Source organism: Neoroseomonas oryzicola (assembly GCF_012163135.1).
GTDB classification, from domain to species: domain Bacteria; phylum Pseudomonadota; class Alphaproteobacteria; order Acetobacterales; family Acetobacteraceae; genus Neoroseomonas; species Neoroseomonas oryzicola.
In genome coordinates this window covers 310,791-367,349 of the sequence record NZ_JAAVUP010000003.1, presented here as the reverse complement: position 1 = coordinate 367,349, position 56,559 = coordinate 310,791, and the positions used below count along the sequence as shown (strand labels likewise).

Genomic DNA, 56,559 nt, shown 5'->3' with positions numbered 1-56,559 from the left:
CTTTTCCATGCGTCGGGCGACAGCCTCGGATGACCTCATGATCAAAAGCGTGGGGGCCGGGGAGGTGATGCCGGGTCGACGTTCGACCCGGCGGCGGCCAGGGAAGTCAGGGCGACGGCCGGTCCTCATCGAGGGACCGTCGTGCGGCGTCGTGGGGAAGCCCCAGACGGCCCCAATGGTGCCCAATCGATGCTCGGAAAGGACCCGGAAACGCCAAGCGCCCACGGGTTCCATCGGGTGGAAACTGCCGGATGTCTGCGGAAAGAATGGGGCAGCGGTGGGAACCGGAGACCGAAGTTCTCTGGTCGCATGGCAAGACCGGGTCCATGCACCGGGCTTCAGCACCCGCTGAAGATCGACCTGGGCCGAGCGTACCGTCATCGCCGACAAGGCGGATGTCCCGCCGTGGCGAGCTTTGTCGGCCAACATCACGCGGAAGACCCTTGTTGTATCTCTTGCTGCCGGCGTGGGCTGTTTCATGGCCGCCGCGCTCCGGCGCCACTGAGACAGAGTTGAAATCGCGCGCCGATTTCTACCTCTTAGCCACTCCCGCGCCGGATGATCTCAAAGCCAATATCGAGCACCTGCTCCTGCGGCATCGCGCCTGCAAGACGATCGATGATCAGCTTCGCAGCGGAACGCCCGATCTCGCCGGCATGCAGGCGCACCGTCGTCAGTCCAGGAGGTATCTCCGCGGCGATATCGAAATCGCCGATGCCCGTGATTGCGATCTGCGCCGGCACGTCGATGCCGCGCCGCTGGCATTCCAACATCGCGCCAATCCCGTGCGCGTCGGTGGCGCAGAAGATCGCGTCGAGGCGCGGTTCAAGCTGCAGCAGCTTCTCCACCGCCTGGTGGCCGCGCGCATAGCCGCCCACCCCCTCATGCGCCGGCAGCGTGAGGTCCACGCGCAATCCTGCGGCTTCCAGAGCTTCGACGAAGCCTCGTCGCCGCTCTGCGAAGCGCCGAACGACTGGTGCCGGGAAATCCACGTAACCGATGCGCCGCCTGCCGGTGCCTATCAGATACTCCGCCATGCGACGGGCGGCGGCGCGGTTCGAAAAGCCCGCCGCCATGTCGAGCGGCGGCTGGTCGAGGTCCCAGGTCTCGACCACCGGAATGCCGGCCTGGCGGATCATCGACTGGGCAGCCTCGCCGTGATCGACGCCGATCACGACAAGGCCCTCGGGCCGATGCCCAAGCACGGTCGCCACCGCGCGCAGTTCCTCCTCGGCCGAATAGCCGCAATCGGCGAGGAGCAACTGGTAGCCCGCCTCGCGCAGCGGATCCGACAACGCCTGCAGCGTCAGGCCGAACTGCGAATGCGACAGGGAGGGAATGGTGGCTGCGATGACGCGACTGCGGCGCGATGAGAGCTGCGCCGCGGCGAGGTTGGGGACATACCCCAGGCGCGCAGCCGCCTCCGCAATGCGCGTCCGCGTTTCCTCGGAAACGCGCCCTGCATTGCGATAGGCGCGGGACACCGTCATCACCGATACCCCGGCCGCGGCAGCGATGTCGGTCATGCGCGTCCAGCCGCGCTCTGGCTTTCCCTTGGACTTGCGGATTGGCGGCCCTCCCCCGAGCCAGCATGCAGGAGATCGGTATCGACCGCCTGCCCTTGCCGCACAAGCCGCCAAAAGATCGCTTGCGTTAACGATAACGCAACTGGCAGGCTGAGGGCCTGGGAACGATGAGGAGCGCCGATGCCGGGTGCCCGTGATCAATTGCGCGCCTGGATCGATGCCGATGAGGCACGGGTGACAGCCTTCCTCAGCGGCTTCCTGCAGGCGAAGTCGCCGAACCCGCCCGGCGACACGCGGGAGGCCTGCGCCTTCGTCACGCGGTTCCTCGACCAGGAGGGCCTGCCCTGGCGCATCGTCGCGGCGCAGGACCACCTGCCGAACATCGTCGCATCCCTGCACGCCCCGCAGCCCGGGCGGCACCTGGTCCTGAACGGCCACATGGACGTCTTCCCGGCCATCCAGGATCTGCCAGGAGAACGCGGGCAATGGTCAGGAGCGGTCGAGGATGGCCGCATCTACGGCCGCGGCGCCGCGGACATGAAGTGCGGAACCACCGCTTCCATCTTCACCTTCCTCTATCTCTCGCGACTTGCACCGGAACTACGCGGACGACTGACGCTGACGATCGTCTCCGACGAGGAAACCGGAGGACGCTGGGGCACGAAGCACCTCTTTGAGAGCTGCCCCGACGACGTTCTCGGCGATTGCTGCCTGAACGGGGAGCCGAGCGGTGTCGCCACGGTGCGCTTCGCCGAGAAGGGCACGCTGCGGATCGAGATCACGATCCGCACCACCGGCGCGCACGGCGCCTATCCGCATCTGAGTGCGAGCGCGATCAAGATCGCCGGCTCCATCATGCGGGACCTGGAGACCCTCGGCGAGATGCGCCCCGATCTGCCGCCGCGCATCGCCGCGTTGCTGGCCTCGGCCGAGGTGCGCGCGGCCATGGAGGAAAGCCTGGGTGCCGGCGCCCCGGCGATCGTGGGCATACCCACGGTGAACATCGGCACCATCCGCGGCGGCCTGAAGATCAACGTGCTGCCGGATGAATGCGTGATGGAGGTGGAGGTCCGGGTCCCGCCGGGACTCGACCGCACGCAGGTGATGGCGGCGTTCGAAGCCATCCTCGCGCGCTATCCCGAGGCGACCTTCGAGACGCGCCCCGACCACAGCTACGACTCCAGCTGGTGCGACCCGGACGGCGAGATGGCGACGATCCTGCAGGACAATGTCGAAGCCCTGCGCGGCGTCCGCCCTCCGGCGATCGTCAGCCTCGGCGGATCCGACGCGCGCTATTGGCGCTGGCGTGGAATCCCCGCCTACCTCTACGGCCCCTCCCCTCGCAGCATGGGCCGCCGTGACGAGCATGTGACGATCGGGGAGATGATGCACGTCCTCCGCGTCCATGCGCTGTCCGCCTTCGATTACCTGACCCGATGAGAGGATGCCGGCGATGATGAAGCGCAGGGACGGCTTCAAGGCAGGACTCGCGGCAGCGGGCCTGATATTCGGTCGAGGCGCTGCGGCGCAGGCCAACCGCGACGCGGTCACCATCCTGGTCCGCAACGACTCGGTCGGATTCGATCCGCACAAGGTGACAGGACGCGGCGCCGCCGAAATCCTGTTCATGATCACCGACACGCTGGTGGCGCTCGAGGACGACCAGAAGACGGTCCATCCGCTGCTGGCCAAGTCCTGGACCGTCTCGCCCGACGGGCTCACCTACGTCTTCGAGCTGCGCGACGACGTGACCTTCCACAGTGGCCGGAAGCTGACGGCCGAGGACGTGGTCTTCTCGCTGAAGCGGCTGATCGATCCTGCGACGCGCTCCCCTGCCGCCTGGCGCGCGGGCGCGGTGAAGTCGATCACCGCGACCGGCCCCACCACGGTCGAGTACATCCTGGAGCGGCCCTACAACGAGCTGCTGCTCCAGCTCGCCCAAAGCTTCGGCGCGATCATCGACCGCGAGGAAGTCGCGGCGATGGGCACCGAGTACGGCTCGCGCGGACTGAACGGCACCGGACCCTTCCGATGGGGCGAATGGCGCCCGCGCGACCGCTTCGTCCTGAACCGGCACGATGCCTATCGCTGGGGCCCGGCGATCTACGACAATCGCGGTCCCGCCCATGTGCGGCAGGTGGTCTGGCAGGTGGTGCCGGAAGAATCGACCATTGTCGCATCCACAGCCACCGGCGGCGGCGACATCACCTATGTCGCGCCCGAATGGGCCGTGGAGCAGTTGCGACGCAACCCGCGCCTGACGGTCACGCAGCCACGCGTGTCCAACTACAGCGCCTTCCTTGGCTTGCGCACCAATCGCGAGCTGACCGCAGATCCGCGGGTACGCCAGGCGATGAGCCTGTGCATCAACCGCGAGGAACTGGTCCGTACGCTCTGGTTCGGCCAGGCCGATGTCGCGACGTCCTTCATCAATCCGGTGACCCTGGACTTTTCGGACCGCGGCCGTGTCGGCTTCGACAAGGCGCGCGCCGAGGCGCTGCTCGATCAGGCTGGATGGGCGCGCGGAGGGGACGGCATCCGCACCAAGGACGGCAAGCGCCTGGCGCCCGAAGTCATCGCCGCGAATACGCCGGGTTGGCGGGCGCGGCTCGGCGCCATCCAGGGGTACATGCGCGCTGTCGGCGTCGATCTGCGCCTCCTGATGCCGGAACCCGCAGCGGCGATGGCACAGATCAACGCCTCGCCGAACTACGACGCCTATGCGCTGTTCACGCCATATGGCACGGCGGGGGAGGCGCTGATGTCCTTCCATTCCAGGAATATCCCGGCGCCGAACCGCGTGAACTGGCGCGATGCCGAGACCGACAGGCAACTCGATGCGGGCCAGGTCGCGCTTCAGGATGCGGCACGCGCCGAGGCCTATGCCAAGGTGCAGGGCATCGTCGCCGAGCAGGCGCTGGTGATTCCGCTCGCGCATGAGAAGCTTTTTCTGTTCACCAATCAGCGCGTGACGGGGGCGAAGCCGCACGGGATCTACAACTGCGGCATCTACAAGGGGCTCGATCTCCGGATCGCACGGTGACCGGCTTGCTCGCACCCGACTTCGCGGCGACGCCCTATTGGTGGCGGGCCGCGCCGCCGCCGGAAGCGATGCCCGGCACGCTGCCCAAGGCCAGCGACGTCGTCGTGGTGGGCGGCGGCTATGCCGGGCTGTCCGCGACCCTGACCATTGCACGGGCGGGGCGGTCCGTTTGCGTCCTCGATGCCAACAGCCCTGGATGGGGTGCGAGCACGCGCTCGGTCGGCATGATCGGCGGCCGGCTGCGGCAGGGCTATGCGGCGCTCGCCGCGACGTTGGGCGACGCCGGCGCGATCGACCTGATGTGCGAGGCGCGCGACGCCTATGCCTGGTTCCGTGGCTTCGTGGATGCCGAAGGCATCGACTGCGCGATGCGCATCACGGGCCGCCTGCTCTGCGCCTGGACGCCCGCTGATCTCAGGCGGCTTGGTGGATTGGCGCGCTTCCTGTCGGCACGCATCGGCATTCCCGCCGAGATGCTGGATCGCGCGGCGCTGCGCAAGGAGCTCGGCAGCGACCTGCACCATGGTGCGATGCTGCTGCCGGAGGATGGTGGCCTGCATCCGGCGCAGTTGCATCGCGGACTGCTGGATGCCGTCCAGCGTGCCGGCGCAACGGTGCTCGCCCCAGCCGCGGTCAGGCGCATCGGGCGCGACCCGGATGGCTTCAGGCTGTCGACGTCGATCGGAGAGATCGCGGCGCGCGACGTGCTGCTGGCCACCAATGCGCATACCGGGACGGAGTTCCCCTGGTTCCGCAAGCGCGTCATCCCGGTCGGCAGCTACATGATCGCCACGGAATCGCTGCCGCGGAAGCTGCTCGACGAGTTGATACCGAAACACCGGCTGGTGAACGACACGCGGCAGCTCGCCTATGCCTTCCGTCGCGCGCCGGATCAGGATCGGCTGCTGGTGGGCGGACGTGCCTCCGCACTCGATCACGCTGATCCGAAGCGGGTCGTATCCGGACTCCACCGCATCATGCGCCGTCTGTTCCCGGAACTGGCCGACGTCCGGATCAGCCACGCCTGGGGCGGGATGGTCGCCTTCACCTTCGACCGGCTGCCACGCATCGGAACGCATGACGGCATCCACTACGTGCTCGGCTGCAACGGATCGGGGGTGGTGATGAACACCTATCTCGGCAGCAAGGCCGGTGCGCGATTGATTGGCACCCCCGATGGCGCGACACGGTTTGCGCGAGACGATTTCCCGACCCACCCACTCTACACCGGATCGCCATGGTTCATGGCGCCCCTCACCGCCTGGTACGACCTGCGTGACCGCGCCGCGCGGCTCGCCGCACGCTGACCACCGAGGATCTTCATCATGACCTTTTCGATCGCTGCACGCTGCCCCGAGAGCGGGATGTTCGGCATCGCCATCGCGACCTCCTCGATCGCCGTGGGCAATCGCTGCCCCTGGGCGCGCGCCGGCGTGGGCGCGGTGACCACCCAGTACCGCAGCGATATCCGGCTGGGCCCGCTCGGGCTTGAGCTTCTGGCGGCAGGCAAGAGCGCCCGCGAGACGGTCGATGCGCTGGTGGCGCAGAGCGAGTTTCCCGAGTTCCGCCAGGTCGGCGTCGTCGATCGCCACGGCGGCACGGCCTTTCATTGCGGCGGATCGATCAACGGAGCCAATGCCGGCGCGGAAGGCGAGGGCTGTGTCGCGACGGGCAACGTCATCGCGCATGACGGCGTACCGCGCGCCATCGTCGCCGGCTATGAGGCGGCGCGTGGGATGCCCTTCGCGGAGCGACTGCTGGCCGGCGTGGATGCCGGCCTTGCCGCCGGTGGCGAGACGCAGCCCATCATGTCTGCGGCACTCCTCATCGTCGACAAGCAGGACTGGCCGCTGGTGGATCTGCGCGTAGATCACCAAGAGCGCCCGTTGCGAGCGCTGCGGCGTCTATGGATGCTCTACGAACCGGAAGTCGATCACTACGTCACGCAGGTGTTGCGCCCTGCAGAAGTGACCCCGATCGCTGAGCGTCGTGCCGCGATTCAAGCAGCGGAAGAACGTGCGCGAGCGCTACCTGAATAGTGTCGACCGCGTTTGCCGGCAGCAGCAGGGTTGCGCGACCTGCATACGCTTTGGGTCGCAGCCTCCCCTGACCCCGCGCGGCTAGGCGAATGTGCCGCGGCCGCCATAGCTCTTCGGATCCGGCACGCCCGCTCCCCTCGTCCGCGCAGTGGGCAGCGGCTTTGACCATCCGGATCAAGCCAGCGAAGCACGCGCCATTCTCCGGCGCCGCATTGGATCGGAGTCGACGGGCAGTCTGAAGGATCTGTTCGCCGCGGCGCCGCTGGACGACATCGACTTCAGACGGTCCCGCTACACTGGACGCGTGATCGACCCGTGACCTAGCCTGCCGACACCAACATCATCTCCGAGATCCGGAAGGGTCCGCGTTGCCATCCTGGCGTCGCCGCCTGGTGGCCGCGGTCGAGGATCGTGACCTGTTCCTCAGCGCATTGACGTTGGGCGAGATCCGCCGAGGAATCGAGGACGTCAGCCGTCGTGACCCGGCCAAGGCCGGCGCGCTGGAACACTGGCTCCGCGACGTCTCCGGCGCATGCGGGCGGACGTCGGCAGCGCGATCCGTCCCGGGCATTGATGTGCTGCTGGCTGCGGCGGCCCAGCGCCACGATCTCGTTCTGGTCACCCGCAATACGGCCGGCTTCAGCGGGCCCCGCGTGCGGACGCTGAACCCGTTCGACGAGGCGCGAGCGTAGAGGCGTATCGACGGCCCCGACGCGCATGGGCGTCTTTATGCGCTTTTTACACCGCGCCCGCGGATCTCTCATCGATCCTTTGCGCGCCACCCCGCTACGCCCATGGGCCGGACACGCGATGTCCGCACCCGTCCTTCGGCATTGGGGCGCACCATGATCGACCTTCTCCTGCTGGCGCTCGGCGTCGGTATCTTTGGCCTGATGGCCGCCTATGTGGCCGGCTGCGAGCGGGTGTGACCGCCGTGACCGAGCTGATCCTCGGCGGCGCCGTGGCCGCCGCTCTTCTCCTGTACCTGCTGTGGGCATTGCTCCGCCCCGAGGACCTGTGACGCCATGACCGCGATCGGCTGGGCGCAGATCGCCCTCATCCTCGGGCTCGTCGTCGCGACGGCCGTGCCCCTCGGGCGCTACACCGCGGCCGTCGCGGCGGGCCGCGTCACCTTCCTCGCGCCAGTCGAGAAGCTGTTCTACGACGCGGGCGGCGTGGATCCGGCGCGCGGCATGGGCTGGAGGGCCTATACGCTGGCGATGCTCGCGTCCAACGCAGTCGGCTTCCTGCTGCTCTACGCGATGCTCCGCCTGCAAGGCGTGCTGCCGCTGAACCCCGAAGGCGTGGGCGGCCAGTCCGCCTGGCTCGCCTTCAACACGGCGGTCAGCTTCACGACCAACACCAACTGGCAGGCCTACAGCGGCGAGAGCGGGCTATCGTACCTCAGCCAGATGGCAGGGCTGACGGTGCAGAACTTCCTCTCCGCCTCCACCGGCATCGCGCTGGCGCTCGCCCTGAGCCGTGCCTTCGCGTCCGGCGGCGTGAAGGATCTCGGCAACTACTGGGCCGATCTCGTTCGCGTCACGCTCTACCTCCTCTTGCCGCTGGCCTTGATCCTGGGGCTGCTGCTTGTCGCCGGCGGCGTGCCGCAGAGCCTCTCATCCTACGTCCAGGCGACAACGCTGGAGGGCGGGACGCAGACCATCCCGCTCGGTCCCGCCGCCTTCCAGGTCGCGATCAAGCAACTCGGCACCAATGGCGGCGGCTTCTTCGGCGTGAACTCCGCGCATCCGTTCGAGAACCCGACGGCCTGGACCAACCTGCTCCAGACCTGGGCGATTCTCGCCATCCCCTTCGCGCTCTCGCTGACCTTCGGGCACATCGTCGGCGACATCCGCCAGGGCTGGGCGCTGTTCGCCGCGATGATGGGCTTCGTCGTCGCGGGCGTGGCCATCGTCTATGCGGCCGAGGCCGGGGGCAACCCGCTCCATATCGCTGCCGGCGTGGACCCGGCGATGGGCAACATGGAGGGCAAGGAAGTGCGCTTCGGCATCGCCCTCTCCGCGCTCTGGGCGGTCGCGACGACCGGCGCATCGAACGGCAGCGTGAACGCGATGCTGGACAGCTTCACGCCGCTCGGCGGCCTGGTGCCGATGCTGATGATCCAGCTCGGCGAGGTGTTGCCGGGCGGCGTCGGCTCCGGCCTCTACGGCATGCTCGTCTTCGTGCTGCTGGCGGTGTTCGTGGCTGGGCTGATGGTCGGCCGCACGCCCGAATACCTCGGCAAGAAGGTGGGCGCGAAGGAGGTGAAGCTCGCGATGCTCGCGGTGCTCATCCTGCCGGCCTTCATCCTCGGCTTCTCGGCGGTGGCCGCAGTGCTGCCGGTGGCGATCGCGTCGGTGCAGGATGCGGGGCCGCACGGCCTGTCCGAGATCCTTTACACCTACACCTCCGGCGCCGGGAACAACGGTTCGGCCTTTGGCGGGCTGACCGCCGATACACCCTGGTTCAACACGACGATGGGCCTGGCGATGCTGTTCGGCCGCTACGGCGTGATCGTGCCGGTCATGGCGATCGCTGGCGCGATCGCGGCGAAGCCGAAGCTCGCCGCTTCGACCGGCACCTTCCCCACCCACACGCCGCTTTTCATGGGGCTGCTGGCCGGCGTGATCCTGATCCTCGGTGGCCTGCAATTCATGCCCGCCCTCGCCCTCGGCCCGGTCGCGGAGCACCTCGTGCTCGCCGCCGGCAAGACCTTCTAGCCGCCCGATGACCGCGGCACCGCAGGTGCGCAGGTCTGAATCGGCCGGCCAACTCGCTTGAGGCCATCCACGATGGACGCCACCCCTGCCTTCCACCCGGGCGAGGCCCGCCGCGCGACGCGCGGCGGCGCCCTGCTCAACGGCCCGATCGTCCGGCGCGCGATGCTGGATGCGATCGTGAAGCTCGATCCGCGCCGCCTGCTGCGCAATCCCGTGATCTTCGTCACCGAGGTCGTCTCCATCCTGGTGACGATCCTGGCGGTCCGCGCCGCCGTGCTGGGAGAGCCTTGGGCCTTCCAGGCCGGCATCGCCCTCTGGCTCTGGCTGACCGTGCTGTTCGCCACCTTCGCCGAGGCAGTGGCGGAGGGCCGCGGCCGCGCCCAGGCCGACAGCCTCCGCCGGGCGCGGACCGAGGCGCAGGCAAAGCTCCTGCTGCGCGCCGACGACCGCGCGCTGTGGCAGCCGCGCGCCGCGACGGAACTGCGCGTCGGCGATCTGGTGCTGGTCGAGGCCGGCGACCTGATCCCCTCCGACGGTGAGGTGGTGGAGGGCATCGCCAGCGTGAACGAGGCCGCGGTGACCGGCGAGAGCGCGCCGGTGATCCGGGAGAGCGGCGGCGACCGCAGCGCGGTCACCGGCGGCACGCTCGTCGTCTCCGACTGGATCGTGGTGCGCATCACCGCCGCACCCGGCTCCACCTTCCTTGATCGGATGATCGCCCTCGTGGAAGGCGCAGCCCGGCAGAAGACGCCGAACGAGATCGCGCTCGACATCCTGCTCGCCGGCATGACGATCATCTTCCTGATCGCGGTGGCGACGCTGGTGGGGCTCGCGAGCTGGAACGGCACGCCGCCCTCGGTGCCGGTGCTGGCCGCGCTGCTGGTCACGCTGATCCCGACGACGATCGGCGGCCTGCTCTCGGCCATCGGCATCGCGGGGATGGACCGCCTGGTTCGCTTCAACGTGCTGGCGACCAGCGGCCGCGCGGTGGAGGCGGCGGGCGACGTGGACGTGCTGCTGCTCGACAAGACCGGGACGATCACGCTTGGGAACCGGCAGGCGGCAGGGTTCATCCCGGTGCCCGGCGTGACCGAGCGCGACGTGGCAGAGGCCGCCGTGCTGTCGAGCCTCGCGGACGAGACGCCGGAGGGCCGCTCCATCCTCGCCTTCGCGCGGGAGCGGCACGGCATCGAGACGCCGGCGCTGCCCGAGGGTGCTCGGGTGATTCCCTTCACGGCACAGACGCGCATCTCCGGCCTCGACCTGCCGCATGGCGCCTACCGCAAGGGCGCCGTGGACGCTCTGCTGCGCAGCCTCGGCGGGGAAGCGCCGCCCGAGCTGCGCGCCGCCGTGGAGCGCATCGCGCGCGCCGGCGGCACGCCGCTGGCCGTTGCCCGGAACGGGCAACTTCTCGGCGCGATCGAGCTGAAGGACATCGTCAAGACCGGCATGCGCGCCCGCTTCGACGCGCTGCGGAAGATGGGCATCCGAACGGTGATGGTGACCGGCGACAACCGGCTCACAGCTGCGGCCATCGCCGCCGAGGCGGGCGTGGACGACTTCATCGCGGAGGCCACGCCCGAGGACAAGCTCGCCTACATCCGCGAGGCGCAGGCGGAAGGCCGCCTGGTTGCCATGGCGGGCGACGGCACCAACGACGCGCCCGCGCTGGCGCAGGCCGATGTCGGACTGGCCATGCAGACCGGCACCCAGGCGGCGCGCGAGGCCGGCAACATGGTCGATCTCGACAGCGATCCGACCAAGCTGATCGAGGTGGTGGAGATCGGCAAGCAGCTGCTGATCACCCGTGGCGCGCTGACCACCTTCTCCATCGCCAACGACGTCGCGAAGTACTTCGCGATCCTGCCGGCGATCTTCGTCGCATCCTACCCCGAGCTCGGCGCGCTGAACGTGATGGGCCTCGCCTCGCCCGAGAGCGCCATCCTCTCGGCCGTCATCTTCAACGCGCTGATCATCGTGGCGCTCGTGCCGCTGGCGCTCCGCGGGGTGCGCTACGTGCCGGTCGGCGCGGCCGCGCTGCTGCGGCGCAACCTGCTGATCTACGGTCTGGGCGGCGTCGCCGCGCCGTTCCTCGGGATCAAGATCATCGACGTCATCCTCGTCCTGCTCGGGATTGCCTGACCATGACCGCTCTCCTCCGCCCCGCCCTCGCCGTCGTCGGGCTCTTCACGCTGCTGCTCGGCCTGGCCGTGCCGCTCGCTTTCACCGGGATCGCCGGCGTGGTCTTCCCGGACGAGGCCGGCGGCAGCCTCCTGGAGCGCGACGGCCGGGTCGTCGGTTCGGCGCTGCTCGGCCAGAATTTCGCCTCGGAGCGCTACTTCCACCCGCGCCCCTCCGCGACGACGCCCGACCCCTACAACGCGGTCGCCTCGGCGGCGTCGCAACTCGGACCGACATCGGCGGCGCTGCTCGAGGCGGTGACGGAGCGCGTCGCAGCGGCGGGCGGCGGGCCGGTGCCTGCGGACGCCGCCACCGCGTCGGGCTCCGGCCTCGACCCGCACATCAGCCCGGAGAACGCCGCGCGCCAGGTGCCGCGCATCGCGGCCGCCCGTGGCCTGCCGGAGGCCCGCGTGGCGGACCTCGTCGCGCGCCAGACCGAGGGCCGGCAATTCGGACTGCTGGGGGAGCCGCGCGTGAACGTGCTGCGCCTCAACCTGGCGCTCGACGCGCTGCGCTGAGCGCCATGCCCTGATGGCTTCCGCGCAGCGCCCCCACTCGGCCCTTCCGTGCGCGCCGGCACAACCACCGCACGGCCGGCCACCGCCCTGCTATCCTGCGGCCGATGCCTGCTGACCCAGCCCGCCCCGATCCCGAAGCCCTGCTGGCGCTTGCGCGGCGGGAGGGTCGCGGGCGGCTGAAGGTGTTCCTCGGCGCCGCGCCCGGTGTCGGCAAGACGATGGAGATGCTCGCCGAGGCGCATCGCCGCCGCGCCGGCGGATCGGACGTGGTGGTCGGCATCGTCGAGACCCATGGCCGCGCGGAGACCCAGGCGGCGATCGGCGACCTCCCGATCCTGCCGCGCAGCCGCATCGATTACCGGGGCCAGGCGCTGGAGGAATTCGACCTCGATGCGGCGCTGGCACGGCGCCCGCATATCCTGCTGCTCGACGAGCTGGCGCACACGAATGTGACGGGCAGCAGGCACCCCAAGCGCTGGCAGGACGTGGAGGAGCTGCGCGAGGCCCGCATCGAGGTCTGGACGACGATGAACGTCCAGCACCTCGAGAGCCTGTCGGAGGCCGTGGCGCGCATCACCGGCGTCCGCGTGGCGGAAACCGTGCCCGACCGTATGCTGGCCGAGGCGGACGCCGTCGAACTGATCGACATCCCGCCCGCCGAGTTGATCGAGCGCATGCGCCAGGGTCGCATCTATCGCCCCGACCAGGCGAGCCGGGCGCTGCGCGGCTTCTTCAAGGAAGGCAACCTCGCCGCGCTGCGGGAGATGGCGCTGCGCCGCACGGCCGAGCGCGTGGATGCCGACGTCACCGGATACATGCGGGCGAACGCCATCGCCGGCCCCTGGCCGGCCGGCGACCGCGTCATGGCCCTGATCGGCGCGGATCCGTCGGCCGAACTGGTGGTGCGCGAGGCACGGCGCGTGGCGGATGCGTTGAAGGCGCCGCTCGTCGCGCTGCATGTCGAGCAGGATACCGCGGATGCCTCCGCGGATCCGGGCCCGGCGCTGCGCCTGGCCGAGCGGCTCGGCGCGCAGACCGAAACCACCGCCGCCGCCGACCTTCCCATCGCCATCCTGCGTGAGGCGCGGGCCCGCAACGCGACGCATCTGGTGATCGGGCGCGGCCGTCCGGGCTGGTGGCGGCGCATGACAGGGCGGACGCTGTCGGCGACGCTGCTCCGCGACGCCACCGACTTCACGCTGCACCTGGTGCCGGAGCCGGCCCGGACGCCACGGCGCCTCCGCGCGGAACCTCGCGCGCTGCCGGGCTGGACCGGCTGGGCGGCGACGCCGGTTCTCGTCGCGGCGGCGACCGCGGTCGGCATTGCCTTCGACGGAGCCGTGCCGGAGGGCGCCCTCGGCATGGTCTATCTGGTGCCGATCGTCGCGGCGGCGGTGGGGTTCGGGCCGATCCAGGGCGCCTTCGCCGCCGCACTCTCCTTCCTGGCCTGGAACTTCCTGTTCCTGCCGCCGCGCTACACCCTGACGATCGCCGGCCCGCAGGACGTCGTCGGCGTCGTCGTGTTCGCCCTCGTCGCCTTGCTGCTGGCCGGCACGACGGGCGGCCTCGGCCGCTCCGTCCGGGCAGCGCGGGCGCGCATGCTCGGCCTGCGCCGGCTCGTGGAGTTCAGCCGCCGGCTCGGCGCGCCGGGCGACAAGGGCGACCTCGTGCTCGCCATCGCGGAGGAGGCGTCGCGCATCGCCGGCGGGCCCGCCTGCGTCCTGCTGCTCCTGCCGCCGCTGCCGGGTGAGAGCGCCCCGGAGCCGGTCCTGCGGGCCAGCGTGCCGATCGAGGCCGAGCCCGACGACGCGAGCATGGCCGCGGCGCGCTGGTCGGCCGCCAACCGGCGCCCGGCCGGACGCGGCACCGATACCTTGCCCGCGGCCGCCTGGCAGTTCCGGCCGATGCGCACGGCGCACGGGCTGGCGGGGCTGGTCGGGCTGCGTCTGCCGGAGGAAGCCGGGCCGCTGGACGGCGAGGCCGACCGGGCTCTCGATGCCCTGCTCGACCAGGCCGCGGTCGCGTTGGAACGGGCGGAACTCATGGAGGAGCGGGCCCGCGGCGAGGCCCGTGCGGAGACCGAGGCGCTGCGCACCGCCCTTCTCACCTCGCTCGGCCACGACCTGAAGACGCCGCTCACCTCGATCCGGGGCGCGATCGGTACGCTGCGAACGGCAGGCCCTGCGCTTTCGGAAGAGACGCGCGCCGATCTCCTCGCGACCGCCGAGGAGGAAACCGAACGGCTGTCGCGCTGGATCTCGAACATCCTCGACATGGTGCGCATCGAGAACCGCCAGATCGCGCCGCGGCGGGAGACGGTGGACCTCGCCGACGCGCTGGAGACGGCGGCCGCCCGGGCGGTCCGGGCGCATGGCCGCGAGGTGGTCCTCGACCTCGCATCGCGGGCCACGGCGCCACGCCTCGATCCTGCGCTGCTCGACCAGGTGCTGGCCAATCTGCTCGACAACGCGCTGAAATTCTCCGGACCCGCGGGCCGGGTGGTGCTTCGCCTGAGCCGGGAGGGGCCGGAGGTGGCGATCGCGATCGAGGATGACGGTCCGGGCATCCCGCGCGAGGATTTGCATCGAGTCTTCGACCCGTTCTTCCGCGCGACCCGCACGGACCGCGTCGGGGCGGGCAGCGGGCTGGGGCTGGCCATCTGCCGCGGGCTGGTGCAGGCCATGGGCGGGCGGATCGCGGCCGAGAGCCCGGTGAAGCCGGACGGAAGCGGGACGCGGATGGTGGTTAGGTTCCCCGGCGGATGAGTGAGAAGACGTCTCCGCGCGTCGCCGACGCGACCCGGCCACGCATTCTCGTCGTGGACGACGAGCCGCAGATCCACCGCTTCCTGGCCCCCGCACTCGAGGCCGCTGGCTACAAGCCGCTTCGGGCCGAGACGGTGGCCGAGGGGCTGCGGGTCGCCGCCGAGCGGTCGCCGGCATTGGTGCTGCTCGACCTCGGTCTGCCGGACGGCGACGGCAAGACGGCGATCCCGAAGCTGCGTGGGTTCACGCAGGCGCCGATCGTGATCCTGTCGGCGCGCGATCAGGAGGCCGAGAAGGTTGACGCGCTGGACGCCGGCGGCGACGACTACGTCGAGAAGCCCTTCGCACTCGGCGAGCTGCTCGCCCGAATCCGTGCCGCACTTCGCCGCGTGGGGCGGCACCTGCCTGAGGTGCCGGAGACGGTCGTCCGCGTGGGCGGCCTGGAAGTCGATTTCGCCCGACGCACGGCTCGTGTCGAAGATGGCGAACCGCTGAAGCTCACGCCGAGAGAGTGGGATCTGCTAGCGGCCTTGGTGCGCGGTGGCGAGGGAAGGGTGATCACCCACCGCCAGCTTCTGACATCCGTCTGGGGGCCGGCCCATGCGGAGGAGACCCAGTACCTTCGCGTCTATGTCGGCCACCTCCGGCAGAAGCTCGGCGCCGCATCACGCTTGATCCGCACCGAGCCGGGCGTCGGCTATCGCTTTGGCACGGACGACCACTGACGCATGCGGCAGGTCCCAGCTCGTCTCCAGTGCCAGCATCCGCGACGAGACCGTGCTGGGACGACCCTCGAGGTTCGGAGACTCTCCGGTCTCCGTGCCCCGAATTCCGCGCTGGTTCCGCCCTCGACCCCTCGAGGTCCGTGCGAGAACCCCGGCCAAACCCGCGCCTCGGCGCGGTGCCGCAACCATGAGAGCCAGGTGGTGGGAGAGAAGATTGGAGCAGCGGTGGGAACCGGGGACGGAAGTTCTCTGGCGCGCCATCGCGGTCAGAGGTGGCCGCCGGGTCTCGACCGGCGCCGATCACATCCGGGCCGGTCAATGAAGCAGCGCCGCAGAGACGACATTTCTTCAGCGATGACTCAGGGCTCCGATGCGTTCACCTCCGCAGGACCCGCGGGGTGCCCGGACGCCTGCCGTGCCCGCCGCCGCGCCATCCTGCGGGCGACGACGTAGAAGACCGGCGTGAACAGCAGGCCGAACACGGTGACGCCCAGCATGCCGTAGAACACCGCGACACCAAGGCTCTGCCGCATCTCGGCACCGGCCCCCGTCGCGATGGTCAGGGGCAGCACGCCGAGGATGAAGGCGAGGCTGGTCATCAGGATCGGCCGCAGGCGCGTGCGGGCGGCAGCAACCGCCGCTTCCCAGCGCGACGCACCCTCATCTTCCGCCGCGCGGGCGAATTCGACGATCAGGATGGCGTTCTTCGCCGCGAGGCCGACCAGAACCACCAGTCCGACCTGCACCAGAACATTGTTGTCGAGCCCGGCCCAGCGTACGCCCATCAGCGCCGCCAGCACCGACATCGGCGCAATCAGCACGATGGCGAGCGGCAGCAGCCAGCTTTCGTACATCGCCGCCAGCACGAGGAAGACGAAGACCACCGCAAGGCCGAAGGCGATCGGCGCGGTGTTGCCGACCATCTTCTCCTGCAGCGCGATCTCGGTCCATTCGTAGCCGAAGCCTTCCGGCAAGGTCTCCGCCAACACGCGCTCCATGATGGCGATCGCCTGGCCGGTCGAGACGCCCGGCAGCGCCGCCCCCTGCAGCTCGACCGCGGGATACAGGTTGTAGCGCGGCATCCGGTACGGGCCGGAGGTCTCCTGGGAGGTCGCGAGGCTGCCGAGCGGCACCATCGCCCCGCCATCGCTGCGGGTGCGCAGCCGGGCGATATCCTCCGCCCCCGTGCGGTACTGCGCATCGGCCTGGGCGGTAACGCGCCAGGTACGGCCCAGCAGGTTGAAGTCGTTCACGAAGGCCGAGCCGAGATAGACGCTCATCGCCTCGTGCACCCGGCTGACCGGCACGCCGAGCATCTCCGCTCGCGCGCGATCGATGTCGGTGCGGATCTGTGGCGTCGAGGTGTTGAACAGGCTGAACGCGAAGGCGATGCCGGGCGTCTGGTTCGCGGCGCCCATCACCGCATGCAGCGCGGCCTCCATCGCCTGCGGGCCGCGCCCGCCCCGGTCCTGGATCATCAGCTTGAAGCCGCCGCCAGTGCCGATGCCGGGCACCGAGGGCGGTGCCAGCACGAAGACCATCGCATCGGGATCGCCCATCAGCCGCCCCTGGAGGTCGGCGAGGATGCCGCCCGCGGTCAGGCCCAGCGCGGCGCGATCCTCGAAGGGCCTGAGCGTCGCGAAGACCACGCCGGCATTGGGCGCGTTGGTGAAGGTCGCGCCGTCGAAGCCGACAAAGGCGACGGCGCTCTCGATGCCAGGCGTCGCCAGGATCGCGTCCGAGGCGCGGCGGATCACCGCATCGGTGCGCGCGAGGTTGGCGCCCGGCGGCAGCTGGAAGGCAGCGATGAAGTACCCGCGATCGAGTGGCGGGATCAGCCCCGTCGGCGTGGAGGTCACCGTCCAGCCCGTCGCCGCCAGCAGCCCGCCATAGATCAGCATCAGCAGCACGGGGATGCGGATCAGTCGCCGTGTCAGCGCGCCGTAGCCGAGCGACATCCGGTCGAACAGCCAGTTGAAACCGCGCGCGAAGGCGCCGAAGGGCCGCAGCAGCAGCGGGCTCGGGCCGTCGTGATGCGCATGCGGCTTCAGCAGGATCGCCGCCAGCGCCGGCGAGAGCGTGAGCGACACCACGGCCGAGAGCAGCGTCGCGACCGAGATCGTCACCGCGAACTGCTTGTAGAAGGCGCCCGAGATGCCGGGGATGAAGGCGGTCGGCACGAAGACCGCGACCAGCACCAGCGCGATGGCGATCAGCGCGAAGCCGACCTCGTCCATGGTCTTGCGGGCGGCCTCCAGCGGAGACAGCCCGCCCGCCATGTGCCGCTCCGCGTTCTCCACCACCACGATCGCGTCGTCCACGACGATGCCGATCGCCAGGATCAGGCCGAACATGGTCAGCGTGTTCAACGTGAAGCCCAGCGCCAGCAGGATCGCGAAGGTGCCGATGATGGAGACCGGGATGGCCAGCAGCGGGATCACCGCCGCGCGCCAGTTCTGCAGGAACAGGATGACGACGAGCACGACCAGCACGATCGCCTCAAGGAAGGTATGGAGCACCGCCTCCATGCTCTGCGCGATGAAGCGCGTCGGGTCGTAGACGATGCTGTAGCCGATGCCGGGCGGGAAGCTGCGTGCGGCCTCCGCCATCGCCGCGCGCACCGCGGCGGCGGTCTGCAAGGCGTTGCTCCCCGGGCGCTGGAAGACGCCGATCGCGGTGGCGAGCTGGTTGTTCAGCAGCGCGTTCACCGTGTAGTCCGCCGCGCCGATCTCGACCCGCGCGACGTCGCGCAGGCGCAGCGGCGCGCCGTTCTCGCCGGTGGCGATGATCTGCTCGCCGAAGGCCTCGGGGGTGGCCAGCCGGCCCTGGGTCAGGACCGAGAATTCGAAGGCACCGGCGTTCGCCGCGCGCGGCGCCTGGCCGAGCGCGCCGGCCGCGACCTGCACGTTGGACCGACGGAGCGCCTCAACCACCTCGCCTGCCGTCAGGCCGCGCGCGGCGATGCGGTCGGGGTCGAGCCAGATGCGCATCGCATAGTCACGCGCGCCGAACATCTGGGCATCGCCGACGCCGTCGATGCGCGCGATCCGGTCCTTGATGTTCAGCGTCGCGAAGTTCGAGATGTACTCATGGTCGCGGCTGCCATCCGGGGAGGTGACGTGCACCACCATCAGGAAGTCCGGGCTCGCCTTGCGCACGGTAATGCCGAGGCGACGGACCTCCTCCGGCAGGCGCGGTTCGGCCACCGCAACGCGGTTCTGCACCAGCACCTGCGCCTGGTCGCCGTTCACACCCTGGCGGAACACCACGGTCACGGTCAGCCGCCCGTCGCCGGTCGACTGGGAGGAGAGGTAGAGCATGCCGTCCACCCCGTTCACCTCCTGCTCGATCGGGCCGGCGACGGTCTCCGCGATCGTCTCGGCCGAGGCGCCGGGATACATCGCGGTGATCGTCACGCTGGGCGGCGCGATCTCGGGGTATTCCGAGATCGGCAGGCGGAAGGCGGTGATCGCGCCAACCAGCGTGATGGCGATGGAGATGACCGCGGCGAAGACCGGGCGGTCGATGAAGAAGCGGGCGAGGCGCATCGGGGCATGCCTTGGGCGTGGCCGCGTGCGATGCGCGCAGCCTGGGTGCGGGATGGGCGGTGAGGTCAGTCGGCCGAGGCGATCGGGCTCGGGCCGATGCGGCCCTGCTCCGCCGTCACGCGCATGCCTGGCCTCGCGCGGTGCAGGCCGCCGATGATGACGCGATCCTCCGGCGCCAAGCCGCTGCGCACGACCCGCAGGCCGTCACTGAGAGGCCCGAGCCGCACCTGGCGCGGCGTCACGGTGCCGTCGGCGGCGACCGTCAGCACCATGCGCCCGGTCTGGTCCGCCATCACCGAGGCATCGGGCACCAGCAGCGAGGGCTCCTCGCCCGTAGAGAGTCGGATGCGGGCGAAGCTGCCGGGGGTCAGGAACAGGTCCGGGTTCGGCACCACGGCGCGGACGCGGATGGTGCCGCTGCGCGCATCGAAGGCGCTGTCCACGAAATCGACCCGGCCTTCGCGGCTGAACTCCGCCTCATCCAGCAGGCGGAGCTGCACCGGCAGGCTGGTGCCGCGCAGCCCGGCGCGGGCCGATCGGGCCTGACGGAGATACTCGGCCTCGCTGGGGTCGAAGGTGACATACACAGGGTCGAGTGCGAGCAGGGTCGTCAGCACCGTCTGGCCCTGCTGGACCAGGTTGCCGGCATCGACGCGACGGTCGCTGACGCGGCCCGGGCGCGGCGCGCGGATCTCGGTGAATTCGAGGTCCAGTTCTGCCTGGCGCTCTGCGGCGCGGGCGGCGGCGAGGCCCGCCTGGGCCTCGCGCAGCGCCGAGCGGCGGGAATCGAGTTCCGCCTGCGGCGCGATCCGACTGGCCGCGAGGGGCTCGTAGCGCGCGACCTGCTGTTCGGCGAGCAGCAGCCGCGCCTCGTTGCGCGCCACCTCCGCCCGCGCGGTCTCGAGCGCGATCTGGAAGGGACGCTGGTCGAGCGTGAACAGCAGGTCGCCGGCCCGGACGATGGCGCCGTCGGTGAAATGCACCTGGTCCACCTGGCCGGAGACCCGGGCGCGAAGCTCGACGCGGGCGGAGGGTTCGATGCGCGCCGCGTGTTCCTGCCACTCGGTGACCGGGCGGGACAGCGGCGCGGCCACCGTCACCGGCGGGGGCGCAGGCTGCGCCAGGGCGACGGGTGCGGCGGCGGTGATGGCGGCGCCGACGGCCGCGCCCTGGATGCGGGCCAGCCATGACGTCCAGAGGCTTATCGTGGGCGCGGGGGCCTTGCGCGAGGGGGAGGTCATGGCCTATCTCCGACGAATGATACCGACCGGTCCGTCCCAGATAGAGTGACCGGTCGGTATCATCAAGTGCCTTTTTGTGCGGTGCCGAATTTTCCGGTGCAGCAAAAGGAGGGTTGATCGCCATGGCCGGCCCCGCCGCCGCCAAACCGAAGGCCGCCGAACGCATCCAGGACGCGGCCCGGGAATTGTTCGAACGCCAGGGCATCCGCGCCACCGGCGTCGAGGAAGTCTGCCGCGTGGCCGAGGCCACGAAGATGAGCCTCTACCGCGCCTTCCCGAGCAAGGATGCCCTGGTGGCCGCGATCCTCGCCGAGGATGCGGCGGAGCATGATGCCTGGCTGGATGAATCGCTGGCCCAGGCGCAGGACGCGGCCGGGCGGCTCCGCGCCCTGATCGAGGCGACGGCCGTCGAGGTCGCGGCGCCCGGCGTCTGCGGCTGCCCGATGCTGCTGGCCCAGGCGGAGTTCCGCGACCCGGAACATCCGACCTACAAGGTTGTCGCCGCCTTCAAGCAGGGCTGCCACGAGCGCATCCGCAGCCTCGCCGAGCAGGCGGGCGCGAAGGACCCGGTGGCATTGGCTGACCAACTGTCGGTCGTCATCGAGGGTGCGATTGCCTCGCGGAGCTATCTTGGTGAAGCACGCGCCGCGGATACGCTTCGCCAATGCGGGAGCCTGCTGATCGAGGCGGGCCTGGCGTCCGCGCGGCCGCCCTGCAATTCCGAGTAGCGCATTGCGGATCGCCGATCGGCCGCCAGCCGGATCCCGCTCGCCGGGCTTGGGATCCTGGCTCGGTCAGCCCCGGGGGTCGCCCATGCACTGACGACGGTGGAAATTCTGGGTGCGAAAGCTGTGAATTCTGGACCGGGGGGAGAGTGCGCCGGCTGGAGGTGAGCGCTTCGATCCGCCGATGCATCCGGCGGAGGGCGTGCACCGGGATTCGAACCGTCGCCGACCTGTTGGCTTCGGAAGGGGCGTCCAGCGTTACGCCACGCCCGCATGCGTTTGCCGGCTTGGCAAGGCCAGCGTGAAGACCCAGCACACCGTGAGCATGGCACCCGCGCCAGCCAGGCACGCGGTGAGTCCACCCCACCCATAGAGCAGCCCCGACAGCAGGATGCCGCCGAACCGCCCCGCGGCATTGGCGGCGTAGTAGAACCCGACATCCTCCGCCGCCTTCTCGCTGCCCGCATAAGCCAGCACGAGATAGGAGTGCACCGCGGAGTTCACCGCGAACAGCACGCCGAAGACGCAAAGTCCGATCGGCACGAAGACATCCGCCCGCGGCACCCCGGCCAGCGTCATCATCGCGAGCGCCGCCGGGACTGTCGCCAGCGCCAGCGACCAAGCCCGGGCCGCCGGCACCTCCGCCGAGAGTCCGTCCTCGCTGCGGCGGACCAATGCCGGCGCGGAGGCCTGGATCGCGCCGTAGCCGATCGTCCAGAGAGCAAGGAAGCCGCCGACCATGGTGAAGGTCCAGCCACTCGCATACAGGAATACGGGCAGGCCGACGACGAACCAGACATCGCGCGCGCCGAACAGGAAGACGCGCGCGGCGGCGAGAAGGTTGATGCCTTGGTTCTTGGCGAAGAGCTCCTTCGCCGATTTCGACGCCTTGGCTTTGCCCATCAAAGGCGGCAGCGACAGCACGACGCCCGCCAGCACCAGCGCCAGCGCCGTGGCCATGGCCCAAAGCGCGCCGCGGAAGCCGAGCGCCTCGAGCAGTGCCCCGCCCAGGAAGAAGCCCGCGCCCTTCATCGCGTTCTTGCTGCCGGTGAAGAACGCGACCCATTTGAACAGCCGCCGGGACGCCTCGCCGGCCGTCAGCTTGATGGCGGATTTCGACGCCGTCTTGGTGAGGTCCTTCGCCACGCCGCAAATGCCCTGCGCCACCACCACCCAGGCCACCGACAGCGCCGCGCCCCACTCCGGCGAAACCGCCGAGAGCAGCAGGAAGCCCAGAATCTGCGTGATCAGCCCCACAGCAAGCATGCGCGCGATGCCGAAGCGCGTGGCAAGCCACCCGCCGATCAGGTTCGCAGCGATCCCTGCGGCCTCGTAGAGCAGGAACAGGAAGGCGAGCGTGAAGGGCGAGTAGCCGAGCCGGAAGAAGTGCAGCAGCACCAGCATCCGCAGCGCGCCATCGGTCAGCGTGAAGCCCCAATAGGCGAGCGTCACGATGACGTAGTTGCGCGTGCCGTGCGACGCGGCGGCGGCAGTGCTGCTCACGCCGTCAAATCCCGACGGCCTGCATGTGGCAGGCGAGGTCCACCATGCGGCAGGCGTAGCCCATCTCGTTGTCGTACCAGGCATAGACCTTCAGCAGCGTGCCGTCGGTGACCATGGTGGACGGCGCATCGACGATGCTGCTGCGGGTATCGCGGGCATAGTCGGCCGAGACCAGGGGGCGCGTCTCGAAGCCCAGGATGCCGGCGAGTGGGCCGGCAGCGGCGGCGCGGAAGAGCGCGTTCACCTCCTCGGCGCTGGTCTCCCGCCGCATCTCGAAGACGCAGTCGGTCAGGGAGGCGTTGAGGACCGGGGCGCGCACGGCATGGCCGTTCAGCTTGCCTTTCAGCTCGGGATAGATCAGCGCGATTGCTGTCGCGCTGCCGGTCGTCGTGGGTTGCAGGGACAGCATCGCACTGCGGGCCCGCCGCAGGTCCTTGTGGGGCGCGTCGACCACGACGTTGGTGTTGGTCGGGTCGTGGATGGTGGTGATCTGGCCGTGGCGGATGCCGATGGCCTCATGCACGACCTTCACGACCGGCGCGAGGCAGTTGGTGGTGCAGGAGGCCGCGGTCACGATCGGGTGCCGCGCCGGGTCATAGAGGCCGTGGTTCACCCCCACGACCACGTTCAGCACGCTGTCGAACTTCACGGGGGCGGCGACGATCACGCGCTTCGCGCCGCGGTCGAGATGGCCCTGCAGCGTCTCTGGCGCGAGGAACCTGCCGGTGCACTCCAGCACCAGGTCCACCCCGAGGTTGCCCCAGGGGATCTCGCCGGGCTTCGCATGCGCGCTGAAGGTCAGGCGGCGATTGCCGATGCGGATGGCGGCGTTGTCCTCGGCCTCGATGGCCGTGCGCCAGCGCCCCTGGACGCTGTCGAATTCCAGCAGGTGCGCCGTGGCAGCGACGCCTCCCTTGATCTCATTCACGTGCACCACGTCGAGGCGGTTGCCCGCTCGCGGATCGTCACCGGGGCGTTCGGCAGCGCCCATCGCCGCGCGCAGGGCGAGCCGCCCGATGCGACCCATGCCGTTGATGCCGACCCTCATGCCCGGGCCCCCGCGGTGAGCGGCTGCGCCAGTTCGTCCAGGCGCGCCTTCAGCGCCATGCGGTCCACCGCGCCGAAGGGCAGGCTGGTGAAGATCCCGAGGCGTCGGTGCAGCGCCGCATAGAGCTCGTTCAGCAGCGTCGCCCGCTCCGTCACCGTGCCGGAAAACTTCGCCGGGTCGGGCAGCGGCCAGGCGGCGGTGACGTGGGTTCCCTCGAAATCCGGGCAGGCCTGAAGGTTCAACGTGTCACACAGGGCGATGACGAAATCCATCCGCGCGGCATCCGGTCCGGTGAACCCGTCCCAGGACTTGGAGCGCAACCCGGAGACGTCGTGGCCGATCGCCTTGAGTTGCGCGAGGACCTCGGGCAGCGGGCCGGTCGGCAGCGGCTCGGAACCGGCCGAGAAGGCGCGGAAGCGGCCCTGCCCGATGTCGTTCAGGATCGACTCGGCCATGATCGACCGGGCCGAGTTGCGCGTGCAGAGAAACAGGACATTGAAGGTCGCCGGTGTCATCCGGACGGTCTCCCTGGGGGCGTCGAACAGGCGGTGCAGGTCGCCGCAGCGCGCCGGATCACCGTCGCAGCAGGCATCGGACAGGAAGGTCAGCAGGGCGCGCAGGCGATCGACCTGCGCGGCGTAGATCAGGCTGCGCCCCTGCCGGGTCGCCGCGATGAGCCCGGCCTGGTCCAGCGCGCGGAGGTGAAAGGACAGCGTCGAGGGCGGCACGCCAAGCCGCGCGGCGATGTCACCGGCGGCGAGCCCGCTCGGCCCGGCCGCGAGCAGCACCCGCAGCAGATCGAGGCGCGTCTCCTGGCCCAGGGCGGCAAAGGCGAAGGCAGCCGTTGATGATTCCATGATTCGACGATAATCGAATTATTGAATCAGGCCAGTGAAGCTTCGATGACAGGCGCGCTCGGCTACCGCGCCTCCGCGGCCGTGAAGCCGAACCACCGTTCCCCGAGCCGCAGCGCCACGCCCACGAGCAGGATGAGCACCGGCACCTCGACCAGCGGCCCGATCACCGTCGCGAAGGCCACCGGCGAGGCCAGCCCGAAGGCGGCGATGGCCACCGCGATGGCGAGCTCGAAGTTGTTGGACGCGGCGGTGAAGGCGATCGCCGTCGTGCGCGGATAATCCGCCTCGATCAGCCGCCCCATCCAAAAGCTGACAATGAACATCACCACGAAATAGATCGCCAGCGGCATCGCGATCCGCAGCGCGTCCAGCGGCAGCCGCAGCACGTCCCCGCCCTTCAGCGCGAACATCGCCACGATGGTGAAGAGCAGCGCCGCCAGCGTGACAGGCGCGATGCGCGGCAGGAAGCGATCGCGGTACCAGGCCTCGCCACGGCGCGCGATCATCACGCGCCGGGTCAGGAAGCCGGCCGCGAAGGGCACGCCGAGATAGAGCAGCACCGCCCCCGCGATGGTGGCGAAGGAGACCTCCACCACGCGTCCCTCGAGCCCGACCAGCGGCGGCAGCACCGACAGGAAGAACCACGCATAGACGCCGAAGAACAGCAGCTGGAACACGCTGTTGAAGGCCACGAGCCCGGCGACATACTGGTTGTCCCCGCGCGCGAGCTGGTTCCAGATGATCACCATGGCGATGCAGCGCGCCAGGCCGATCAGGATCAGCCCGGTCATGTATTCCGGCCGGTCCGACAGGAACAGGACGGCCAGCACGAACATCAGCACCGGCCCGATCACCCAGTTCTGCACCAGCGAAAGCAGCAGGACGCGGCGGTCGGCGAAGACCTCGGGCAGCGCCTCGTAGCGCACGCGCGCGAGCGGCGGATACATCATCAGGATCAGCCCGGCGGCGATCACGATGTTGGTCCCGCCCACCGAGACGCTGTCGAGTGCCGCCGGCAGCCCCGGCACCAAGGTGCCGAGCGCGATGCCGAGCGCCATCGCCCCGAAGATCCACAGCGTCAGCCAGCGGTCGAGGAAGGACAGGCGCCGCGGCGCGGCCTCGGCGACAGCGCTCATGCCGCGCACCCCGGCTGGCAGGACGACACGGGCATGGCGGCGTCGAGCAGCGCGGCGCAGCGCTCGGGCTGCCCGCCGCAGCATTCCTGCACCAGGAAGGCGACGAGGCCGCGCACCGTCTCGAGGTCCACCGCGTAGATCACCTGACGGCTGTCGCGCCGGGACCGCGCCAGCCCGGCGCGCGACAGGATCGCCAGGTGCGTCGACATGGTGTTGTGCGGCGTGCCGAGGCGGCGGGCCACCTCGCCCGCAGGAAGGCCCGCAGGGCCGGCGTTCAGCAGCAGGCGGAAGGCCTGGAGGCGGGTGTCCTGGGCCAGGGCCCCGAAGGCTTCGATGAGGTGCAGCGCGTCCATATGTCGAGATTGCCGGAAATGTGACGCCCTGGCCATGCCAGCCGTGACGGGACTTGACGCGCCGCAAGGCCGCCCGGCGCCCCTGCGTGCAGTTTCCCCGCCGCCCCTGGCAGGAGAAACGCCCATGGCTGACCGTGACATCGTCATCTGCACCCCGGTTCGCACGGCGATCGGAACCTTCGGCGGCACGCTGAAGGACATGCCCGCCGCCGATCTCGGCGCGGTCGCCATCCGCGCGGCAATGGAGCGTGCCGGGCTCGATCCCGCCAAGGTCGACGGCGTGGTCATGGGCAACGTGATCCAGGCCGGCAACCGCATGAACCCGGCCCGCCAGGCGGCGATCGGCGCCGGCATCCCGGTGTCGGCGCCGGCCCTCACCGTGAACCGCGTCTGCGGCTCGGGCGCCCAGGCAATCGCCTCGGCCGCGCAGGAGATCCGCCTCGGCGAGGCCGAGGTGATGATCGCCGGCGGCATGGAGAACATGGACCGCGCGCCCTACCTGCTGCCGAACGGCCGCTGGGGCATGCGCATGGGCGACGGCCAGATCATCGACAGCATGCTCTACGACGGCCTGAACGACGCCTTCTCCGGCCAGCATTCCGGCTGGCACACCGAGGACCTGGTGACGAAGTGCCAGGTCTCGCGCGAGGAGCAGGATGCGTGGGCGCTGCGCTCGCAGACGAACTTCTCGGCCGCCCAGGCGGCGGGGAAGTTCGACGCCGAGATCGCGCCCGTGCAGATCCAGAGCCGCAAGGGCCCCGTCGCCTTCGCGAAGGACGAGCACAACCGCCCCGAGACCACGGCCGAGACGCTGGCCAGGCTCCGCCCCGCCTTCCGCAAGGACGGCACCATCACCGCCGGCAACGCGCCGGGCCTGAACACCGGCGCCGCCGCCATGGTGGTGGCCGCGCGCAGCGCCGCCGAACGGCTCGGCCTGAAGCCGGTGGCGCGCCTCGTCTCCGCCGGCGTCGGCGCGGTCGAACCGGGCATGTTCGGCCTCGGCCCGGTGCCCGCGGTGCAGCGTGCGCTGGCGCGCGCCGGCTGGACGGCCGCCGACATCGAGCGCGCCGAGATCAACGAAGCCTTCGCGGCCATCGCTATCGCGGTGATGCGCGAGACCGGCCTGAAGGAGGACGCCGTGAACCCCGAGGGCGGCGCCATCGCCCATGGCCACCCGATCGGCGCGAGCGGCGCCGTGCTGACCACCCGGCTGCTGCACGGCATGGCCCGTGCCGGCCAGACCCGCGGCCTCGTCACGCTGTGCATCGGCGGCGGGCAGGGCATCGCCCTTTGCCTGGAGCGCCTGCCCTGAACGAGCCTCGCATGACCCTTCCCGGCTTCCTCCAGGCGCCGCCGCGGCACCTGTTCTTCACCGGCAAGGGCGGGGTGGGAAAGACCTCGGTCGCCTGCGCCTCTGCGATCACCCTCGCGGAGGCCGGGAGGCGCGTGCTGCTGGTCAGCACTGACCCGGCATCCAACCTGGACGAGATGCTCGGCGTGGTGCTGTCGGATGTGCCACGCCCGGTGCCCGGCGTTCACGGTCTCTCGGCGCTGAACATCGACCCTGAGGCCGCCACCGAGGCCTATCGGAAGCGCGTCCTGGCGCAGATGGAAGCCGCGCCCGACACGGAGCGTTCGACCGTGCGGGAGCAACTCTCCGGCGCCTGCACGACCGAAGTCGCCGCCTTCGACGAATTCGCCGCTCTCCTGGCCGGTGATGCGGCCGATGTCGATCATGTCGTGTTCGACACCGCGCCGACGGGGCATACGCTGCGCCTGCTGAGCCTGCCGGCGGCCTGGACCGGGTTCCTCGAGGCGAATGAGGCAGGCGCCTCCTGCCTCGGCCCCCATTCCGGGCTGAAGATGCAGGAACGCCGCTTCCGCGCGGCGATGGAGTCCCTGGGCGATGCCGCGACCACGGCCATCATCCTGGTCGCCCGGCCCGACCGGGCGTCCCTCCTGGAGGCGGCCCGCAGCGCCGGGGAACTTGCCGCGTTGGGGCTGCGCAACCAGCGCCTGGTGGTCAATGGCGTCTTTCGCGCGGGCGCTTCGGATGACGTGGTGGCGCGCGCCATCGAGCAGGGTGGCCGCGCCGCGCTCGACGGCATGCCCGAGACGCTGAGGCTCCTGCCGTGCGACGAGGTGCCTCTGCGCGGCTTCGACATGGTTGGTCTCACGGCGCTTCGTGCGCTGCTGCAGCCAACCCCCGCGACGACAACTGCCATCCCGCCGGGGACAGCCGCGGCATCGGTGAAGACACCGGGTCTCGACGCCCTGGTGGACGGACTTGCCGCGCGCGGGCACGGCCTTGTCATGGTCATGGGCAAGGGCGGCGTCGGCAAGACGACGATCGCTGCGGCCGTGGCCATCGGTCTCGTCGAGCGCGGCCATGCCGTCCACCTCAGCACGACCGATCCGGCCGCACACCTCGCCATGACGCTCGGCGGCGAGATGCCCGGCCTGCGCGTGGACCGGATCGACCCGAAGGTCGAGACCGATCGCTACGTCGCCAAGATCATGGAAAGTCGGGGTCGCACCCTGGACGAGGCCGGACGCGCGCTGCTGCGGGAGGACCTGCGCTCCCCCTGCACCGAGGAAGTCGCGGTCTTCCACGCCTTCTCGCGCATCGTCGCCGAGGCGCGGAGCAGCTTCGTCGTGCTGGATACCGCGCCCACGGGACACACGCTTCTGCTGATGGACGCGACCGGCGCCTATCACCGGCAGATGACGCGCAACCTCGATCCGGCGAATGGTGCGGGACGCATCGTCACCCCGCTGATGCGGCTGCAGGACCCCGAGCACACGCAGGTCCTGCTCGTCACCCTTCCCGAGACGACGCCCGTCTCGGAAGCCGCGGCGCTTCAGGAGGATCTGCGACGCGCACACATCGAGCCCTATGCCTGGGTGATCAATCGCGCGCTCTCGGGCAGTGGCACGACGGATCATTTGCTGATGCAGCGGATGGCAGGCGAGCAAGCCCAGATCCAGCGGATCGAGAGCGGCCTCGCACAGCGGCTGTTCCTACTCCCCTGGCAAGCCGAGGCACCGGTCGGACTGGCCGCGCTCCAGCGCCTCGCGGCGTAGGGGCCCGGCCGGCGCCGCGGCTTCTACGTCAGCCGCAGCAGCCGCCGGCCTTCGGCGCCGGTGCCGCGGCCGGACCGCAGCACGCGCCGGCGGCGACGGGCTCGGCCAGGGTCGTCGCCGCGGCGGGGCCGCAGCAGCCCGCGGTCGCCGCGCTGCGCTCGGTCGAGCAGACGCCCGTCTCGGGCAGAACGAGTTCGACGCGCCGCGCCGCCGCGACATCGCCGGCAAGATAGGCCGCGATGGAGCGGACCTGCTCGTGGCCGGTCGCGAGCAGGAAGGTCGGCGCACGGCCGTAGCTCTTCATGCCGGCGATGTAGAAGCCCGCCTCCGGGTGGCGCAGCTCCGCCTCGCCATGCGGGCGCACCGTGCCGCAGGAATGCAGGTTGGGGTCGATCAGCGGCGCGACCGCCGGCGTCGCTTCCACAGCGGGGTGCAGCCCGAGGCGGATCTCGCGCAGGAAGGAAAGATCGGGCCGGAAGCCGGTCGCGACGACCATGCGGTCGGCCTGCACCGTCCGCGCGCGGCCTTCCTGCCGGCCGGACACGGACAGCGCGCCGTCCGCCTCCGCGATGCGGTCGATCAGGAAGGGGGCGAGCGCCGTCACGGCGCCGCTCTCGACCAGTGCCTGCGCTCGCGCGCCGAGCTCGCCGCGCTGGGAAAGGCCGTCGCGCGCGCCGCCGCCGAAATTCACCGCGCCGAGCGGTCTGCGGAATGCCCACAGGATGCGCGTGCCCGGCGCCGTCTTCGCGAGCTCGACGAGATCGAGCACCGCATTCATCGCCGAGTGGCCGGCGCCGACCACCAGCGTCGTGCGGCCGGCATGACTGGCGCGGTCCGCGCCGAGCACGTCCGGGATGCCGTAAGCGATGCGATCCGCATGTCGCGCCTCGCCCAGCGCCGGCATGCCGTGGCTGCCGGCCGAGTTCGGCGCGTTCCAGGTGCCGGAGCAGTCGATCACGGCACGGGCCTCGATCGCCTCCATCCCGCAGCAGGTTTCGACGTGCAGGACGAACGGTACCGCATCGCGGCCTTCGCCATTGTGCAGGCGCCCGAAGTCCCGCCGCGCGACGCCGACGACGCGCACGCCGGTGCGGATGCGATCGCGCAGGGCGCCGGTTGCAGCCAGCGGGGCGAGGTAGCGATCCACCAGCTCGCCGCCGGTCGGATAGGCCTCGGGATCGGGCTCCGCCCACCCCTCCGCCGTCAGCAGGGCACGCGCGGCGGCATCCGTGTTGAAGGCCCAGGGCGAGAACATGCGCACATGGCGCCAAGCGCGGACGGCCTGGCCGACCTCGGCGCCAGCTTCGAGGACCAGCGGCTCGATGCCGCGGGCGAGGAGTTGTGCGGCGGCGGCGAGGCCGATGGGACCGGCGCCGATGATCGCGACCGGCAGCCTCGTGTCGGCGGCCGGGTCATGCGTTGGATCGGTCGAAGCGGCTGCGGGCCGCGAACAGCACGAGGTCATGGGGTCCTCCACGCGCGAAATTCTGAACCACGATGCATTGATGATCGAGGCATTGGCCCACAGAAAAAGATTGGATCGCCGGTCACGGGCAGCATCCATCGTCCCCTGCGCGCGACTTGCGCGCCCGATCGGCGGCGGCGAAGGCGCGGCCGGTATCCTGTAGAGCCGCCGTCGCCTCCATCCAGGCGTCGAGGGCGACGCGGAATGCGGCACGCCCCGCCTCGGTGAGCTGGTAGACGCGGCGTTGCCGGCCCTGCACCACTTCCTCGTGCACGGTCAGGAAGCCGCCGGCCTCGAACTCGCGCAGCACGGGATAGATCGTGCCTTCCGTCGGAGAGCAACAGCCTCCCGTTGTCCGCTCGACGGAGCGCGCGATGTCGTAGCCGTGCATCGGCCCGTCATGCAGGACGCGCAGGATGAAGAACTTAGACAGGCCCATCTTGATCGTGCCCGCCCAGTAGTCGCGGGAGGCGTAGTCGACGCGCGGTGAGGGAACGGGGCGAACGGCCTTCATGCAGATCTTCTATACCTTGGTGTTCTATGCATCAAGGCGAAATGCAATTCGTGAACACATAATGAGCGCCTGGAAGGGCGCCGGGGCCTTGCGACAAGCGCGCAGCGGAGGAACCGGAGTCATGGCGCCCACCGCTTTGCGACGCCCACGGACAGTGTTGCGGTGCCGACATCGAGCGTAGCCGGCGCGATCTTCCTCGCCATGACGCGGAGGCTGTCGTTCGACCGTGTTGCGGCGCCGCATTCGACGAAGCGCGTCGGCCAGCGTGCCGCCGCGGATGCGCGTGCGGCGGCGCTCGAAATGCGCGAGCACCTCGGCCGTGGTCATCGGGCTGCCGTCATGGGTCGTCTCGAAGGTCTCGGCGAGGAGAGGCTCGACGCTGCCATTGGCGGCGATGCTGGTGAGCCCTTCGACATGGGCCTGCTGCACGCCGATCGCGCCGGTGTGCCGATGAGGATCCGCGACATCGACTCCAAGGGTGCTGATCTTCAGCGTCCCGCTGCGCATGGCGGGCGCCTGCGCCTAGGTGGTCCCCACAACTGCGGACGCACCGCTGCCGAGCAGAAGATGGCGGCACGAAAGATCGATGGCCACGGTCGTCGCCTCCATTGGTCAGGCCTGCAGAGGCCGAGCGCGGCTATCTCGGCTCGCTGCTGTGGCTGACGCTATTGGCGCCGGACCTCGTCGATATGATCCTGGATGGCCGGGTAACAGATCGCGTAACGCTTGCGGCTCTCCTGAGCCGGTTCCTCTGGTCTGGGGCGATCAGTGGGACACCTGATGTCGGGCAAGCCGGGGCGGCGCGCTGAACTGGAGGTCGCCTCGCGCCCCCAGATCACAGCATAACGTCCAATCCTAGCGCTTCGGCAGCCAGCGCTTGGCAATGCGGCAGGCAACCGTGAAGGCGGGGTTGAAGACGTTGCCCACATCATACCGGACAACCTGCCCCATCAGGTGGCTGGCGGCGCGAGCGCCCAGGCCGTAGTCCTCGCCGAGCCAACGCGACATCTCCGTCGTGGCGTGCTGCAGCGCCTGGTCCAGCGGCCGGGCATTGCCGACGGTGAAGATGTGGTCTGCCGTCTCGCCGCGCGGCCAGGTGATCGTCCGCTTCAGGACGCGGAAGGTCACCTCCATCTCGAACGATGTCTCGATGCCGGTGCCGGTGATCTCCCCGTCGCCTTGGCAGGCATGCCCGTCGCCGAGATAGAAGAGCGCGCCCGGCACTGCGACGGGAAACCAAGCAGTCGTGCCCGGCGCGAACAGGCGGTAGTCCATGTTGCCGCCGTTCTGTGCGCTGGTCGCGGTGGACAGTGCCTGCCCGCCCGCCGGCGCGACCCCGAAGCAGCCGATCATGGGCTGGATCGGCGCCGCAAAATCCTCGAGACCCGTCACAGTCTCCTGCAGCCGAACGGTTCCGGCCTCGCGGTCGATATCCCAGACGGCGCGCTGCTGCGGCGGCCGGTCGATGATCGCGGCCGGATCCAGCACGGTCAGGGCGAGCGGCGAGTAGGTCCAGCCCGTTGCACGGCTCGGCGTCAGCCGATCGATCCGCACGGCGAGCGTGTCACCAGGTTCGGCGCCTTCGATGTAGAACGGGCCGGTCATCGGGTTCGGCCGGCTGGCGACGGTCACCTCCCGCGCGTCGAGGCCGGACGCGTCGACGGTGTCCGTCACCACCGTGTCGCCATCAGCAACGCGTAGGCAGGGCTCGGCGACGCCGATCGCGTTGAAGTAGCGCGTGGGGCGGAAACGGTGCGTGGCCATGGGGCTCCCTGGGGACATCTCGCCGGCAGGGACCGAACGGTCCCTGCCTGGGCTGCTAGTGGCACGCTAGGAACGAGGTCGCCGAGCGGTCAAGGCACGGCGCGGGTGTTCCTGTATCAGCGATTGCTCGACAATGGAGGCCATTCCTCGATCAGCGAGACTGCGGCCGCCGAGCGGATCAAGCGTGGCTGGTTGGGGAGCCTGCTACGGCTGAAACTGCTCCCCCTACACATCCCGAGTTCCTGCAGCCCTCTACCGAGACCTGGGAGCATCAGCGGGAGGCTTTGGCGCCATGGCGCCGATTTCCGTTCGTCCGCTTTGCGCCCACTCCGATCATGCGCTGACGATGCGGCCATTCCCGAGAGCGGACATGCCCGCACCTGGACGGCCGTTCGCGAAGCCGAGCAGTCTTGCGGATTTAAGGTCGATCTCCGCCACGCGGCGCTACGCCGCGCGGTCGCGATGGCGCGCGGCCACCTGGTCAGGTAACGGCTCGACGCGGCCGATCAGCGCAACTGACACCTTCACGGGCTTCCCGCCACCGCCACCCTTTAGCGCTTGCTTGACAGGCGCGAACGGCGGACGATTAAGAAACACGCGGCGTCCCGTCGCCGAACAATGTAAGTTCAGGGATCGCGATGCAAGCTACGCAACTCAAAGCAGGCGTTTGGCGGATCGATTTGTCTGGCTTCCTCGACGCTGCCACGGTGTCGCGCATGGAAAGCCAGTTTACGCAACTCATGCCAGTCGACGGCCACGATGTGATCGTTGACTTGGGGGGCGTGGAGTATTGCGGCTCGCTCGGCATCCGCATGCTGCTGGTCGCAGCGAAGCTGGTGAAACAGCGTGGCGGCAGAATGGTGCTCTCGTCGCCGCGGGCCCAGATGCAACTGCTGATCGACACCGTGCGACTGGGCCACCTGATCCCGGTCGCGCCCAGCCTCGAAGAGGCTCAGGCGCTGCTCGGCTGAGCGTCTTCGGCCTGCCCGAATGTTCCACTCTCATCTGCGCGGGCCGCATCATGGGCGCGTGGAGGCTACAGGAAGAATTCGCCCCGAACCGACGATTCGGAGCGGGCAGGCGAGTGGGACACTAGCGACCCGGTCGTCGACGCAGCATTGACGGGCCGTCCTGCTCCAGCCCGCTGGATGCTGCCGCCGCGCCTGCCTATCTCCCGCCGCTTCGATAGCGAAGCGCGAGGCACGTGATGTCATCGGCCTGTGGCGCGCTGGAGGCGAATGTCACCGCCTCGCTGACCACCGCAGCAAGCAGATCCTGGCAGTCGAGCCCACGATGCGACGCGAGGGTCGCAGCAAGGCGCTCTTCACCGAAGAGGTTCCCTGCTGGGTCTACGGCCTCGGTCACCCCGTCGGTGTAGAGGAACAGGACTTCGTCCGGGGCAAGGGTCTGTCGACGCAAGGGATATTCCTGGGCCGGACGGACGCCAAGGACAATGCCATCGCAGCCCGGAAGCTCCCGCACTGCTCCCTCGGCGCCCATCAGCAAGGGCGGCGGGTGCCCGGCGCTCGCGTATTCGAGCGATCCGGTCGCAGGATCGAGCGTCGCATAGTGGGCCGTCACGAACATCATCTCGGGATTGTCCGCGGCCAGCAGCGCATTCACGGTCGAGAGGCACTGCGCCGCGTCGACCCCCGACAGGGCAACCATGCGCAGGAGCGTCCGGGTCACCGCCATGAAGAGCGCGGCCGACATGCCCTTGCCAGACACGTCCGCGATGACCAGCCCCAGCCGCCCGTCCGGCAGAATGAAGAAGTCGTAGAAATCGCCGCCGACTTCGCGCGCCGCCTGCATGAAGCCCCGCAGCTGACGGCCCGGCGTGTCGGGAAGAGGCTGCGGCAGGATCGCGAGTTGCATGCGCTGCGCGACGGCAAGCTCCTCCTGCATCGCGAGAAGCGCGTCGCGCGCCTGGAGCGCGGCGCGAGCGGCTCGGACATGCTCGACGGCGCGATTCAGGGTGACGGTCAGGTCATCGAAGTCCACCGGCTTGGTGACGAAGTCGAAGGCACCGCGGTTCATGCCGGTACGGATGTTTGCCATGTCGCCATAGGCCGACACGATCACCGCCCGCAGTTGCGGATCCACCTCCGGCAGCCGCAGCAGCAACGTCAACCCGTCCATGCGGGGCATGTTGATGTCCGTCAGGACCAGGTCGATCCCCGGCACCCGACTCAACAGCTCGAGCGCCTCCTCGCCGTCGCGCGCGAAGTGGAAGACGAGCTCGCCGCCGCGGATGCTGCGCCGAAAGCGCTGCGTGACGAGCAGTTCGAAGTCGGGCTCGTCGTCCACGACCAGGATCGTCGTCGCACTCATGCCGATGGCCCGCGCGGGGCGATGTCGCGCAACCGTCGCTTCAGATGGTCGAAATCGACCGGCTTCCCGAGGAAGTCAGCCGCGCCCAGTGCTGCCGCCTGGCGTCGACGCTCGTCATCGCCATAGGCCGTCACCATCATCACCGGAAGCCCGGGCCACTCGTGGTGGATGGCCTGCAGCAACGCAAGGCCGTCGATGCCTGGCATATTGACGTCGGACAGGACGAGCATCGGGTCGTGACGGGCGTCGGAGCGCAAATGGTCCAGCGCCGCCTCCGCCGAGGCAGCGAACTGCAGCATGTAGGTCCCCTCGCGCACCTCCCGCCGGAAACGCTGGCGGAAGAGATCGGCCATGTCCGGCTCGTCGTCCACCACCAGGATGCAGACACCGCGATCGCTCATGCCGGGGCTCCGTCCGCCGGCTCCCGCGCCGCGGAGGCCACCCGCTGTGTGGTGCGCGGAAGCCGTATGGTGAATTCGGTGAACGCGCCTGGCTCGCTGTCCACGTCGATGCTGCCTCCGTGTTGCTGCACGACGATGTCGTAGCTGATCGAGAGGCCAAGCCCCGTGCCCTCGCCGGTCGGCTTGGTGGTGAAGAACGGGGTGAACAGCTTCGCGCGCACCTCGGGCGGCATGCCGGTGCCGTTATCGCGCACGCGGATCTCCACCGCATCGCCGGCGTCGCGCGTCACGACCGTCAGGGTCGGTCGCCAGGCGCCGCCGCGCTCTTCGCGCCGCCGCTTGTCGGTCGCGTAGAGGGCGTTGCCGAAGAGGTTGAGCAGCACGCGGGTGATGTCCTGCGGCACCATCTCCAGAGGGGCGATATCCTTGCCGAGGTCGCGCTCCAGCGTGACGTTCATCTCGGGGTTCTGCGACCGCGCGCCGTGGTAGGCGAGGTTCAGCGCCTCCTGCACCAGCGCGTTGACGTCGGTCTCCTGGCGCTCGCCGCTGCCGCCGCGCGAATGCAGCAGCATGCTGCGGATGATGCCGTCCGCGCGGCGGCCATGCTCGACGATCTTGCCGAGGTTTCCCGACAGCGTCGCCATGATGTCGCTGGCCTCGTCGCCGCCGTCCGCGGCAAGGGCGGGCCCCAGCTCCTCCTTCAGCTCGACCAGCAGTTCCTGCGCAAGGCTGGCGAAGTTGTTGATGAAGTTCAGCGGGTTCTTCAGCTCGTGCGCGATGCCGGCGGTGAGCTGGCCGAGCGACGCCATCTTCTCGGCATGGACCAGGCTCGCCTGCGCGGCCTTGAGCTCGCGGTAGGCCGCCTCCATCGTCCGACTTGCCGCCGCGGCCGCGTCACGCGCGGCCGCCATTTCCCGCTCGGCGCGCTTGCGTTCAGTGATGTCGGCGTAGATGAGGACGAAGCCACCGCCCGGCACCGGATTGCGGCGGATCTCCAGCACGGTCCCATCGGGCCGGGTCCGCTCGTTGAGGAAGGCCCGATCGAGAGCGTCGGTTCGGCGGCGGACCTCCTCATCGGCGTCGGCCTCGCCGTATTCGCCGCGCTCGGCCAGGCCGCGGACGAAGTCCAGGTAGGTCACGGCGAGCCCGACCTGATCATCGCGAAGGTCGAGCAGATCCTGGAAGCGCTGGTTCCACGCGGCCATGCGGTGCTCGACGTCGAACATCACCACGCCGTGCTCCATATTGTCGAAGGTCACGCGCAGCACCGCCCGGCGGCGCTCCAGTTCAGCCGTGCGCTCGCGCACCTGCTGCTCCAGCCGCGCCGCCGCCTGGCTGCGTTCCTCCAGAAGACGGTCGAGCTCGATGGCGTTGCGCCGGAACACCTCGACCGCCCGGCCCATTGCCGCGATTTCGTCCGACCCCTCCGCCGCGACGGGGGCGCCCAGTCGGCCGGCGGCGATCGCCACCATGCCGTCGCCGAGCGCGGTCAAACGGCGGACGATGTTCCGGCCGACATAGAGCCACACGATCAGTACCGATGTGGCGAGGCTGAGCAGGACGAGCGCGATGAGCACCTGGGTGCCGGTCCGCTGGACCGACAGCGCGTCGCGCGTCGCGCGCGCGATGTCACCCTTGGCGGCGGCGGCGAGCTGGTCCACAGCGTCGGTCAGGCCGGCCGACAGGCTGGCGTTCTCGGCCAGCAGGGCCGCGCCTTCGCGGACCAGCGCGAGTTCCCGTCGGCGCGCTGCGGGGATCGCGTCGCCCCCCTCGCTCAACTCCCGCAGCTTCGCCACCTGCGCCAGGAACAGCGGCTGCAGCCGTCCGTCCAGTTCGGCGGCGGTGGCCTCGACCTCGCGCAGCGCGCGGCGAAGCTGGAAGGCCAGGACCTGCAGGCGGCGTTCCTGGTCGGTGGTGGACGCTTCGGCGAGCATGTCCACGACCGCCGAGAACTGCCGCTGCGCGGCTTGCGCGGGCCGCTGCGCCGCGATTGCGGCGAGGAGACGCTGCGAGGCGTCCTCCATCGTCGAAGGCGTCCCAGCCTGCCGCAAGGCTGCCATCGAGCCTTCGATCTGTCCCTCGATCACCATCAACCAGGGCGCGAGAAGTCGTTGGGTCTCGTCCTGTGTCTCGTGAACGCGCCGCCGCTGACGTCCGATGCCGTCGCCCGCGACGAGGCGTCGGGCAACCAGGTCCTCCAGCGCGGCGAGGTTGGCGGAAAGCCAGGTGACGCTTTGCTCGATGGTCGCCAGCAACGCCGCCTCGGCCTCGCCGCGGTTCAGATCGAGCAGCCTCTCGTTGAGCCGGGCCAGTTCGGTGCGCAGACCGCTCGCCACCTGGTCGCGCCGGGCGGTATCTGCGGCCGCGAGCAAGGCCGGCGCGGCGGCGATGATCCGTTCCGCCGAGCGGGAGACCTCGAGCGAGGTGAGGGCTGGCGCGAGTTGCGTGTCCACCACTTCGATCCGGGCGCCGACCTGGCGGAAGGCATAGATCGCCGCGGCGGCGGCCAATACGGAGAATCCGCTGATGGCGAGGAAGGCGAGCAGCAGTCGCGTCCGGACGCCGGGGCGCCAGAACGCGCCCCTGCCCAAGCCCGCCGCCTCCGCTGCCAGCTCCGTCAATGTCACCCCGGTGAACGTCCCCATCCGGAGTTTGCCTCAAGGCCGGCAAGGCCGGAACCCCGCACGGAAGGTCAGGCCGTTGCGAGGGGGGGGGCGAGGATGCGAACCCACTTCCGCGCACAATGTCGGCCTGTTAGCGTCCATCAAAATCCGGCTGCAGCTGCGGTGAAGCAGGGGGACGAGGGGGCATGAAGCGTCGAAACCTGCTGGCCGGCGCCGGGACGGGCGTGGCGGTGACAGCGCTGGGCGCGCCGGCACTGGCGCAAGGCATCCGTGAATTCCGGATGGTGACCGACTGGCCCAGCAACGTTCCGGGAACCCTGGACGCCGCCGTGCAACTGGCGGAGGCCATCCAAGCCGCGACGAATGGCAGGCTGCGGATCGAAGTCACCCCCGCCGGCGCCGTCGTGCGGCCCTTCGATACCCTCGACGCCGTGTCGGCGGGTGTCGCAGACATGTACCATTCGGCCGACTACTACTTCGAATCCAAGTCACCGGGCTTCGCCTTCTTCGCCGCGGTGCCCTTCGGCCTCACTGCGCAGGAGCATTTCGCCTGGGTGCGCTACGGCGGTGGCCAGGCTCTGTGGGACGCGCTCAGCGCCGAGCACGGCATCAAGCCGATCCTGTGCGGCAGCACGGGTTCCCAGATGGGTGGCTGGTTCACCAGGGAGATCACTTCCACCGACGGTTTCCGCGGGCTGCGCTACCGCATGCCGGGGCTCGGCGGCGAAGTTTTGCGGCGCATGAGCGCCACGGTGGTGAACGTGGCGGGGGGCGAGATCCGTCCCGCGCTCCGCTCAGGCGCGCTGGATGCGAGCGAGTGGGTCGGCCCCTGGGCGGACATGGCGCTCGGCCTGCACGAGGTGGCGAACTTCTACTACTACCCCGGCTTCCACGAGCCCGGCACGGCGCTGACGCTCGGCATCAATATCGGCATCTGGGAGAGCCTTGCGCCGAGCGACCGTCGCCTGATCGAGGCTATCGCGGCCGGCGAATTCTCCCGCTCGCTCGCCGAGTTCAATGCCAACAACGCGATCTGGCTGGCGCGGCTGCGGGAAGCGGGCACGGTGCAGATCCGCCGGTTCGACGACGCGCTGCTGCGCGAGCTGCTGCGGCAGAGCCGCGACGTCCTCGCCGAGGCCGGCTCGCGCGACAGCCACGCCCGTCTCATCTCGGCAAGCCATCGCGCCTTCCAGGGGGCGATCCGGAACTGGAGCGACATTGCGGAACGGGCCTTCCTGAACGCCCGGGGACTCGACTGATCAACGATGGATTCGCGGCTACCGACGCGGCCCGAGAACCTTCTCTATGGTGTCGAGGACAGGCCTCCGGCCCTGACCTGCGCCCTCCTGGCGCTGCAGCACGTATCGACGCTGCTGCTCAACACCGTCTATCTGCTCTTCGCCCTGACGACGGCGGGCATCGGGCCGGAGCAGACGATGCAGGGCATCCGCGTCGGCTTCGCCGTCATCGGCATCGGGACCTTGCTGCTGTGCCAGGCTCGTACGCATTTCGGCTCGGGCTACCTGATTCCATGGACGTTCAGCGGCATCCATATCGGTGCCACTCTTGCCGCGGCCAGGCTCGGCGGCATGCCGCTCGTGCTCGGCATGACCCTGTTCGCCGGTGTGGTCGAGATCGCGCTCTCGCGCATCATCGGGCGGTTGCGGTCCTTCTTCCCGGCCGAGATCTCAGGGCTCTGCGTGGTGCTGGTCGGCCTGTCGCTCGGCGTGCTCGGAACGAAGCTGCTGTTGGGAGTGGCGGACGGTTCCGCGGCGACGGTGCCGGCCGCCGAGGTGGTGCTCGGTGGCGGCGCCCTGGCGATGATGGTCGGAACGCATGTCTGGGGCGGCACCTACCTTCGCAGGTACAGCCCGATCATGGGCATCGTCTGCACCTACCTGGTCGGACTGGCGGCGGGCCTCATCGATTCGCACGCACTGGCCGCGATCGCGGCGGCGCCACTGGTCGCCCTGCCGGAGTGGTCGTTGCACGTGCCCCGGTTCGATCCCGCCCTCGCGGTCCCCTTCTTCGCCGTCGCGCTGGCGTGCTGCCTGCGCGTCATGGGCGATGTCGCGGTCAGTCAGAAGGTCAACGACCGCAACTGGGTGCGCCCCGAGCCGCGGACCATGTCGGCCGGCGCCCTGGCTGACGGGGCAGCGACGATCCTTGCCGCCGGCGCCGGATGCATGGGCGGCACGTCAAACGCATCCAGCGTCGGCTTGGCCACCGCCACCGGGGTTACGGCGCGGGTGGTCGGCCTCTGGATCGGAGGGCTGCTGATCACGTTGTCGGCGCTGCCGGCCGCCGCCCTGTTCTATCTCTCCATCCCGAGGCCGGTGCTCGGCGCCGCGATCGTGTTCGCCGCGTCCTTCGTCCTGGTGAATGGCCTGCAGATCGTGATGAGCCGCGCACTGGACGCGCGGAAGACCCTGGTGATCGGCCTGGCGCTCACCATCGCGCTGAGCCGCAACGTGATGCCCGAGTTCTACGCAGGCCTGCCGACTGCGCTGCAGCCCTACTTTGTCTCCGACCTGGCCATGGGCCTGATCGCCGCGCTCTTCCTCAATGCGCTGTTCCGGATCGGCGTGCGCAGCCGGGAGACGGTGCTGCTGCCTCCCGACGCCGCCGCCATCGATACCATCCGGGCCTTCCTCGAGATGCAGGGTTCCCGCTGGGGCGCGCGTCGCGACGTGCTGCAGCGCGCGATCTTCGGCGCCTGCCAGTCCGTCGAGGCCATCATCGAGCATTGCGGCGTGACCGGGCCCATCACGGTCGAGGCGATGTTCGACGAGTACAATCTCGACATCCGCCTGACCTACGATGGCGAACTCCTCAGTCTAGGCGCCGAGGCGCCGAGCCACGACGAGATCGTCTCGGCACCCGACGGCCTGCTCCGCCTGGCCGGCTACCTGGTCAGGGGAAACGCGGACCGCGTCCAGGCGGCGGTGCGGGGCGGCCATTCGGTGCTCGTGCTGCACTTCGATCACTGAACCGGAGGCGGGTGCCTCATCCGGCCTGCCGGACCGCCTCCTCCCGCGTCGCGAAGATCGGGAAGAGCCGAGAGAACTGGCCGAGGTCGAACAGCCGCCGCACTTCGGGCGACAGGCCGCAGAGGGCGAGGCCGGCGCCGCGCGCTTCGGCGAGCCTTGCCGCGATCAGCAGGATGCGGAAGCCGGCGCTGCTGATGTAGAGAAGCTCGCCAAGGTCGATGACGACGGACGGCGTCCCGGCTTCGATCAGCGCGTTCAACCGCTCGCCCAATTGCTTCGAGGTGTTGGAATCGATGCGTCCCTGAGCCGCCAGGATCGTTGCGCTCCCGACAGTATCCTCAGCTATCGTCAGCTGCACCAGTCGCATCCTCCCCGCGCGCGGTCGACGCCCCGATCGTCTTGCGCAGTCGGAGCCGGTTGAAGTGCCCCTCGCGCCTGTATGCAACATCGTCCATCAGATGGCGCATGAAGAGCAACCCCAGGCCGCCAACCCTACGGTCGTGCAGTCCTGTACCCACGTCAGGCGCGGCGGAAGAGGCGAGCGGATCGAAGGGTATGCCGTTATCGACGACCTCGGCCCACGCTTCACCGCCTTGGTAGCCGAGGCGGACCGTGATGGCGTGTTGTCCGCCGTCCGGAAAGCCGTAGGAGATCGCGTTGCAGAGCACTTCGTCGAGAGCGACATTCAGCGCGTTGACGATGTCTCCGGGCAGGCCGTTGGCGCTGCCGAACACCTCGACGAAAGCTGCGACCTCGGCGATCTGGTCCAGCCGGTTCAGGATACGGATTTCCTGTTCCGCGCCGTCCGGCGAAGCTGCCATCCGGGCTTTCCGCCTGTGCTCCGGACAGCTTCCCATGGCAGGAAGCGACGGGCAACCGGTAGGCCACGCGACTCCGTCCGCTGATCCGGCAAGGTGACGACGCTTTTTCAAACGAGGAGCCGTGACCGGTATCGGCGCGGGTTGGACAACCCACCTCTCTGCTCTCCAGCACCTTTTGCCAGGCGGTCGGCTTCCCGAGATACCCCAAGCATGGCGCAGAGAAAGCATTGCAAAATCAATAGAATAGAGCTTGGGGGCAGAATTGCCCTACCCTCAAGGTTTGGAGACTCTCTGCTCTCCGTGGCCCGAAATCGGCGTGTGTTGCGCCCTCGAACCATCAAGGTCCACGCGCAAACCACGGCAAAGCCTGCGCCTCAGCGCGGTGCCATGAGCAGGAGAGACAAATTGTGAGAGAGGAGATTGGAGCAGCGGTGGGAACCGGGGAACGAAATTCTCTGGGTAGCACGTGCATCAGTAGGACCACCGACCATGTGTGCCGCTACACACCAACACCTCACCCGATGCGGGCCTGTGCCATGCGGGCATAGAGCGTGGCCGGGCCTTCCGCGCAGGTCGGGGTGTCGACCGCACCGATGGCCTGTAGAGGAACTTTCGCCCTCGGTCCGGTCGCCAGCGTCTCAAGAAATACCGTCGCGCAGTTTTAATTCGTTGCAATATGTGATCGAGAAAATGAGCCTCACGTATATAGAAATGAAATTTCAAATTGGGAATCATTGTGCTTCCAGAAAAATCATCGTATAATTCAAATTCAGCCGATTCCTGCTCGTTACATGCGAAATCTCGCTTCGTTTTGACAGGATATACAGGCAATCCCTGTACGACATGGCTGCTCTAGGAGAATGATCCATGTCCGCCGACACGCCGAGCGTCTTCGCTCGCCTCCGTGCCGATGCCTCTGCGCGATGGACGCGCGCTAAGCCCCTGCTCCTGGCCCTGGGCGTAGGGCTCGTGGCCGGGCCGATCATTTCCGGCATGATCGGCTTCCAGGTGCGCACCAGCACGGCGCAGACCCTTGTCCATAACGGGATTGTCGAGCAGCAGGCAATCCATTGCGCGAGCCGCGCGCGCGGCGATACTCCGGATACCGCGCGGCTCGACTGGTCGGCGCGGACTGCGCTGGCGCGCCGCTTCTCCACCGATCCAGCGGGCGGCACCGCCGTCGACCCCGATGTCGCGCGCGCCTGCGCCGACCGCCTGGCGCGGTGACCCGCCATGGAATCGCGCATGACCAACGAGATCGTGGAATTCCGCCACCCTTTCCGGATTGCCGCCCATCCCGCGGCGCTGCCGGCGGGCTGCTACCGCGTGGATACGGAGCAGGAGATGCTCGACGGCCTTTCCTTCCCCGCCTGGCGGCTAACGGGCATGACGATCTCGCGGCATGGTCTCGCCTCCGGGCGGGTGGCGCGGCCCTATTCAATCACGCCAAGCGAACTGGCGACTGTGCTCGCGACCGACGCCGCGATGCGGCGATGACCTGAGCATCGCAGCGCTGGGATGGCCATCGGCTGCTGTTCATGCTGACGACCGAGGATGGCAGCGAGGTGCGTTGCGCCATCTCACGCCTCGCGCTGCTCGCCATCAGCGGGACCAGACCGCGTCGCAGCACCGACCTGCCGGCAATCTTCGCTGCGGAGCGTGGGCGCATTGAGGCAGCCGCACTGGAGAAGCTGCGCGCGCGCCTGAGCCCGCCGCTGGGTGTCCTGCACATCTGGGAAGATGACATGCTCGATCCGGAACCCCCGGAAACCGCGGCCTTTGCGCTTAAGGCCAGGCGCCAGCGTGGTTGAATGAACCTCGTGTCAACGTGGATGCCCAAGCGGTTCGCTGTTCCACCGGCACGCATCGCATCATCTTTCCCGCAGGAAGCGGCCCGACTACGAAAACGGGCACGACACCGTCCCGGCTGACCTCCCCTGTTCGGCTACCGGGCCGACGGCGAAGGCACTCCCCGGGGACGGCTTTCAATACGCGGTACCGGGCAAGGCTCCGACTGCTGTGGTGCAGTCGTTAAGCGTCCGCGGCGGCGTCACAGCGAGCCGAGACCAGCCGGGACACGGCGCCGCGCCTCACGACCCAGAAGAGGACCGTCGCGATACGGAGCGCAGTTGCGACGAAGCCAGGAAGGAGCGCAATGCCAATTCTCGGTGTCCATCACGTGACGACCTATCGATATCGACAACCGGTCGCCTTCGGCGAGCACCGGATGATGTTCCGCCCGCGCGAGGGACACGACCAGAGGCTGATCGAGGCGAAGCTCGAAATCACGCCGGAACCGTCAGAGATCCGGTGGCTCCACGACGTGTTCGGCAACAGCGTCGCGATCGCGTGCTTCTCGGGACGGGCGTGCGAGCTGCGCTTCGACAGCAGCGTGCGGCTCGACCACTTGCCGGTCAACTCGCTCGACTATCCCATCGAGCACGGGGCCGAGATCTACCCCTTCTCTTACGATGTCGAAGACATTCCAGATCTGGCCCGCTCCATTGAGCGGCAATACGCTGACCCGGACCATGAGCTCGAGCGCTGGGCACGCCAGTTCCTGAGGCGGGACGGGCCGACCGGAACGCGCGACCTGCTGGCCCGACTGACGCATGGGGTGCGGCAGCGCTTCGCCTACATCGCCCGCTCCGAGAAGGGTGTGCAGGAGCCGCTGCTGACGCTCCACCTCGGAAGTGGCACCTGCCGCGACTTCGCGGTCTTCCTGATCGAGGTGCTTCGCTCGCTTGGCCTCGCGGCACGCTTCGTTTCCGGCTACATCTACGCTTCGGAGCAAGACGGGCGGATTGGCGGTGGAGCGACGCATGCCTGGCTCCGGGTCTATGTCCCGGGCGCAGGCTGGGTCGAACTCGACCCGACGAACGGCATCATCGGCAACCGTGACCTGATCCGGGTCGCCGTCGCCCGTGACCACCGGCAGATCGTGCCGCTTCACGGCACCTGGACGGGGTTTCCCTCCGACAATCTCGGCATGACAGTCGATGTCAGCGTCACGGCCATCGAACCTGGGTCGTGACGGGCGTTCTGGCCGGCACGATATGGCCTATCGCGCATGTCGCGTCGGCTCATAAAGAAGGAGTTGCCCATGCGCATCAGCGCTGGCTGCGAGATCATCTACGACTGCCCACAGCCCACGCCCATGCTGCTCGTGATCACGCCGCATCCATCCCGCGCCCCGGACCTCGTCGGTCCCCATCAGGTTTCTTTTGATCCGCCGGTCGAGGCCAGGAACTACCAGGACAGCTTTGGGAATGTGTGCACGCGCATTGTCGCGCCTCCTGGGCGCATGATTATCTCGACGCGCCTGCTCATCGAAGATTCGGGCATGCCGGACATTATCGCCCGCGCCGCATGGCAGCGCCCGGTGGAAGAGCTGCCGAACGAGATGCTGATCTACCTGCTCGGCAGCCGCTATTGCGACACTGATCGTCTGTCGGACATCGCCTGGTCGCTATTTGGGCAGGGGCCGACCGGGTGGGCCAGGGTGCAGGCGATATGCGACTACGTGCATGAACGCATAGCCTTCGGCTATGAGCATGCGCGCGCCACGCGGACAGCCTCGGAGGCCTTTACGGAGCGACGGGGCGTCTGTCGCGACTATGCACATCTCGCTGTAACACTCTGCCGGTGCGTGAACATTCCTGCACGCTATTGCACCGGCTACCTGGGCGATATCGGCGTACCGCCGCCTTATGGTCCGATGGATTTTGCGGCCTGGTTCGAAGTCTATCTCGATGACCGATGGCACACCTTCGATGCGCGCAACAACGCGCCACGCATTGGGCGGATCCTGCTGGCACGCGGCCGCGATGCCACCGATGTGGCTATTGCGACGACCTTCGGACCTTGCACCCTTTCAGGGTTCAATGTCTTCACGGACGAAGTCGCGCCGTAGTCTGCGGCTCCCAGTGCATCGTGCTCCGGGTGCGGCATTGTCGGTCCGTGCCGGCCGGGACTGTGCAGGCGTGCGCCTCGGCCATGCTATGGCTCGCGATCGCCATGACCCCGCATGCGCCAACCTCCGAGGTGTTGGAGGCATTGCTCAGCAACCCGCCCGCGGGCCGGACCACGCTTGCCTGGATGATGGACCGGCTGGGCGACCGTTCCTTCGGTATCGTCTTGCTCCTGTTGGCGCTCCTCGGACTGCTTCCGGGTGTATCGCCGGTCGTCGGCCTCCTGCTCCTGGTTCCCGCGGTTCAGATGATCAGCGGCAATCACCGCCCGGTGTTCCCGCGTCGTGTCGCAAACCGAGCCTTCGAGACCCAGCAGCTTGTGCGACTAATCCGACGCGTCATACCGGTGCTGCGGTGGCTTGAACGATTCATCCGCCCGCGCTGGACCACTCCGTTCCAGGCGACGAAGCGCGTGGTGGGCGGTGTGGTATTTGTCCTGGGCATGGGCCTTCTGACCCCCGTTCCCTTTAGCAACGTACCACCCGCCGTGATGATCGGGCTGATCGCCTTCGCGTATCTGGAGGAGGACGGCGTTCTGCTCTGCGCCGCATTGGCGGTGACCTTCATCATGCTCGTAGCCGCCGCAGTGGTTGCCTGGGAGGCCCTCAGCGCGATTGGCCTTGCACGCAGCTTGCTCTGACTGCTCCGACCAACAGGACGCTGCAACTCATGTGCGATTGTTGCACCGAGGTTGCGCAGCGTCCGCGGCCCCACCATATGTCGATTTGTCAAACTCGTCCGGCGAACCCGCCGCTCCCTGCTCACGAGCGAGCCTCGAGCAAGGTGTCTTTCCCCTGAGAAGCTTGATCCGCTGCGCGATGCTGCGCGGCGGCAACTCCTTGCAAGGACACGCTCATGCCGATCGGCACCGTGAAATGGTTCAATCCGGCAAAGGGCTACGGCTTCATCCAGCCCAATGACGGCTCGAAGGACATCTTCCTTCATGTCTCCGATGTCGAGCGCGCCGGCATCGAAAGCCCCAAGGAGGGGCAGAAGCTGGAGTATGAGATCCAGCAGGGGCAGCAAGGGAAGGTGTCGGCCGGTAGTCTAAAGCTCGCGTAACGGAAGCTGCGCGCCGCATCGGTGCGGCGCTGCACACAGAACCGCTGACGTGGGCAAGTGCGTGACAGGGGCCCCGTCCTCGGCTTCTGATCTTTCGTCTCCACGCAGGAACTCTCCGGGCGGCCCCACAGGCAGTGCGGTTGCGCGACGCCTGTCCTTTTCACGTCATGCGCACGCGTGCGGCGACGCTCGCAAAGGACCACGCTCACGTGGTCGCTCAGTCAGACGCGGCAAGAGGTAGACAGCTCTCGGGGCTAGCTTCGGCTGCCGCGCTCGGCGCCCGTGACACTCGACGTTGTCCCTGGCAGGTTCCCGCTTGCGGGGCAACTAACGCAACAGCCGTAGCAGGAGCTCCCCCACGATGACGTCCCCCGCTCCGCCGCTGCACCGCATCGCATTTCTCGGCAATCATCCTCCCCGGATCTGTGGCCTCGCCACATTCACGGGTGACTTGCGCAACGCGGTTGCCGGCGCTGTGCCCGATGCTGAATGCTTCGTCCTGGCGATGACAGATGCGTCCGCCACCTATGACTATCCACCAGAAGTCTGGCTTGACATTGCCGCCGACGATGTGCAGGCGTACGTCCGCGCAGCCGAGTTCCTCAACGACGTGAACGCCGACATCCTATGCGTTCAGCATGAGTATGGCATCTTCGGTGATGCAGAAGGTGAGCGGGTGCTTGCCCTCCTTAGGCATACGAGGATGCCGGTGGTCGCAACGCTGCACACAGTGTTGGATCACCCAACACCTTCGCAGTTCCGCGTCATGCAGGGACTCATCCGCCACGCCGACCGGCTCGTGGTGATGACCCGACGGGCTGAGCGGATACTGGGGGAGGTTCACGGCGTTCCGGCGGAGCGCATCACGGTGATCCCGCACGGTATTCCAGAAACGCCCGCCGAGATCGCTCCGGCCGCCCACAAGGCCGAGTTCGGTGCGGCCGGCCGGACGGTTGTGCTCACTTTCGGGTTGCTGTCACCTGGCAAGGGGATCGAGCAGGCAATCCGCGCCATGCCCACGATCGTCGCAAGCCGTCCCGATATCCTGTATCTGGTCCTCGGCGCAACCCATCCCAACATCCTGCGGCGCGACGGCGAAGCCCACCGCGAATCCCTGAAGCGCTTGGCAGCGCAGCTCGGCGTCGCGGACCATGTGCGCTTCCTGGACCGCTTCGTGGATCTGCCGACGCTGACGCGCGCCATCGCGGCGGCAGACATCTACCTCACCCCCTATTTGAACGAGGCGCAGAGCGTTTCGGGCACCCTCGCCTACAGCTTCGGGATGGGCAAGGCGGTGATCTCGACGCCATATTGGCATGCAGCGGAACTGTTGGCAGAGGGCCGCGGCGCCCTGGTTCCATTCGCCGATCCGGAGGCCATCGCTGCAGCCGTGATCGGCCTGCTGGCTGACCCGGACCGGCTGCGCGCCATGCGCGAGACTGCCTACTCGCTGGGCCAGGACATGCGCTGGTCGCGCATCGGCACCCGCTATCGCGACGTATTCGACCAGGCGCGCCGGGATGCGCCTTACCGTCGCAGGGCTGCGCCCCGTACGGCGGCTGCGCTCATGCGTTCTGTCGGGGCTGTGGCGCTGCCGCAGCCGCATGCCTGGGTCCTGTCGCCGCACGGTGACGCGACGCCGCAGGCGAAGCTGACCCACCTCTCGCGGCTTCTAGACCCAACGGGAATCGCGCAGCATGCGACACGCGCGGTCGTGGACCGGGCGTACGGGTACTGCCTCGACGACAATGCCCGTGGGTTGATTCTTGCCACGTTGCTGGAGTCCGATGCCTCGGCGCCGGCTGATCTCTTCGGCGTCACGGCCGCCTTCGTGCAACACGCCTGGGATCCTGGCGCGGAGCGATTCCGCAACTTCATGGCCTATGATCGACGCTGGCTGGAAGCAGTCGGATCCGACGACAGCCATGGTCGCGCCATCTGGGCCTTGGGCACCGTCGCGGCGCGCGCGGAAGACCCGTCACGCCGGGCGTGGGCCTATGGTCTGCTTGAACGCGCAGCGCCGCCGATATTTGCCCTGACCTCCCTGCGCGCCTGGGCCTTTGCGTTGCTTGGCGTGGTTGAGGCCCTGGACGCGCGGCCGGAGGATCTGCGCCTGAAGCGGCTGCGGACGCAGCTTGCGGATCGGCTGTACGACCATCTGCGAGGCAGTCGGCGACCTGGTTGGACATGGTTCGAGGACGTCGTGTCCTACGATAATGCACGCCTGCCGCAGGCCCTCATGGCGGCCGGCCACCAGGCAGGGAAGCCGGCTTGGGTTGCGTCCGCGGTCGAGGCTCTCGCTTGGCTCTGCCGGATCCAGCGCGCCGAGGCCGGTTATTTCCGGCCGATCGGTTCCCAGGGCTTCTGGCGCCGGGATGCCGACCGCGCCGACTTTGATCAACAGCCGCTGGAGGCCTCCGCGGCGGTCGGCGCATGCGTCACGGCCTGGCGCTCCACCGGCGATAGCGACTGGCTGACGGAAGCGCAGCGTGCCCTCGCCTGGTTCCTTGGGGACAACGACCTCAACCAGCCGCTGTACGATGCCGTGACCGGCGGATGCCGCGATGGCTTGCTATGTGACAGGGTGAACGAGAATCAGGGCGCGGAATCGACGCTTGCTTTCCTCATGGCCACGGCAGAATTTCGTGCTGCCCTGGCTGCCGCGTCACCTAGCCTTGCTGACGGCTTCGTGCAGGTGGCAGAGTGACCAACGGTGATGCCGGCCTGGTCAGGCTGCCGATCCTGATCGAACCCGACCCTGCCCGGGTCATCCTGCGTCCGTTTCTCTCTGCCCTTGATCCGCGGGATTTGCATCGGTCGGACCTGCTGCGCGCGACGCGCCTCATCGACCGGATCCTGGAGATGAACGTGGCGGCGGTTGAAGCGGAGCTCGCAACGACGCTGCGCGATTTCGGCGCGCGTCATGCCGACATTGCGATCACCTTCGCCGAACGCTACGCGCAGATTCGCGATCTGCTGGGCCTTGAAGACGACCCGGTCGAGGCAAGACGATTGCTGATCGGCGCCTTCTTCAGCAACGAGTACAGCTTCCAGTCCATCGCGCTGTTCAATCCGTCCATCGTCTCGCATCCGGACCAGGCGGGGCTTGAGGCTGGCGAGCTGCGCTTTGTGATGAGTCTCCGTGCCACCGGCGAGGGCCACATCAGCTCGGTCTGCTTTTGCTCCGGTGTTGTCACAGGGGCAGGCGCGATCCGCCTTGATCCCCCTGGCCGTTTCGCGATGACGCCACGCCGCAGCACCGCGGCACGGCTGGCGGATGCCTATGACGTGACCTTTCCGCCCAGCACGGAACTTGGCGAGCGCGTGATCTTTCCGATCACGCAGCAGCAGCGCAACGGCATCGAGGATGCGCGCCTCGTCCGTTTCGTCGAAGACAATGGCCGCGCCACCTACTTCGCCACCTATACGGCCTATTCCGGGCGGGAGATCGCGCCTGAAATGCTGCGGACCGACGACTTCCGCCGCTTCTCCTTCATACCGCTGCGTGGGGATGCGGTCAGCAACAAGGGCATGGCGCTGTTCCCGCGTCGCATTGGCGGGCGCTATGCGATGCTGGCGCGGTCGGACGGCGAGACACTGCAGATCGTCCGGTCCGACGATCTGCATGTCTGGAACGACGCGACGGAGATCCTCGCCGCTGCGCAACCTTGGGAATTCGTGCAGATCGGCAACTGCGGCAGCCCGATCGAACTACCGGAAGGCTGGCTTGTCATCACCCATGGCGTGGGCCCGATGCGGCGCTACTGCATCGGCGCGGCGCTGCTCGACCTGAACGATCCAAGCCGGATGATAGCGCGGCTACGCGAGCCGATGCTGACGGCGATCAAGGGTGAGCGGGACGGCTATGTGCCGAACGTCGTCTATTCCTGCGGTTCGATGGTTCATGCCGGGCAGCTAATCCTGCCCTATGCGGCGTCGGATACCGCCACACGCTTCGCCGTGATGCCCGTGGCGGCGCTGCTCGACGCGATGGGCTGAGCAGGCTCAGCCCATCACGAGGCACGGGCTCGGACCGGGCCCGGGATGCAGCAGAGCGACGGCCGTACCGGTGATCCATACCGCGTCGCCTGAGGCAGGGACGAAGGCAGCCGTACCCCGCGGCAGCGCGCGACCGTCCAAGGTGACGCCGTCCGCAAGCGCCACCAGGATATGTTCGTGGCCGCCATCCGGCGCAAGCGTGACACCGCCTGCCACGGCAAGCCGCTCCAGCACGAAGCGTGGGCCAACCGTCAGCGTCTGCCGTGCCGCATTCGTCGCCGTGCCGATGACAACGCGGGACCTGCCGAGATCGGCGACCGACAAGGCGTCATCGATCTGTAGCGGGCGCGCCCGGCCATAGTCGTAGAGCCGGTACGTGACATCGATTGGATCCTGCACCTCGAGCAGCACCAGGCCGGCGCCAATCGCGTGCACCGTACCGGCGGGTATCAGGAGAGTCTCGCCGACGCGAACCGCATGCTGGTGCATCAGTGAGAGTACCGTGCCATCGGCCAAGGCCGCGCGAAGCACGCTGGCGGTGACTGGTTCCTCGAAGCCGATCCAAACCTGGGCATCGGATGTTGCTTCCAGTATGTGCCAGGCCTCGTCCTTGCCGGAAGCGAACCTGCCCGACGCATGGGCCGCCGTGTCCGTCGGATGCACCTGCACCGACAGCGACGCCGACGTGAAGAGAAGCTTGGCAAGCAAAACGGGTCCGGTGCGGTCGGCATGGCAGCGTGTGAGATTGTCGCCGAGCGTCCCGCCTGTCTCGATCTCGCAGTTGATGTCGCTCAGCCATGCCTCACCTATGGCCGGGCCGCTGGCCGCAGGGGCCGCTTCAACCCAGAGACCGAGGTCGCGACGGCCCCAGATTCTCTCGACCAGCGTGGGTATGATGCGCAACGCCGTGTGGCTCATGCGTACCCGCATTCTCTTGAGATTGATGGCATTCGAATGAACTGGGGCGCTTCGAACGCGAGAACAAGCACGCCGAGGTGCCGATCGTGCGTCTCACCGCATCCCGGCTGATCGATCGGTCGGAATTGCTTGCCACGCTGGGTACGATCGATGGCCAGAAAGATGGCGGCTGGGCGGAGAAGACGCTCGGTCGCGCTGACGAGGTGAAGCGGCCAGAGCCGAGATTACGTCGCCCAAAGATGCCGGCGATGCGCGATTCCCGCTGAAATGCGAGTGCTGCGGAAGCAAGCGAACTGCTGCTGAAATCGCTTGGCCCTTCGAGCAGCAGATATCATGCTCGGCACGCGTGGAGGCAGGCGACGATGAGCAAACACGTGAAGACACCGAACGCCGAGCGTGTGCCGGACCGCAAGCCTGGGCCGGAGCAGCGCGACGAGTACCTGCGCATCTGGGACGCTGCCAGTGACAACGTCCGAAAGAAGCTGATCTTCTGTTCTCGGGCGGTGGAAATGGACGATGGTCTGGTTCCGCCTGGCACACCGCTGATGATCACCGACCGGGTGTTCTAGCGGCTCAGGGCAGCCCTCGCTTACGCGCGGCCACGGAGAGGGTCGCCGCGCCGAGGTCGAAGGTCGCCGTCGGCGAGATATTCCTGGCCATCACGCGAACCATGTTAATCGACCACGCCGCGGCGTCGAGCTCGATGAAGCGCGTCGACGACGCGAGCGCGGCCTGGGCGATGTCCCCCTGTCGTGCACCAGCGACGGTGACGTCGAGCAGGCTGGTCGCCCCAGGTGCCAGGTTCGGCAGGTCCCATGACACCTCCGCCGCGAACTCCCGCTGCCCGACCGGCAGCGCGGGCGTGCCGCAGAGCAGCGCCGGTGCCGCCTCCGGCAGCCCGTAGAGCCGCAGCGCCTCGACCTCGATCTGCCCGTCAAAGCCGACGATGCCGATCTGCGCGACGGGCCCCGCTGGATCGAGCCACATGTCATGCGATTGCGGTGCTAAGCTCCCCCGTCCCGAGGAGGGGCGAACTCACGGAGGCGACGATGCAAGACGAGCCTGTCTATCGCAGGACTGATCTGGTCGGCAGCTCCAGGCAATCCGTCAGCGATGCCATCGAGACGGCGATTGGGCGCGCGGCGAAGACCCTGCGCCACATTGAGTGGTTCGAAGTCAGCGAGATCCGCGGGCGCGTCCAGGACGGCAAAGTCTCGCAGTACCAGGTCAGCATCAAGGTCGGCTTCCGCGTCGAGGCGTGATGCGTGCCCATTCCGGCGATGCTGTGTCCGATCGATGCGGCGGGGCTCGAACGTGTGCGTGCCCGTCACGCATGCTCGCTCCTCGTGAGTTCATCGCCCATGTCCGTCGAGTATCCGGTCTGACGGGTTCACCCAAGAAAGCACCACAATCGCCGTCAATGAACGGTAGGATGGCCTGACAAAGCGACGCGATCGCAACCGTCCCGCGCCGCGCCGCGCAATCGTATTGGTAATTCGGGCGGCCTGACTGCTTCACCTCTTGCCGGTCCATGTGGAATCATCCTTGCATTGCGGTTGCGCGGGGAGCGCGTGACCGATGGATGGATTCCGCCGAGCATGCCCGAGACGAAGCCTGTCCTGATAGCCGGCGCCGGCCCCGTGGGGCTGGTTGCGGCTGCCTCGCTGGTGCGGGCGGGCATTCCGGTGCTCGTGCTGGAGGCAGGGCCGGTCATCTCGCAGGAGATGCGCGCCTCGACCTTCCACGCGCCGACCCTCGACATGCTCGACGATCTCGGCGCGGCGCAGGGCATGATCCGCCAGGGGCTGATCGGGCCGCGGGTGCAGTACCGCACGCGCGACCACAGCCTGATCGCGGAGTTCGACTTCGGCCTGCTCGCCGACGTGACGCGTCATCCCTACCGGCTGCAATGCGAGCAGTTCAAGCTGACGCGCATTCTGCACGACCTGCTGCAGGGCGAGCCTGGCTACGAGGTACGCTTCGACGCCGAGGTCGCTGACGTCGCCGACCATGGAGACGGGGTGGAGGCGATCCTGGCCGACGGCACGCGCATCACCGGGTCCTGGATGGTCGGCGCGGACGGGGCGCGCAGCGCGGTGCGCAAGGCTGCGAACATCGCTTTCGAGGGCTTCACCTGGCCCGAGCGCTTCCTGGTGCTGTCCACCGATTTCGATTTCGCGACGCTGATCCCTGGCCTCGCCGACGTCTCCTACTACGCCGACCCGGAGGAATGGTTCTTCCTGCTGCGCGTCCCGAGCGTCTGGCGCGCCATGTTCCCGGTCCGCGCGGATGTGCCGGACGAGGTGGTGATGACCGAGGAATTCGGTCGCGCCCGCTTCGCCCGCATCGTCGCCGGGCGCGACGATTATCCGGTGCGGCACCGCACGCTCTACCGCGTGCACCAGCGCGTCGCAGAGACCTTCCGCCGCGGGCGCATCCTGCTTGCCGGCGATGCCGCGCATATCAACAATCCGCTGGGCGGCATGGGCCTCAATGGCGGCGTGCATGACGCGGTGAACCTGACGGAGAAGCTGGTGCGCGTGATCCGCGGGGAGGCGGACGACGCGGTGCTGAACCTCTATGACCGCCAGCGGCGCGGTGTGACGGTCGAGCACGTGCAGCGCCAGACCATCATGAACAAGAAGAATCTCGAGGCCGTGACGCCCGAGGACCAGGCCGATTTCCGGCGCCGCATGGCGGAAGCCGCCTCCGATCCCGCCAAGGCGCATACCCATCTGCTCGGCATGTCCATGATCAACAGCCTGCACCGGGCGGCGGAGATCACCTAGCAACCCCATCCTCAGGAACGGGACATCCGCATGACGAAGCGTGCGCTGCTGATCGGCCTCCTTCTCCTTGCGGGCATCGTCCCCGACGCCCGGGCGCAGGCCTGGCCCGACCGGGCGCTGCGCCTGCTGGTGCCCTTTGCCCCGGGGGGCGTGACCGACAGCGTCGGGCGGCTCAGCGCCGAGTATCTCAGTGCGCGGCTCGGCCAGCCGGTGGCAGTGGAGAATAGGACCGGGGCGGGCGGCGCGATCGCCGTCGAGGCCGTGGCGCGCAGTCGGCCGGATGGCTACACGCTCCTGACGGCAAGCGCGTCCCAGATGGTGATGCTGCCGGCTCTGGCGCGCGTCTCGTACGACGCATCGAGCGACCTCGCGCTGATCTCGATCATCGCGTCGCACCCGCAGGTACTGGCGATCTCATCCCGTCTCGGCGTGACGGACCTGCAGGGTTTCATCGCGCATGTGCGGGCCAATCCGGGGGCGGTGAACTATGCCTCTGGCGGCAACGGATCCTCGAACCACCTCGCCATGGCGCTGCTGCTGCAGCGGGCTGGGGTATCGGCCGTGCACGTGCCCTATCGTGGTGGGGCGCCGGCGATGCAGGCGCTGCTGGCGGGCGACGTGGCGGCGTATTTCGGTAATCCCTCCGACATCATCCCGCACCAGGGCGGTGCGGCGATCCGCGTCGTCGCAATCGCCGGTGGCGACCGCTTGGCGTCGCTTCCTGGCGTCCCGACGGTGGAGGAGCAGGGTTTCCCTGGCTTCCGCGCCGAGACCTGGAACGGAATCGTCGCACCCGCCGGCGTGCCCGACGAGACGATCACCCGGATGGCAGGAATCCTCGCTGGAGCCTGCGCGGACCCGGCCTTCGCGGGGGCGCTCGAGCGGCTGGGCACCGCGCCCGTCTGTTCGAGCCCCGCAGCGTTTCGCGCCACGATGGAGCGCGACGGCCCACTGTGGCGAGACCTCGTGCGCTCGGCTGGGCTGACACTCGATTGAGGCGCCACATCCAGCGTCCAAGCGTCGCCATGAAGTCTTGGCGAGTTGTCATCGCGGAATACTCGACACTTCGCTGCGCGTCGCCGCGGCGACGCGAAACATCCGCTGAGAAAGCAATACCATGATCAACACCTTCGATTGCCTTCGTGGTGCTGCGGAGCGAATGGTCGGAGGCGCGGAGAGCACCGCGCTGCCCCGCTGAGGCCTGATCGCGGGGCTCGGGCTGGTAGCACCCGGATCCTCGGGTGCCGAACCGGAGCCCGACGATGATAAAGCTGTCCGACACCCAGCGCGTGATCCTCAGCCGCGCCGCGCAGCACGAGGCGCAACTCGCCACCCCGCCCGACAAACTGCCCGCCGCCGCGCGGCAGTCCGTCCTGCGCAGCCTGATCGGCAAGGGCCTGCTGGAGGAGGTTCCGGCGCCGCGCGAGGCGGTTGGCCTTGGCTGGCGGCAGGACGAGGATGGCGCCTGGATCGCCCTGCGCATAACTGCGGCGGGGCTGGCGGCGATCGGTGTCGAGGCGGAAGCGGAGACGGCAATCGAGAGCGACAGGGCTGCACCGAGCGACGAGGATCATGGCCCGAACCAGCCGGCTGCGCAGGAAGCGGCCACTTCGCCCACAGCGGCCCAGGAAGACTCGCTGGCGGCGTTTGTGCCCGCGCCGCCCTCGGCCAGCGGCGAGGCGCCGGAGCGCCCTCAGCGCCCGCCTGTGAGTCAGCACGGGCCTATCGGCCGCGCCACCGCCCTGCGCACAGCCGCCGCGACGGTCCTGTCCGCCTGGGACGCTCCGGACCGCGACGGGCTCGACGAGGCGGTGGCGGCCCTGCGCGCGTCCCTGGCAGCCACGCCGCGGGCCGCACGCCCGCCGCGCGATCCGGCCGCCCTCCGCCAGCCCCGC

General features: G+C 68.8%; 52 protein-coding genes (1 of these 52 cut by a window edge). 33 read left to right on the top strand and 19 right to left on the bottom strand.

The window, feature by feature from the left end:
• Positions 1–539: 539 nt before the first annotated feature.
• Entirely contained in the window at positions 540–1,526 is a 987-nt protein-coding gene (locus GWK15_RS13275) for a LacI family DNA-binding transcriptional regulator (RefSeq protein WP_168041809.1), read from the bottom strand.
• 180 nt (positions 1,527–1,706) lie between these two features.
• Between GWK15_RS13275 and GWK15_RS13270 the strand changes: the two genes are divergently transcribed.
• The 12 genes from GWK15_RS13270 to GWK15_RS13220 all read left to right on the top strand — a co-directional run bounded on the left by GWK15_RS13270 (position 1,707) and on the right by GWK15_RS13220 (position 15,520).
• Positions 1,707–2,966 (top strand): M20/M25/M40 family metallo-hydrolase, encoded by a 1,260-nt coding sequence (locus tag GWK15_RS13270; RefSeq protein WP_168041808.1) that lies wholly within the window; start codon positions 1,707–1,709, stop codon positions 2,964–2,966.
• A 13-nt stretch (positions 2,967–2,979) separates the two neighbouring features.
• Positions 2,980–4,569: an ABC transporter substrate-binding protein gene (locus GWK15_RS13265; protein ID WP_168041807.1), complete on the top strand. Its 1,590-nt coding sequence runs from the start codon at positions 2,980–2,982 to the stop codon at positions 4,567–4,569.
• The gene (locus GWK15_RS13260; protein ID WP_168041806.1) at positions 4,566–5,876 is read left to right on the top strand and encodes an FAD-dependent oxidoreductase; all 1,311 of its coding nucleotides are present in this window, start codon (positions 4,566–4,568) and stop codon (positions 5,874–5,876) included. The genes GWK15_RS13265 and GWK15_RS13260 overlap by 4 nt, the downstream gene beginning before the upstream one ends.
• 18 nt (positions 5,877–5,894) lie before the next feature.
• Positions 5,895–6,608: a DUF1028 domain-containing protein gene (locus tag GWK15_RS13255; RefSeq protein ID WP_168041805.1), complete on the top strand. Its 714-nt coding sequence runs from the start codon at positions 5,895–5,897 to the stop codon at positions 6,606–6,608.
• A 392-nt stretch (positions 6,609–7,000) separates the two neighbouring features.
• On the top strand, positions 7,001–7,300 hold the full coding sequence (locus GWK15_RS13250) for a PIN domain-containing protein (RefSeq protein ID WP_209442183.1): 300 nt from the start codon (positions 7,001–7,003) through the stop codon (positions 7,298–7,300).
• Between the two features lie 102 nt (positions 7,301–7,402).
• Positions 7,403–7,537: a hypothetical protein gene (locus GWK15_RS26325; RefSeq protein WP_272870033.1), complete on the top strand. Its 135-nt coding sequence runs from the start codon at positions 7,403–7,405 to the stop codon at positions 7,535–7,537.
• Positions 7,534–7,629 (top strand): K(+)-transporting ATPase subunit F, encoded by a 96-nt coding sequence (gene kdpF / locus GWK15_RS13245; RefSeq protein WP_209442182.1) that lies wholly within the window; start codon positions 7,534–7,536, stop codon positions 7,627–7,629. Before GWK15_RS26325 ends, kdpF begins: the two co-directional genes overlap by 4 nt.
• A 4-nt stretch (positions 7,630–7,633) precedes the next feature.
• The gene (kdpA, locus tag GWK15_RS13240) at positions 7,634–9,331 is read left to right on the top strand and encodes a potassium-transporting ATPase subunit KdpA (RefSeq protein WP_168041804.1); all 1,698 of its coding nucleotides are present in this window, start codon (positions 7,634–7,636) and stop codon (positions 9,329–9,331) included.
• A gap of 72 nt (positions 9,332–9,403) precedes the next feature.
• Positions 9,404–11,473, top strand: coding sequence for a potassium-transporting ATPase subunit KdpB (gene kdpB / locus GWK15_RS13235; protein ID WP_168041803.1), 2,070 nt, complete (start codon positions 9,404–9,406; stop codon positions 11,471–11,473).
• A 2-nt stretch (positions 11,474–11,475) separates the two neighbouring features.
• Complete coding sequence (gene kdpC / locus GWK15_RS13230) at positions 11,476–12,030, top strand: potassium-transporting ATPase subunit KdpC (protein ID WP_168041802.1); 555 nt, start codon at positions 11,476–11,478, stop codon at positions 12,028–12,030.
• Between the two features lie 104 nt (positions 12,031–12,134).
• The gene (locus GWK15_RS13225) at positions 12,135–14,795 is read left to right on the top strand and encodes a sensor histidine kinase (RefSeq protein WP_168041801.1); all 2,661 of its coding nucleotides are present in this window, start codon (positions 12,135–12,137) and stop codon (positions 14,793–14,795) included.
• A complete protein-coding gene (locus GWK15_RS13220) occupies positions 14,792–15,520 on the top strand; it encodes a response regulator (RefSeq protein WP_168041800.1) in 729 nt (242 codons plus the stop codon). Before GWK15_RS13225 ends, GWK15_RS13220 begins: the two co-directional genes overlap by 4 nt.
• 359 nt (positions 15,521–15,879) lie before the next feature.
• Here the strand turns inward: GWK15_RS13220 and GWK15_RS13215 are convergent, their stop codons facing one another.
• Positions 15,880–19,068 (bottom strand): efflux RND transporter permease subunit, encoded by a 3,189-nt coding sequence (locus GWK15_RS13215; protein ID WP_168041799.1) that lies wholly within the window; start codon positions 19,066–19,068, stop codon positions 15,880–15,882.
• A gap of 65 nt (positions 19,069–19,133) precedes the next feature.
• Entirely contained in the window at positions 19,134–20,309 is a 1,176-nt protein-coding gene (locus GWK15_RS13210) for an efflux RND transporter periplasmic adaptor subunit (RefSeq protein ID WP_168041798.1), read from the bottom strand.
• Positions 20,310–20,431: 122 nt separating this feature from the next.
• On the opposite strand from GWK15_RS13210, the gene GWK15_RS13205 reads away from it, so the two are divergent.
• Positions 20,432–21,037, top strand: a complete 606-nt coding sequence (locus GWK15_RS13205) for a TetR/AcrR family transcriptional regulator (RefSeq protein WP_168041797.1) — start codon at positions 20,432–20,434, stop codon at positions 21,035–21,037.
• A 255-nt stretch (positions 21,038–21,292) separates the two neighbouring features.
• On the opposite strand, the gene arsJ is transcribed toward GWK15_RS13205, so the two are convergent.
• From arsJ to GWK15_RS13180, 5 genes are all read right to left on the bottom strand, one after another.
• Entirely contained in the window at positions 21,293–22,537 is a 1,245-nt protein-coding gene (gene arsJ / locus GWK15_RS13200; protein WP_338147245.1) for an organoarsenical effux MFS transporter ArsJ, read from the bottom strand.
• Positions 22,538–22,541: 4 nt separating this feature from the next.
• Positions 22,542–23,585, bottom strand: coding sequence for an ArsJ-associated glyceraldehyde-3-phosphate dehydrogenase (locus GWK15_RS13195; protein WP_168041795.1), 1,044 nt, complete (start codon positions 23,583–23,585; stop codon positions 22,542–22,544).
• Positions 23,582–24,442, bottom strand: a complete 861-nt coding sequence (locus GWK15_RS13190; protein WP_168041794.1) for a metalloregulator ArsR/SmtB family transcription factor — start codon at positions 24,440–24,442, stop codon at positions 23,582–23,584. Before GWK15_RS13190 ends, GWK15_RS13195 begins: the two co-directional genes overlap by 4 nt.
• A gap of 62 nt (positions 24,443–24,504) precedes the next feature.
• The gene (arsB, locus tag GWK15_RS13185; RefSeq protein WP_168041793.1) at positions 24,505–25,578 is read right to left on the bottom strand and encodes an ACR3 family arsenite efflux transporter; all 1,074 of its coding nucleotides are present in this window, start codon (positions 25,576–25,578) and stop codon (positions 24,505–24,507) included.
• Positions 25,575–25,931, bottom strand: a complete 357-nt coding sequence (locus GWK15_RS13180) for an ArsR/SmtB family transcription factor (RefSeq protein WP_168041792.1) — start codon at positions 25,929–25,931, stop codon at positions 25,575–25,577. Before GWK15_RS13180 ends, arsB begins: the two co-directional genes overlap by 4 nt.
• Before the next feature lie 124 nt (positions 25,932–26,055).
• Here GWK15_RS13180 and GWK15_RS13175 point away from each other — a divergent pair, with 124 nt between their 5' ends.
• Complete coding sequence (locus GWK15_RS13175) at positions 26,056–27,243, top strand: acetyl-CoA C-acetyltransferase (protein WP_168041791.1); 1,188 nt, start codon at positions 26,056–26,058, stop codon at positions 27,241–27,243.
• An 11-nt stretch (positions 27,244–27,254) separates the two neighbouring features.
• Positions 27,255–29,015, top strand: a complete 1,761-nt coding sequence (arsA, locus tag GWK15_RS13170) for an arsenical pump-driving ATPase (protein WP_168041790.1) — start codon at positions 27,255–27,257, stop codon at positions 29,013–29,015.
• Between the two features lie 28 nt (positions 29,016–29,043).
• On the opposite strand, the gene GWK15_RS13165 is transcribed toward arsA, so the two are convergent.
• From GWK15_RS13165 to GWK15_RS13150, 4 genes are all read right to left on the bottom strand, one after another.
• The gene (locus tag GWK15_RS13165) at positions 29,044–30,480 is read right to left on the bottom strand and encodes an NAD(P)-binding domain-containing protein (protein WP_168041789.1); all 1,437 of its coding nucleotides are present in this window, start codon (positions 30,478–30,480) and stop codon (positions 29,044–29,046) included.
• Positions 30,481–30,562: 82 nt separating this feature from the next.
• The gene (locus tag GWK15_RS13160) at positions 30,563–30,994 is read right to left on the bottom strand and encodes a PadR family transcriptional regulator (protein WP_245211625.1); all 432 of its coding nucleotides are present in this window, start codon (positions 30,992–30,994) and stop codon (positions 30,563–30,565) included.
• Between the two features lie 24 nt (positions 30,995–31,018).
• The gene (locus tag GWK15_RS13155; protein ID WP_168041788.1) at positions 31,019–31,501 is read right to left on the bottom strand and encodes a hypothetical protein; all 483 of its coding nucleotides are present in this window, start codon (positions 31,499–31,501) and stop codon (positions 31,019–31,021) included.
• Between the two features lie 348 nt (positions 31,502–31,849).
• Positions 31,850–32,758 (bottom strand): acetamidase/formamidase family protein, encoded by a 909-nt coding sequence (locus tag GWK15_RS13150; RefSeq protein WP_168041787.1) that lies wholly within the window; start codon positions 32,756–32,758, stop codon positions 31,850–31,852.
• A 638-nt stretch (positions 32,759–33,396) separates the two neighbouring features.
• On the opposite strand from GWK15_RS13150, the gene GWK15_RS13145 reads away from it, so the two are divergent.
• Complete coding sequence (locus tag GWK15_RS13145) at positions 33,397–33,729, top strand: STAS domain-containing protein (protein ID WP_168041786.1); 333 nt, start codon at positions 33,397–33,399, stop codon at positions 33,727–33,729.
• A 196-nt stretch (positions 33,730–33,925) separates the two neighbouring features.
• Here the strand turns inward: GWK15_RS13145 and GWK15_RS13140 are convergent, their stop codons facing one another.
• Genes GWK15_RS13140 through GWK15_RS13130 form a run of 3 tightly spaced genes read right to left on the bottom strand, consistent with a single transcriptional unit; the run spans position 33,926 to position 38,135 of the window.
• Positions 33,926–35,089 (bottom strand): PP2C family protein-serine/threonine phosphatase, encoded by a 1,164-nt coding sequence (locus tag GWK15_RS13140; protein WP_168041785.1) that lies wholly within the window; start codon positions 35,087–35,089, stop codon positions 33,926–33,928.
• A complete protein-coding gene (locus GWK15_RS13135; RefSeq protein WP_168041784.1) occupies positions 35,086–35,490 on the bottom strand; it encodes a response regulator in 405 nt (134 codons plus the stop codon). Before GWK15_RS13135 ends, GWK15_RS13140 begins: the two co-directional genes overlap by 4 nt.
• Positions 35,487–38,135: a PAS-domain containing protein gene (locus GWK15_RS13130; RefSeq protein WP_168041783.1), complete on the bottom strand. Its 2,649-nt coding sequence runs from the start codon at positions 38,133–38,135 to the stop codon at positions 35,487–35,489. Before GWK15_RS13130 ends, GWK15_RS13135 begins: the two co-directional genes overlap by 4 nt.
• A 164-nt stretch (positions 38,136–38,299) precedes the next feature.
• Between GWK15_RS13130 and GWK15_RS13125 the strand changes: the two genes are divergently transcribed.
• Positions 38,300–39,373 carry a TRAP transporter substrate-binding protein gene (locus tag GWK15_RS13125; protein ID WP_168041782.1) on the top strand — a complete coding sequence of 358 codons (1,074 nt, stop codon included), beginning with the start codon at positions 38,300–38,302 and terminating at the stop codon, positions 39,371–39,373.
• A 6-nt stretch (positions 39,374–39,379) separates the two neighbouring features.
• On the top strand, positions 39,380–41,104 hold the full coding sequence (locus GWK15_RS13120; protein ID WP_168041781.1) for a solute carrier family 23 protein: 1,725 nt from the start codon (positions 39,380–39,382) through the stop codon (positions 41,102–41,104).
• A gap of 16 nt (positions 41,105–41,120) precedes the next feature.
• Here the strand turns inward: GWK15_RS13120 and GWK15_RS13115 are convergent, their stop codons facing one another.
• Entirely contained in the window at positions 41,121–41,462 is a 342-nt protein-coding gene (locus GWK15_RS13115; protein WP_168041780.1) for an anti-sigma factor antagonist, read from the bottom strand.
• The gene (locus GWK15_RS13110) at positions 41,443–41,925 is read right to left on the bottom strand and encodes an ATP-binding protein (RefSeq protein ID WP_168041779.1); all 483 of its coding nucleotides are present in this window, start codon (positions 41,923–41,925) and stop codon (positions 41,443–41,445) included. The genes GWK15_RS13115 and GWK15_RS13110 overlap by 20 nt, the downstream gene beginning before the upstream one ends.
• 867 nt (positions 41,926–42,792) lie before the next feature.
• Here GWK15_RS13110 and GWK15_RS13105 point away from each other — a divergent pair.
• From GWK15_RS13105 to GWK15_RS13065, 9 genes are all read left to right on the top strand, one after another.
• Positions 42,793–43,152, top strand: coding sequence for a hypothetical protein (locus GWK15_RS13105; RefSeq protein WP_168041778.1), 360 nt, complete (start codon positions 42,793–42,795; stop codon positions 43,150–43,152).
• An 18-nt stretch (positions 43,153–43,170) separates the two neighbouring features.
• The gene (locus GWK15_RS13100) at positions 43,171–43,422 is read left to right on the top strand and encodes a hypothetical protein (RefSeq protein ID WP_168041777.1); all 252 of its coding nucleotides are present in this window, start codon (positions 43,171–43,173) and stop codon (positions 43,420–43,422) included.
• A 32-nt stretch (positions 43,423–43,454) separates the two neighbouring features.
• Positions 43,455–43,736: a DUF1488 family protein gene (locus GWK15_RS13095; RefSeq protein ID WP_338147259.1), complete on the top strand. Its 282-nt coding sequence runs from the start codon at positions 43,455–43,457 to the stop codon at positions 43,734–43,736.
• 344 nt (positions 43,737–44,080) lie between these two features.
• A complete protein-coding gene (locus GWK15_RS13090; RefSeq protein WP_168041775.1) occupies positions 44,081–44,959 on the top strand; it encodes a transglutaminase family protein in 879 nt (292 codons plus the stop codon).
• Between the two features lie 69 nt (positions 44,960–45,028).
• Positions 45,029–45,838 carry a transglutaminase-like domain-containing protein gene (locus GWK15_RS13085; protein WP_168041774.1) on the top strand — a complete coding sequence of 270 codons (810 nt, stop codon included), beginning with the start codon at positions 45,029–45,031 and terminating at the stop codon, positions 45,836–45,838.
• Positions 45,839–45,921: 83 nt separating this feature from the next.
• Positions 45,922–46,536, top strand: a complete 615-nt coding sequence (locus GWK15_RS13080; RefSeq protein ID WP_245211624.1) for an exopolysaccharide biosynthesis protein — start codon at positions 45,922–45,924, stop codon at positions 46,534–46,536.
• 215 nt (positions 46,537–46,751) lie between these two features.
• Positions 46,752–46,958 carry a cold-shock protein gene (locus GWK15_RS13075; protein WP_168041773.1) on the top strand — a complete coding sequence of 69 codons (207 nt, stop codon included), beginning with the start codon at positions 46,752–46,754 and terminating at the stop codon, positions 46,956–46,958.
• 361 nt (positions 46,959–47,319) lie between these two features.
• Entirely contained in the window at positions 47,320–49,665 is a 2,346-nt protein-coding gene (locus GWK15_RS13070) for a glycosyltransferase family 4 protein (protein ID WP_168041772.1), read from the top strand.
• Positions 49,662–50,957: a glycoside hydrolase family 130 protein gene (locus GWK15_RS13065; protein ID WP_168041771.1), complete on the top strand. Its 1,296-nt coding sequence runs from the start codon at positions 49,662–49,664 to the stop codon at positions 50,955–50,957. Before GWK15_RS13070 ends, GWK15_RS13065 begins: the two co-directional genes overlap by 4 nt.
• A 6-nt stretch (positions 50,958–50,963) precedes the next feature.
• On the opposite strand, the gene GWK15_RS13060 is transcribed toward GWK15_RS13065, so the two are convergent.
• Positions 50,964–51,875 (bottom strand): class I mannose-6-phosphate isomerase, encoded by a 912-nt coding sequence (locus GWK15_RS13060; protein ID WP_168041770.1) that lies wholly within the window; start codon positions 51,873–51,875, stop codon positions 50,964–50,966.
• Positions 51,876–51,952: 77 nt separating this feature from the next.
• On the opposite strand from GWK15_RS13060, the gene GWK15_RS13055 reads away from it, so the two are divergent.
• Together GWK15_RS13055 and GWK15_RS13050 are read left to right on the top strand one after the other, a co-directional pair.
• Positions 51,953–52,141, top strand: a complete 189-nt coding sequence (locus GWK15_RS13055; protein ID WP_168041769.1) for a hypothetical protein — start codon at positions 51,953–51,955, stop codon at positions 52,139–52,141.
• Positions 52,142–52,237: 96 nt separating this feature from the next.
• Positions 52,238–52,444 (top strand): hypothetical protein, encoded by a 207-nt coding sequence (locus tag GWK15_RS13050; RefSeq protein ID WP_168041768.1) that lies wholly within the window; start codon positions 52,238–52,240, stop codon positions 52,442–52,444.
• A 4-nt stretch (positions 52,445–52,448) separates the two neighbouring features.
• Here the strand turns inward: GWK15_RS13050 and GWK15_RS13045 are convergent, their stop codons facing one another.
• Positions 52,449–52,862 (bottom strand): hypothetical protein, encoded by a 414-nt coding sequence (locus GWK15_RS13045; RefSeq protein ID WP_168041767.1) that lies wholly within the window; start codon positions 52,860–52,862, stop codon positions 52,449–52,451.
• Positions 52,863–52,924: 62 nt separating this feature from the next.
• Between GWK15_RS13045 and GWK15_RS13040 the strand changes: the two genes are divergently transcribed.
• The 4 genes from GWK15_RS13040 to GWK15_RS13025 all read left to right on the top strand — a co-directional run.
• Positions 52,925–53,137, top strand: a complete 213-nt coding sequence (locus GWK15_RS13040; RefSeq protein WP_168041766.1) for a dodecin — start codon at positions 52,925–52,927, stop codon at positions 53,135–53,137.
• Positions 53,138–53,473: 336 nt separating this feature from the next.
• A complete protein-coding gene (locus GWK15_RS13035) occupies positions 53,474–54,664 on the top strand; it encodes an FAD-dependent oxidoreductase (protein ID WP_168041765.1) in 1,191 nt (396 codons plus the stop codon).
• Positions 54,665–54,694: 30 nt separating this feature from the next.
• On the top strand, positions 54,695–55,660 hold the full coding sequence (locus tag GWK15_RS13030) for a Bug family tripartite tricarboxylate transporter substrate binding protein (protein WP_168041764.1): 966 nt from the start codon (positions 54,695–54,697) through the stop codon (positions 55,658–55,660).
• 266 nt (positions 55,661–55,926) lie between these two features.
• Positions 55,927–56,559, top strand: partial view of a DUF3489 domain-containing protein gene (locus tag GWK15_RS13025; protein WP_168041763.1) — the 5' portion only. It continues 264 nt past the right edge of the window; only the first 633 of its 897 coding nucleotides appear in the window; the start codon lies at positions 55,927–55,929; the stop codon falls past the right edge of the window.

Bases quoted from the DNA above. Each gene is read 5' to 3' on its own strand.
- GWK15_RS13125 (WP_168041782.1), top strand. From the start codon at position 38,300: ATGAAGCGTCGAAACCTGCTGGCCGGCGCCGGGACGGGCGTGGCGGTG.
- GWK15_RS13145 (WP_168041786.1), top strand. From the start codon at position 33,397: ATGCAAGCTACGCAACTCAAAGCAGGCGTTTGGCGGATCGATTTGTCT.
- GWK15_RS13160 (WP_245211625.1), bottom strand. From the start codon at position 30,994: ATGAAGGCCGTTCGCCCCGTTCCCTCACCGCGCGTCGACTACGCCTCC.
- GWK15_RS13265 (WP_168041807.1), top strand. From the start codon at position 2,980: ATGATGAAGCGCAGGGACGGCTTCAAGGCAGGACTCGCGGCAGCGGGC.
- GWK15_RS13165 (WP_168041789.1), bottom strand. From the start codon at position 30,480: ATGACCTCGTGCTGTTCGCGGCCCGCAGCCGCTTCGACCGATCCAACG.
- GWK15_RS13205 (WP_168041797.1), top strand. From the start codon at position 20,432: ATGGCCGGCCCCGCCGCCGCCAAACCGAAGGCCGCCGAACGCATCCAG.
- GWK15_RS13105 (WP_168041778.1), top strand. From the start codon at position 42,793: ATGTCCGCCGACACGCCGAGCGTCTTCGCTCGCCTCCGTGCCGATGCC.
- GWK15_RS13110 (WP_168041779.1), bottom strand. From the start codon at position 41,925: ATGGCAGCTTCGCCGGACGGCGCGGAACAGGAAATCCGTATCCTGAAC.
- GWK15_RS26325 (WP_272870033.1), top strand. From the start codon at position 7,403: ATGGGCCGGACACGCGATGTCCGCACCCGTCCTTCGGCATTGGGGCGC.
- GWK15_RS13045 (WP_168041767.1), bottom strand. From the start codon at position 52,862: ATGTGGCTCGATCCAGCGGGGCCCGTCGCGCAGATCGGCATCGTCGGC.
- arsB (WP_168041793.1), bottom strand. From the start codon at position 25,578: ATGAGCGCTGTCGCCGAGGCCGCGCCGCGGCGCCTGTCCTTCCTCGAC.
- GWK15_RS13040 (WP_168041766.1), top strand. From the start codon at position 52,925: ATGCAAGACGAGCCTGTCTATCGCAGGACTGATCTGGTCGGCAGCTCC.
- GWK15_RS13070 (WP_168041772.1), top strand. From the start codon at position 47,320: ATGACGTCCCCCGCTCCGCCGCTGCACCGCATCGCATTTCTCGGCAAT.
- GWK15_RS13085 (WP_168041774.1), top strand. From the start codon at position 45,029: ATGCGCATCAGCGCTGGCTGCGAGATCATCTACGACTGCCCACAGCCC.
- GWK15_RS13075 (WP_168041773.1), top strand. From the start codon at position 46,752: ATGCCGATCGGCACCGTGAAATGGTTCAATCCGGCAAAGGGCTACGGC.
- kdpB (WP_168041803.1), top strand. From the start codon at position 9,404: ATGGACGCCACCCCTGCCTTCCACCCGGGCGAGGCCCGCCGCGCGACG.
- GWK15_RS13180 (WP_168041792.1), bottom strand. From the start codon at position 25,931: ATGGACGCGCTGCACCTCATCGAAGCCTTCGGGGCCCTGGCCCAGGAC.
- arsA (WP_168041790.1), top strand. From the start codon at position 27,255: ATGACCCTTCCCGGCTTCCTCCAGGCGCCGCCGCGGCACCTGTTCTTC.
- GWK15_RS13175 (WP_168041791.1), top strand. From the start codon at position 26,056: ATGGCTGACCGTGACATCGTCATCTGCACCCCGGTTCGCACGGCGATC.
- GWK15_RS13225 (WP_168041801.1), top strand. From the start codon at position 12,135: ATGCCTGCTGACCCAGCCCGCCCCGATCCCGAAGCCCTGCTGGCGCTT.
- GWK15_RS13210 (WP_168041798.1), bottom strand. From the start codon at position 20,309: ATGACCTCCCCCTCGCGCAAGGCCCCCGCGCCCACGATAAGCCTCTGG.
- kdpA (WP_168041804.1), top strand. From the start codon at position 7,634: ATGACCGCGATCGGCTGGGCGCAGATCGCCCTCATCCTCGGGCTCGTC.
- GWK15_RS13135 (WP_168041784.1), bottom strand. From the start codon at position 35,490: ATGAGCGATCGCGGTGTCTGCATCCTGGTGGTGGACGACGAGCCGGAC.
- GWK15_RS13255 (WP_168041805.1), top strand. From the start codon at position 5,895: ATGACCTTTTCGATCGCTGCACGCTGCCCCGAGAGCGGGATGTTCGGC.
- GWK15_RS13275 (WP_168041809.1), bottom strand. From the start codon at position 1,526: ATGACCGACATCGCTGCCGCGGCCGGGGTATCGGTGATGACGGTGTCC.
- GWK15_RS13050 (WP_168041768.1), top strand. From the start codon at position 52,238: ATGAGCAAACACGTGAAGACACCGAACGCCGAGCGTGTGCCGGACCGC.
- GWK15_RS13090 (WP_168041775.1), top strand. From the start codon at position 44,081: ATGCCAATTCTCGGTGTCCATCACGTGACGACCTATCGATATCGACAA.
- GWK15_RS13215 (WP_168041799.1), bottom strand. From the start codon at position 19,068: ATGCGCCTCGCCCGCTTCTTCATCGACCGCCCGGTCTTCGCCGCGGTC.
- GWK15_RS13155 (WP_168041788.1), bottom strand. From the start codon at position 31,501: ATGCGCAGCGGGACGCTGAAGATCAGCACCCTTGGAGTCGATGTCGCG.
- GWK15_RS13220 (WP_168041800.1), top strand. From the start codon at position 14,792: ATGAGTGAGAAGACGTCTCCGCGCGTCGCCGACGCGACCCGGCCACGC.
- GWK15_RS13120 (WP_168041781.1), top strand. From the start codon at position 39,380: ATGGATTCGCGGCTACCGACGCGGCCCGAGAACCTTCTCTATGGTGTC.
- GWK15_RS13100 (WP_168041777.1), top strand. From the start codon at position 43,171: ATGACCAACGAGATCGTGGAATTCCGCCACCCTTTCCGGATTGCCGCC.
- GWK15_RS13150 (WP_168041787.1), bottom strand. From the start codon at position 32,758: ATGGCCACGCACCGTTTCCGCCCCACGCGCTACTTCAACGCGATCGGC.
- GWK15_RS13140 (WP_168041785.1), bottom strand. From the start codon at position 35,089: ATGAGTGCGACGACGATCCTGGTCGTGGACGACGAGCCCGACTTCGAA.
- GWK15_RS13195 (WP_168041795.1), bottom strand. From the start codon at position 23,585: ATGAGGGTCGGCATCAACGGCATGGGTCGCATCGGGCGGCTCGCCCTG.
- GWK15_RS13030 (WP_168041764.1), top strand. From the start codon at position 54,695: ATGACGAAGCGTGCGCTGCTGATCGGCCTCCTTCTCCTTGCGGGCATC.
- kdpC (WP_168041802.1), top strand. From the start codon at position 11,476: ATGACCGCTCTCCTCCGCCCCGCCCTCGCCGTCGTCGGGCTCTTCACG.
- GWK15_RS13035 (WP_168041765.1), top strand. From the start codon at position 53,474: ATGCCCGAGACGAAGCCTGTCCTGATAGCCGGCGCCGGCCCCGTGGGG.
- GWK15_RS13080 (WP_245211624.1), top strand. From the start codon at position 45,922: ATGCTATGGCTCGCGATCGCCATGACCCCGCATGCGCCAACCTCCGAG.
- GWK15_RS13190 (WP_168041794.1), bottom strand. From the start codon at position 24,442: ATGGAATCATCAACGGCTGCCTTCGCCTTTGCCGCCCTGGGCCAGGAG.
- GWK15_RS13060 (WP_168041770.1), bottom strand. From the start codon at position 51,875: ATGAGCCACACGGCGTTGCGCATCATACCCACGCTGGTCGAGAGAATC.
- GWK15_RS13130 (WP_168041783.1), bottom strand. From the start codon at position 38,135: ATGGGGACGTTCACCGGGGTGACATTGACGGAGCTGGCAGCGGAGGCG.
- GWK15_RS13270 (WP_168041808.1), top strand. From the start codon at position 1,707: ATGCCGGGTGCCCGTGATCAATTGCGCGCCTGGATCGATGCCGATGAG.